Source organism: Pseudarthrobacter sp. GQ63 (assembly GCF_059758765.1).
This window is the reverse complement of sequence record NZ_JCAXEF010000009.1, coordinates 111,570-166,640: the sequence shown is the minus strand read 5'-3', so window position 1 is coordinate 166,640 and position 55,071 is coordinate 111,570. Positions and strand designations below refer to the sequence as shown.

Sequence of the window (55,071 nt, the reverse complement as noted above, 5' to 3'; positions counted from 1 at the left end):
CACCGTCCACGATCTCCCCTGCCCTCAACAGCAGGGCCGACGCCGTTCCTTCCGGCCCGCACACGATGTTCGTGCAGTGGTGCATCCCGTAGGTGAAGTAGACGTACAGGTGGCCAGCCGGGCCGAACATGGGTGCGTTGCGGGGTGTGGGACCGCGGTAGGTATGTGATCCGGGATCCGGGTGCAGGGAATCCTCTGGCCCCAGGTAGGCCTCCACTTCGGTAAGCCGCACCGACACTGCACCATCCTTGGAGTCATGGGTCAGGACGGCGCCCAGCAGCAGGGGCGCCAGCTGGCGGGCGTCTCCGGAAAGGAACTCCCGCAGCGGCTCACCGGCCGTCAGCGGATTTCTGCTCATGGCCAGACTCTATCCAACGCCGGCGCCGCCGCCCCGCCATTCACGTGGTGGAGGCGCCACGGCCGTGTCCGATTTCCGCTAGCCGGGGCGTGGGAGGGCTGGCACGATGGAGGAATGGACTTCTGGCAGCGCTACCGGGCGATCGACGCCCGGGACACCCGGTTCGACGGGCAGTTCTACACTGCCGTCCGGACCACGGGCATCTATTGCCGCCCGTCCTGCCCGGCCCGGACTCCGAAGGCCTCCAACGTCACCTTCTATGAAACCTCCGCAGCAGCGCACGACGCCGGCTACCGGGCCTGCAAGCGCTGCCTTCCGGAGGCGGTTCCCGGCACACCCGCCTGGAACCTTCGCCAGGATATTGCCGGGCGCGCCATGCGGCTGATCAGTGACGGCGTGGTCACCAGGGACGGCGTCGACGGCCTGGCCGCCCGCCTGGGCTATTCCTCCCGCCAGCTCAACCGCATCCTCAGCCAGGAGCTCGGGGCGGGCCCCCTCTCGCTTGCACGGGCCGGCCGCGCGCAGACTGCCCGTACCCTGCTGGTCTCCACCTCCATGAAGCTCGCCGACGTCGCCTTTGCGGCCGGGTTCAGCAGCGTCCGCCAGTTCAACGAAACCATGGCGGAAGTTTTTGGCATGACGCCCACCGCGCTCCGCACCGCAAGGCATCCCAAGGCCGCCGCCGGCTCCACCGCCCTCACCCTCAACCTCCCCTACCGGGAACCTTTCGACCCCGGTGTCTTCACCTTCCTGGCCGTCCGCGCCATCCCCGGGATCGAAGCGGGAACGCCCACGTCCTACGCCCGAACGCTGCGGCTGCCCCAGGGTGATGCGAGGTTCCGGGTGGAGTACGACGCCGGTGCTCCGGGCCGGCCGCTGACCCTCACCATCGGCGCGGTGGACCTTAGGGACCTGCCGGCCCTGTTGAGCCGGGTACGGCGGCTCTTTGACCTCGATGCGGATCCTGTGGCGATCGACAGTGCACTGGCAGGGGATGCCAGGCTCGCTGCCGCAGTGGCGGGCACTCCCGGGATCAGGATGCCCGGTGCCATGGATCCGGCGGAAATGCTGGTCCGGGCCATGGCCGGGCAGCAGATCACCGTTGCCGCGGCGCGGACCGCCCTCACCCAGCTGGCCGCCGTCGGACGTCCAAGCCGAAGCCCCGGCGAGGGCCTGGAGCGGATGTTTCCCACCCCGGCCGAAATCGCCGGCGGCGGCCCCGCGGTCCTGCGCGGACCGCAACGGCGGATCGGGGCCCTCCTCGCGGCAGCTGCCGCCATGGCGGACGGCGGACTCGACTTTGGCTATGGCGACACCCCGGAAAGCCTGGCCGCCAAACTGCTTCCGCTTCCCGGCGTGGGACCATGGACCACGGGATACCTGGCCATGCGCATCCTCGGCGCCCCGGACGTTTTCCTGGCCAACGACGCAGCGGTACGGAACGGGATCCGTGCCCTCGGGGAGGGTACCGCGGCGTCCAGCGCGGACTTCCGGGAAGCCAGCCCCTGGCGCTCATACGCCACCATGCACCTGTGGCGGGCGGCAGCCCGGCCGGCGTCCGGTACCCGCAGGCGCACAGCAGCACACACAAACCAAGGCACCAGACCAGCAGAGGAAGCGAACCGATGAAGGCCCAGCTGCTTCAGATGACCACCCCGGACGGTCCGTTCACCATCCTGGCCCAGGACGGCGTCGTGCTCTCCAGCGGATGGACAGACAATCCTGGTGAGCTGACCGGGCAGATCCATCCGTCCCTCCGGCCGGGTGCGCTGGAGCCGGTCACCGGGCTGGGGGACATCTCGTCCGCCGTCGAAGCCTTCTATGCCGGTGACCCGGCGCCGGTGATGAACGTTCCGGTGCGGCAGGTGTCCGGACCTTTCCGGGTCCACGCCTGGGACGTCCTGCGGCTGGTGCAGCCGGGACAGCCCGTCACGTACGCCCGGTACGCGGAGCTTGCCGGCAACCCCAGGGCCGTGCGGGCAGCGGCCAGCGCCTGCGCCTTCAACGCTGCCGCGCTGTTTGTCCCCTGCCACCGGGTGATCCGCACGGACGGTTCGCTGGGCGGTTTCCGCTGGGGGCTTCCAGTTAAGCGGAGCCTCCTGGCACGCGAAGCCGGTTAGCCCTTCCGGTCAGCCCTGTGTGGCGGCGGGGGTTCCGGACGGCCACGGCAGCAGCACCGGCAGGTCCACGCCGTCGGCCGCGGCGGAGGCCCTGAGGCTGCCAAGCGTCGGCTCGCGGCCGGCAAGCCAGGCTGCGATGTCGGTGATCATGCCGCTAATGACGGTGGACCGGGTGCCGCTGCCGATGGCCAGCGGCTGGAGCCCCAGTGGCTGCAGCACGAGCCTGTCGTCGGGCTGGACCCTGGCCGCCAGGAAATCAAAAAGGTGCTCGCAGAACGGCCGGCTCCAGGTTTCGGGTCCCCTCCCCGCCAGCAGGTCCGACGTGTGGATGACCAGTTCCCGCCACAGCGCCAGTCCGCCGTCCAGGACCACGCCGCCGCGATACGTGATGGGGGCGTACCAGCCGGTCCGGTTCGCGGCGGAATCCTTCACGCCGGGCAGGGCGTCGAAGGACCTGAGTGCCCGGTCCAGCGCGGCGGTGAGGTCCGCGCGGTGGGTGGCGGCGTCGTGACCCGCTGCCATGTCGATGGCTTTGTTCCGGCCTTCCATGCCGCCGTCGTAAAGCTCCACGGTCTCTCCGCGCGCAGCGTACTCAAGCTGCCGGGCCATGGCGTTGGAGATGCCCGTGAGATGGGCCAGAACGTGCCCCCTCGTCCAGCCGGGCAGGGCGGAGGGCGCCTGCACGTCGGAATCGCTGAACTTTGCAGCGTCGGCTGCCACGTCAGCTGCGGCCTTGTGGAGCGCCGGAAGCAGTTCGTCTGGTGCGGGAGCTGTCATGGCGACAGCCTAACCCAGGGGCGAACCGTCGGGGGCCACACGGTGCCGGACATGGTTGCCGTCGTTGCTGGCCTGCCAGAACTCGATCTCGGCGGGCCGGAGGGCGTAAAGCTGCCAGTGCGGGTTGGTGCTGCCGTCGGCACGGGGCCGCTCCGCCCAGTCCTGCGCGGAGGCCTCGGCGGACAGTTCGACGACGGCCCCTGCCACGCGGACCTGCCGGCCCTGGGACGGCCAGTAGAAGGTCATGGCGGCATGCGGGTTGGCGCTGAGTTCCCTGCCCTTGCGTGAGGTGCGGGACGTGGCGAAGTGCCAGCCGTCGTCGTCGATGTTCTTCAGGATCAGCATCCTGGACGACGGTTTGCCGTCGCCGCCCGCCGTGGCCAGGCTGCACGCATGCGGCTGCCGCTCCCCCGCTGCCAGCGCCTCCCCCAGCCAGTGCCTGAACAGCTCGGCAGGATCCGTGGGGGCGCCCTCCGGGTCAAAGCCCGGCAGCGTGTCCGGGAAATCGGGAAGCGCGCGGAGTTGCCTGCGGAACGGTTCGCTCATTGCACCATGCTAGCGGGGAGCGTCCGGCGCCTAACGCTCTCTCACTTGATGCAGGAAAACCGGCAACGCTCCTGCACCCGGTGCAGGAGCGTTGCCGGAAACGTTGCATCAAGTGAGAGAGCGTTCTACCCGGCGTAGTGCCGCGCTTCCTTCAGCTCCGCCTCCAGCGCAACCAGCTGGCGTTCGACGGCGGCGGGCGCAGTTCCGCCCTGGGAGTTGCGGCTGTTCAGCGAGCCTTCCGTGGACAGGACGGTGCGGACCTCCGGCGTCAGGTGCTCCGAGATGGCAGCGTATTCCCCGTCCGTCAGGTCCCACAGCTCCACGCCGCGGGATTCGGCCTGCTTCACCGCGGCACCGGACAGCTCGTGCGCTTCCCGGAACGGAACACCCTGCCGGACGAGCCACTCAGCAATGTCAGTGGCCAGCGCGAAGCCCTGCGGTGCCAGCGACTCCATCCGTTCAGTGTTGAACTTCAGGGTGGCGATCATGCCGGAGACCGCCGGAAGCAGGAGCTCCAGGGTGTCTGCGGCGTCGAACACCGGCTCCTTGTCTTCCTGCAGGTCGCGGTTGTACGCCAGCGGAAGGCCCTTGAGCGTGGCCAGCAGCCCGGTCAGGTTGCCGATGAGCCGGCCTGCCTTGCCGCGGGCCAGTTCCGCCACATCCGGGTTTTTCTTCTGCGGCATGATGGACGAACCCGTGGAGTAGGAGTCGTGCAGCGTGACGAAGGAGAACTCCTTGGTGGCCCAGAGGATGACTTCCTCCGACACCCGCGAGAGGTCCACGCCGATCATGGAACACACCCAGGCGAACTCGGCGAAGACGTCGCGGGAGGCGGTGCCGTCGATCGAGTTGTGGGAGGCGGAGAAGAAGCCCAGGTCCGCGGCCACCGCCTCCGGGTCCAGCCCCAGCGAGGAGCCGGCCAGGGCGCCCGAACCGTAGGGCGAGACGCCGGCGCGCTTGTCCCAGTCCTGGAGCCTTTGCACGTCGCGCAGCAGCGCCCAGGCGTGGGCCAGCAGGTGGTGGCTGAGGAGGACCGGCTGGGCGTGCTGCAGGTGGGTGCGGCCGGGCATGGCAACACCGTGGTGCGCCTTGGCCTGCTCCACGAGCGCATCCACCGTGGCCAGCACGCCGCGGGCGATGATCCGGGCGTGGTCCCGCAGGAACATGCGGCCCAGCGTGGCCACCTGGTCGTTGCGGGACCGGCCGGCGCGGAGCTTGCCGCCCAGCTGGGTTCCGGCGCGCTCGATCAGGCCCCGCTCCAGCGAGCCGTGCACGTCCTCGTCGGACTCCGCCGGCACATAGGCGCCGGAGGCCACGTCCTCATCCAGCTGCGTGAGGGCGGCCAGCATGCCTTCCAGTTCAGCGTCGTCCAGCAGGCCGGCCTTGTGCAGCACGCGGGCGTGGGCCTTGGATCCGGCAATGTCGTAGCGGGCAAGCCGCCAGTCAAAGTGGGTGGACTTGCTCAGCGCCGCCAGTGCATCCGCGGGGCCGCCGGCGAACCGGCCGCCCCACAGTGCACCTTCGTTTGTTGCCGAGGCCATTACTGTCCTGCGACGCGGATGTCGCGGCCGGACGCAACCTTGGCGGACATGCCCCACAGCTCGATGAAGCCGCGCGCCATGGACTGGTCGAAGGTGTCGCCGGTGTCGTAGGTGGCGAGGTTGAAGTCGTAGAGCGAGGTGTCGGACCGGCGGCCGTTGACGATGGCCTGGCCACCGTGCAGGGTCATGCGGATATCGCCCGAGACGTATTTCTGGGTGTCCTCGATGAACGCGTCCAGGGAGCGCTTCAGCGGGGAGAACCACTGGCCGTCGTACACCAGCTCGGACCAGCGCTGGCCAACCGTGGCCTTGAAGCGGGCCTGCTCGCGCTCCACGGTGATGTCCTCGAGGTGCTTGTGGGCCGTGATGAGGGCCATGGCGCCGGGGGCCTCGTAGATTTCGCGGGACTTGATGCCCACCAGGCGGTCCTCGACGACGTCGATGCGGCCTACGCCCTGGGCGCCGGCACGGCGGTTGAGCTCCTTGATGGCCTGCAGCGGGGTGACCTTGACGCCGTCGATCGCCACAGGAATGCCGGCTTCGAAGGAAATGACGACCTCGTCCGGTGCCGGGGGGAACTCCGGGGTGGCGGTGTAGTCGTAGATGTCCTTGGTGGGGGCGTTCCAGATGTCCTCGAGGTAGCCGGTTTCCACGGCGCGGCCCCAGACATTCTGGTCAATGGAGTACGGGTTCTTCTTGGTGGTCTCGATCGGCAGGCCCTTCTCCTCGGCGAAGGCAATGGCCTTATCGCGGGTGAGCGCCAGGTCACGGACCGGGGCGATGCACTTCAGGTCCGGGCCGAGGGTCTGGATGCCCACTTCGAAGCGGACCTGGTCGTTGCCCTTGCCGGTGCAGCCGTGGGCCACGGTGGTGGCGCCGAATTCGCGGGCAGCCTTGACCAGGTGCTTGACGATGACCGGACGGGAGATGGCGGACACCAGCGGGTAGTGGCCCTGGTAGAGGCCGTTGGCCTTCAGCGTGGGCATGCAGTATTCGTTGGCGAACTCGTCGGAGGCGTCGGCCACGTAGGCTTCGACGGCGCCGCAGCCGAGGGCGCGCTGGCGGATGGTTTCCAGGGACTCGCCGCCCTGTCCGACGTCAACCGCCACGGCGATGACCTCGGCGCCGGTGGCTTCACCGATCCAGCCGATGGCTACTGAGGTGTCCAGGCCGCCCGAGTAGGCGAGCACAATGCGTTCAGTCACTTCGAATGCTCCTTGTAATTGGGGTTGGTTGATGTTGTCTTCAAGCTTATTGCCCGGCTTCTTCAGCCAGCTGCAGGAACCTGGCGGCGAGGTCCTGGCCGCCCTGCGGGTCCCGGGCCACCAGCAGCACGGTGTCGTCCCCGGCAATGGTGCCCAGGATGGACGGCATCACCGAGTGGTCAATGGCCAGTGCCAGGAAGTTCGCGGCCCCCGGCGGGGTGCGGAGCACGGCGATATTGGCCGAAGCCTCCGCGGTGACCAGCAGTTCGCTGCACAGCCGGGCCAGCCGGGCGTCCAGGATCTCCTGGCTCACGCCGCTCCGGGCAGCCCGTTCGCCGCCTTCGCCGGGTACGGCGTACACCAGCACGCCCTCCTTGCCGCGGACCCGGACCGCGCCGAGTTCCACGAGGTCCCGCGACAGCGTTGCCTGGGTGACCTGCACGCCGTCGTCCGCCAGCAGTGCTGCCAGCTCCGCCTGGGATCGCACGGACTCCCCCGTCAGGATGGCGGTGATGCGCGCCTGGCGGGCTGTCTTGGTCGCCGGGCTGGAGCCCGGCGACGCCGGTTGGGCGGACACTAGAACGTGCTCTCCCCTGTGCCTTCAACAGGTGCGAGTCCGTCGACGAAGGCCAGGCCCGACCGGTGCATCAGCCAGGCCATCAGGGCCTTCTGTGCGTGCAGCCGGTTTTCGGCCTCGTCCCAGACGATGGACTGCGGTCCGTCGATGACGCCGGGAGAGATTTCGTAGCCGCGGTAGGCGGGCAGGCAGTGAAGCACGACGGCGTCTTCCGCAGCCTGTGCCAGGGCGGCCTCGTCCACGGCGTACTCCCGGAACAGCTGCATCCGGGCTTCCTTTTCCGTCTCCTGCCCCATGGACACCCACGTGTCCGTGGCAACGACGTCGGCGCCTTTCAAGGCCTCCGCCGCGTCAGTGGTGATGAGCACCGAGCCGCCCGTCTCCGCAGCGCGTTCCTCGGCTGCGGCCACGATGTCTGCTGCCGGCAGGTAGCCTTCCGGCCCGGCGATCCGCACGTGCATCCCGGCCGTGACTCCGGCCAGCAGGTAGGAGTTGGCCATGTTGTTGGCGGCGTCCCCCAGGTAGCTCATGGTGAGGCCTTTGAGTTCGCCCTTGTGCTCTTTCACGGCCAGCAGGTCCGCCAGCAGCTGGCAGGGGTGGTAATCGTCGCACAGGGCGTTGATCACAGGAACCCTGGAGTTCTCCGCCATGGCCACCAGGCCGGAGTGGGCGCCGGTCCGCCAGACGATGGTGGACACCATCCGCTCCAGGACCTTGGCGGTGTCCTCCACGGATTCCTTGTGCCCGATCTGTGCCTCTCCAGGGTTGATGATCAGGGCGTTGCCGCCCAGGTCCGCGATCCCTGTGGCGAACGAGACCCTGGTCCGGGTGGAGGTTTTGTCGAAGATCACGGCCACCGTCTTGCGGCCGCTGCCCTCGGCGGCGTACGGCTGGACGCTGTAGGGCGCCGCCTTCATCCGGGCTGCGAGGCCGAGGACCTCGGCCTGTTCGGCGGGGCTGAGGTCCGTGTCCTTGAGGAAGTGCCGGGTAGCGCTGGCTGCTGGTGTCACTGGGCGTCCTTAGCTGCTTGGAGGATTGCCGGGAAGGCGTCGAGGAAGGTGTCTGCCTGCGCCGTGGTCAGGACCAGCGGCGGCGCAAGGCGGATGGTGCGGGGGCCGGGACTGTTGACGATGAACCCGGCGTCAAGGCCGGCCTGCACCACGGCGGGGGCGACGTCCGCGTCTAGGTCGAAGCCGATGAGGAGGCCTTCGCCGCGGACTTCGGTGACGCCCGGCAGGCGTGCCAGTCCGGCGCGCAGGTGCCCACCCACGGCTGAGGCGTTGGCCAGCACGTGCTGGCTTTCGATGGCGTGCAGGGTGGCGAGGGCGGCCGCCGTCGCCACCGGGTTCCCGCCGAACGTGGTGCCGTGCTGGCCCGCAGCCAACAACGACGACGTTTCCGGACCGTAGGTGATCAGGGCACCGATCGGGAAGCCGCCGCCCAGGCCTTTGGCCAGGGTGACGGCGTCGGGCATGATCCCGGCATCCTCGCTGGCAAGCCATTTCCCGGTGCGGCCGATGCCGGTCTGGACTTCGTCGAGGATCAGCAGTGCTCCCACCCTGGCGGTCAGCTCGCGGGCGGCCCGAAGGTATCCGGGCGGCAGGGGGCGCACGCCCGCCTCGCCCTGGATGGGCTCAAGGAAGACGGCGGCCACGGTCTCGTCAACGGCGTCCTTGAGTGCCTCCACGTCGCCGAAGGGGATGTGCACGACGCCGGCGGGCAGCGGCTCGAACGGCTCGCGGTAGGCCTCCTTGGCGGTCAGCGCAAGGGCGCCCATGGTCCGGCCGTGGAAGGCCCCCTCGAGGGCGATGATCGTGGTCCGTTTGGCGCCGCTGCCGCCCGTATTGCGGCGGGCCAGCTTGAAGGCGGCCTCGTTGGCCTCGGTGCCGGAGTTGGTGAAGAACACCTTGGAACCGGCAGGGGCGTCGGTGAGGGCCAGGAGCTTTTCGGCCAGCGCGATCTGCGTGGGGCTGGTGAAGAAGTTGGAGACATGGCCGAGGGTGGCCAGCTGGCTGGAGATCACGGACGTAACGAACGGGTTGGCATGGCCCAGCGCGTTGACGGCGATGCCTCCGAGCAGGTCGAGGTACTCCTTGCCGTCGGCGTCCCAGACCAGGCAGCCGGCGCCGCGGACCAGGACGCGCTGCGGGGTGCCGAAGACGCCCATGAGGGAGCTGGAGTACCGGGCGAGCCACTCTGGGCCGCTGCCGCTGCCGGTCATCACGGAAGCTTTGGCGTCCCGGTCGCTGACTGGACTCACGTCAACAGTTTCGTTCATGCGTTCGTCTCCTCGTCGGGGACCACCTGCGTGCCGATGCCCGCGGTGGTGAAGGTTTCCAGCAGCATGGAGTGGGCCAGGCGTCCGTCCACGATGTGCGCACGCTCCACGCCGCCGTCGATCGCCTTGAGGCACGCCTCCATCTTGGGGATCATGCCGGATTCCAGCGAGGGCAGGAGCTCCCGCAGGTCCGATGCTTTCAGGGAGGAGATCAGCGAGGTCTTGTCCGGCCAGTTGGCATACAGGCCTTCGACGTCGGTGAGGATCACCAGTTTGGAGGCACCGAGGGCTTCGGCCAGGGCTGCCGCCGCGGTGTCCGCATTGACGTTGAGCACCTGTCCCGTGGTCTGGACGCTGCCGTCTGCTGCGAACCCCTCGACGTCGATCTCCGGGGCCACCGTGGAGATCACGGGAATGCGTCCGGCGGCGAGGATGTCCAGGATGCCTTCCGGGTTTACGCCCACCACTTCACCCACGAGCCCCAGGTCCACTTCCTCGCCGTCGATGACGGTGCCGGTGCGCACGGCGCGCAGCAGTCCGCCGTCTTCACCGGACATGCCCACGGCGTAGGGGCCGTGGGAGTTGATCAGGCCCACGAGTTCGCGGCCCACCTGGCCGGTGAGGACCATGCGGACCACGTCCATGGCTTCCGGAGTGGTGACCCGCAGGCCTCCCTTGAACTCGGACTCGATGCCCAGCCGGGCCAGCATGGAGTTGATCTGGGGCCCGCCCCCGTGCACCACCACAGGGTGGATGCCCACGTGGTGCAGGAACACAACGTCCTCGGCGAAGGCACGGCGCAGCTCGTCGTTGACCATGGCGTTGCCGCCATACTTGATCACCATGGTGGTGCCGGCAAAGCGCTGGATCCAGGGCAGCGCCTCGATCAGGGTGCCGGCCTTGCTTTGGGCATCAAGCGTGGACGTGGTTTCGCGGGTGCGGGTGTTCATCAGGCAGTTTCTCCAAGGTTGCCGGGCGCCGGAAGGGGCCGGCTCAGGTGGTGCGTCAGCTTGAGTAGGCGCTGTTCTCGTGCACGTAGTCGTGGGTCAGGTCGTTCGTCCAGATGGTGGCCTCGGCGTCGCCGGCCTGAAGGTCGATTTCCACCAGGACCTCGCGCGGTTCCAGGTCCACCAGGCCGCGGTCGTCGCCGATGCTGCCGTTGCGGCAGATCTGGACACCGTTCATGGCCACGTTGAGCTGGTCGGGTTCGAAGACGGCGTCAGTAGTGCCGACGGCCGACAGTACCCGTCCCCAGTTGGGATCCTTGCCGAAAATAGCGGCCTTGAAGAGGTTGGAGCGGGCCACGGAACGGCTGACGGTTTCGGCGTCCGCTTCGCTGGCAGCGTTGAAGGTGCGGATGGCGATGTCGTGGCTGGCACCCTCGGCGTCGGCGATGAGCTTCCGGGCAAGTTCGGCGCAGACCTGGGTCAGGCCGGCACCGAAGGCCTCTGCCGACGGCACGGCGCCGGAGGCACCGGAGGACAGCAGGACCACGGTGTCGTTGGTGGACATGCAGCCGTCCGAGTCTGCCCGGTCGAACGTGACCCGGGTGGCGTCGCGGAGGACGACGTCGAGCAGTTCCGCGTCCACGGCCGCATCAGTGGTGAGGACCACCAGCATGGTAGCCAGGCCCGGAGCCAGCATGCCCGCACCCTTGGCGATCCCGCCGATGGCGAATTCCTCGCCGTCCGCATCGGTGCCGATAAACAGCGCTGCCTTGGGAACGGAGTCGGTGGTCATGATGGCGGTCGCTGCCTCGGGGCCGCCGTCGGCGCTCAGCGCGGCAGCAGCAGCCTCCACGCCGGGAAGGATTTTGTCCATGGGCAACTGCTCGCCGATCAGGCCGGTGGAACACACGAACACGTCCGTGGCGGAAATGTCCAGGACCTTGGCCACCTTTTCGGCGGTGCTATGCGTGTTCTGGAAGCCGGCCGGCCCCGTGCAGGCGTTCGCTCCGCCGGAGTTGAGGACAACCGCGTCCACGCGGCCGTCCGAGACAACCTGGCGGGACCAGTGCACGGGCGCTGCGGCGACGCGGTTGCTGGTGAAGACGGCAGCGGCGGCTTTGGACGGGCCGTCATTCACCACCAGGGCAAGGTCCGGTTTGCCGGAGGCCTTGAGTCCGGCGGTGACGCCGGCGGCCCGGAATCCACGGGGGGCGGTAACGGTCACGGGGCAACTCCCTGCAGGTCAAGGCCGGCGGTTTCCGCGAGGCCGAGGGCAATGTTCATGGACTGGACGGCGCCGCCGGCGGTCCCTTTGGTGAGGTTGTCGATGGCGCAGGTGACGATCACCCGGCCGGTGTGGGAATCGAACGCCAGCTGCATGGCAGCATGGTTCGACCCCTGCACGGATTTCGTGGCGGGCCACTGGCCTTCCGGGAGGACGTGCACGAACGGTTCGTCGTCATAGGCATCGGTCCAGGCCTGGCGGAGCTGCTCCCCCGTGGTGCCGGCCTTGACCTTCGCCGTCGCCGTCGTGAGGATACCCCGGCTCATGGGCGCCAGGGTGGGCGTGAAGGACACGGTGACCTGTTCGCCCGCGGCGTTGGACAGGCCCTGTTCGATCTCGGGTGTGTGGCGGTGTCCGCCGCCAACGCCATACGGGCTCATGGAACCCATGACCTCTGAACCGATGAGGTTCACTTTGGCGGCCTTGCCTGCACCGGAGGTGCCGGAGGCAGCAACGATGACGACGTCGTCGGGCTGGAGGAGCCCGGCGGCGAAGCCGGGCGCAAGGGCCAGCAGGGCCGACGTCGGGTAGCAGCCGGGCACGGCGATGCGGTTGGCACCTTTGAGGGCCTCGCGCTGGCCCGGGAGCTCCGGCAGGCCGTAGGGCCAGGTGCCGGCGTGGGCGGAACCGTAGAACTTTTCCCACGCCGCCGGGTCCTCCAGCCGGTGGTCTGCGCCGGCGTCGATGACGACGGTCCCCGCCGGCAGCTGGGCTGCTATCTCCGCGGAGGCGCCGTGCGGCAGGGCCAGGAAGACGACGTCGTGGCCGGACAGGTTCTCCACCGAGGTGTCCTCGAGGATGCGGCTTGCGAGCCCGTGCAGGTGGGGCTGCAGTTCGCCGAGCCGGGATCCGGCATTGCTGTGGGCTGTGATGGCTCCAATGGTGACGCCAGGATGCCCGGCCAGGAGGCGCAGGACCTCTCCCCCGGCGTATCCGCTGGCACCGGACACTGCAACAGAAATAGTCATGACCACCACCATACAGCAAAAGTATTCACTGATGCCGATATTTATGCATGCAGGGGAGGGTGCCCGTTATGGGGCTTCCGCGGACTGTCCCTAGGATGGTGGCAGCAGCCGGAGCCGGAAACGCCGGGACCGGGAAAGGTGAGCAATGACCCACGCAATCGTCGCACGTCAGGCAGGCGGACCGGAAGTCCTTACCTACGAGGACATCGAACGCCCTGTCCCGGGGCCCGGCCAGCTCCTGGTGAAGGTGGGGGCAGCGGGCGTCAACTTCATTGACACGTACAAGCGCAGCGGCACCTACAAGGTCCCTTTCCCGTTCACCCCCGGGTCCGAAGCCGCCGGCACCGTTGAAGCGGTGGGCGATGGCGTCACGGGGTTCGTCGCCGGCGACCGGGTGGCCACGGCGGAGGGCATCAACTGCTACGCGGACTACGCGCTCGTTGATGAGGCCGCCGCCCTGCCGGTCCCGCGCGGCCTGGACGACCTGACGGCGGCTGCGCTTCCCCTGCAGGGCATCACCGCCCATTACCTGATGAACTCCACCTTCAAGGTGGAACCGGGCCACACCGTCCTGCTGCACGCGGGTGCGGGGGGCGTGGGCCTGCTGCTGATCCAGCTGCTCAAGGCCCGGGGGGCGGAAGTCATCACCACGGTCTCCACGGACGGGAAGGAGCAGCTCGCGCGCGGGGCCGGCGCCGACCACGTGCTGCGGTATGAAGGCTTCGCGGAGCGGGTCAGGGAGATCACCAGCGGCACCGGCGCCGACGTGGTGTACGACGGCGTTGGGAAGGACACGTTCGACGGCTCACTGGCCGCTTTGCGCGTCAGGGGGATGCTGGTGCTTTTCGGCGCTGCCTCCGGCCCGGTCCCTCCCGTGGATCCCCAGCGCCTGAATGCCGGCGGTTCGTTGTTCCTGACCAGGCCCACCATGGGGCACTACCTGAGGGACGCTGCGGAGCGGCGCTGGCGCTCCGGCGAAGTGTTCGCGGCCGCGGCGGACGGCAGCCTGAAGGTCCGGATCGGCGCGCGGTACCCCTTGGTGCAGGCCGCCCAGGCACACCGCGACCTTGAGGGGCGGAAAACCACCGGAAAGGTCATCCTGGTTCCGTAGGACGGACAGCAACGGGAGACAGGAAAGGTCCCCTAGCCGTGCGGCTGCGGGGACCTTCCCTGTTGATGCGTGCTTGCGGTCAGCGCTGGACGGCGCCGAAGCGCTCGGCCGCCAGGGCCACCGCGCCTTCCCGTGCCGCTGATGCCTCGTCCGCCGTGAGGGTGCGGTCGTTGGCACGGAACCGAAGCCCGAACGCGAGGGACTTCTTGCCTTCCTCGATGCCCTTGCCTGCGTAGACGTCGAAGAGCGCAACGTCCTCCAGCAGTTCGCCGGCACCTTCGCGCAGGGCCGCCAGGACGTCGTCGGCGGGGACTGCAGCAGGAACCACCAGCGCCACATCCTGGGTGGCCACGGGGAACGTGGAGATGTGGCGCGCCACGATCACGTCCGGCGCGGCGTCGAACAGCGCGTCAGCATTGAGCTCCAGGGCCACCGAGCGTGCAGGCATGTCCGATGCCGCCAGCAGCTTGGGATGCAGCTCACCGGCGTAGCCCACCACGTCCCCGTTGCGGAGCGACAGCCGGGCCGCACGGCCGGGATGGAAAGCCTGGTGGCTGCCCTGGCTGACCAGGACCTCCACGCCCAGGACGTCGCCGGCAATGCGGGCAAGATCCAGCGCGTCAGCCCAGTCCCAGGGCCGCGGCGTATGGCCGGCGGCTGCCGGGGAATCGTGTCCCGTGAGCACTGCGGCGAGGTGGAATGGCTGGTCCGGGACGCCGTCGTACAGTCCGTCCAGCACCTCATCGGAAGGCTTGGCCCCAAGCGGCGGGATGGAGGCAGTGCCCACCGTGCCGCCGGGCAGGAACACCAGGCCTGACTCGAAGAGTGCCAGGTCGCGGAAACCGCGCGAATGGTTCCGCTTGGCCACCTCGATGAGCCCCGGCAGGATGGACGTGCGCAGGAAGCCCTGCTCTTCGCTGATCGGGTTCGCCAGCTTGACCGCGGTCCGGTCGGCGCCCTGTTCGGCCACCCCAAACGTGTCATTGGCTGCCTTGGACACGAAGGGGTAGGACAGGACTTCGGTGAGGCCTGCATCCGCCAGGGCCTGGATCAGGCGGCGGCGCTGCTGCTGCACCCGCGTCAGGCCGCGCCCGGGAGGCGCCACGGGAAGCGTGGCGGGAATCTTGTCGTAGCCCACCAGCCGGGCAATCTCCTCGGAGAGATCCTCCTTGGTTTCCAGATCGTTCCGCCAGCTGGGGGCCGTAACGGTCCAGCCGCCGTCGTTCTTCTCCACCGCGGCGCCGAGGTCCTGCAGGGACGTGACAATCTGCTCTTCGGTGAAGTCGATGCCAATGCGGGCGGCAGCGAAGGCCTCCGGAAGTTCGATGCTGACGGAGTCCGGAGCGGTCCCCACATCGGTTCCGGCCTGGTCCGCCGTTCCGCCGGCCAGCTCGACGAGCAGGTCGACCACCCGCTGGGCGGCGATGCCGGCCACGTGCCAGTCCACGCCGCGCTCAAACCGCTTGGACGCTTCAGACGGCAGCTTGTGGCGGCGCCGGGAACGGGCAATGGACACCTCGTCGAAGTGCGCGGCTTCCACCAGAACGGTCGACGTCGAGTCGCCCACCTCAGTGGCGGCGCCACCCATCACTCCGGCGATGCCGATCGGTCCGGAGGCGTCCGTGATCAGGAGGTCCTCGGCGTCGAGCGTGCGTTCCTTGCCATCGAGGGTGGTGATCTTCTCGCCGGCCAGGGCCCGGCGCACTACGATGTCCCCGGACAGCGTGTCCTGGTCGTAGCAGTGCGTGGGCTGGCCGAGTTCCAGCATCACGTAGTTGGAAATATCCACCGGCAGGGAGATGGAACGGATGCCGGAGAGGCGCAGCCGCGAAACCATCCACGGCGGGGTGGGCTTTGTGGCGTCCACGCCGCGGACGGTTCGGGCCACGAACCTGTCGCATCCGGGCTTGCCGTAGATGGGGGCATCGTCATTGATCTTGACGCCGTACCCGCCGGACAGCTCCGCAGGAGCGGTGACGCGGGAAGCGGGGTCCGTGAAGGTGGTGCCGGTGGCGTGGGCGTACTCGCGGGCAACCCCTCGGATGGAGAACGCGTAGCCGCGGTCCGGCGTCACGTTGATCTCGGCAGCCTGGTCGTAGAGGCCCAGGAGCTCCATGGCGTCAGTACCAATTTCGGGGTCCAGCCCGATGCGGGACAGCACCAGGATGCCGTCGTGGTCCTCGCCGATGCCGAGTTCGCGGACGGAGGCGATCATGCCTGCGGACAGGTGCCCGTAGGTCTTCCGGGCAGAGATGTGGAAGTTGCCCGGCAGCACGGCGCCCGGCAGGGTGACCACCACCTTGTCCCCCTCAACGAAGTTGTGGGCGCCGCAGATGATGCCCTGCACACCGGAGGGGTCAATGCCGTCGCCGGTGAGGGTCTGCTCCTGGCCTTCGGGAACCACCCGGACCTGGCACCAGTTGATGGTTTTGCCGTTGGTCTGGGGTTCCTTGACCAGGCTCAGGACCTGGCCCACCACGATGGGCCCCTGCAGGGTGTCTGTGGGGCGGTGGACGTTCTCTTCTTCAAAGCCGACCTTGACCAGCTCGGTCATGACGTCTTCTGCCGTTGCTCCGGCTGGTACCTCTGCGAATTCACGCAGCCAGGAAAGTGGGATACGCACTGTTAGATCTCCATCCCGAAGTGCTCGCTGAAACGTACATCGCCTTCGATCATGTCGCGCATGTCCCCCACTTCGTTGCGGAACATAAGGGTGCGCTCGATGCCCATGCCGAAGGCAAAACCTGAATAGACGTCCGGATCGATGCCGGCGGCGCGGAGCACGTTGGGGTTGACCATGCCGCAGCCGCCCCACTCGATCCAGCGCGGGCCGCCTTTGGCGCCGGGGTGCCAGATGTCCAGCTCCGCCGACGGTTCCGTGAACGGGAAGTAGTTGGGACGCAGCCGGATCTGGGCCTCGTCGCCGAACATCTGCCGTGCGAAGTGCTCAAGCGTGCCGCGGAGGTCTGCCATGCTCAGGTGCTTGTCGATGGCAAGGCCTTCGAACTGGTGGAACACCGGAGTGTGGGTGGCGTCCAGTTCATCGGTGCGGAACACCTTGCCCGGGCACAGCACATAGATGGGCAGCTCGCGTTCGAGCATGGAGCGTACCTGCACCGGCGAGGTGTGCGTGCGCATCAGCAGGTGCGCCTCGGGCGGTTCCACGAAGAAGGTGTCCTGCATTTCGCGGGCAGGGTGGTCCGGCTTGAAGTTCAGGGCGTCGAAGTTGAACCATTCCGATTCGACTTCCGGCCCCTCGGCGATCTCCCAGCCCATGCCCACAAAAATGTCCGCCACGCGGTCCTGGAGCGTGGAGAGCGGGTGCCGTGCACCGGCACGACGGCGGCGCGGCGCGGCGGTGACGTCCACGGTCTCTTCCAGGAGGATGCGGGCGTCGTTTTCCGCTTCCAGCTCTGCTGTGCGGTCGGCGAGCGCCTTGTTGACCCGTCCGCGAGATGCGCCCATCAGCTTTCCGGCGAGGGCCTTCTGGTCCTTGGGCAGCTTGCCTATCTCACGGTTGGCGAGGCTGAGCGGGGACTTCTCGCCGGTATGGGCGAGCCGCACCGCCTTCAGCTCATCAAGGGTGCCCGCGCCGGCAATGGCGGCGACGGCCTGGTCTACAGCGGCAGTGATGGCGGCTTCATCCGTGGGGTTCGGGATGGCGGCGCCCGGCAAAGTTTCAGTCATCTACTGTTCTTAGCTACGAGTCGTGGCTGCCGGTGAACGGGGCAGCCCTGCACGGTTTCCCGGCGGCGCGTCCGTCACTGGCAGGTCATGGATGAATGTCCCCAATGCCAACTGTGCATTCCGGTTCATTCAATGACCAGGTCAGGGCACACCGGTTGAGCCGGCGGCCACTGCCCTCCAGTCTAATTGAAGGCTCCGGCTACCATAGCCTCATGACAGTGCGCCGGCGCCCGGGAGCCCAGAAGCGCCTCACGGCTGCGCAGAGACTGCGGCAGGCGGCGAACCTGGCTAACGGCAGCACTGCCCTTGGCCTGGCCGTGGCCCTTGCCGCGCGCACACGGATCAGCAGCGGCCCCCGCGGCCTGATCCTTGCGTCCGGGTACAGGCCGCGGCTGCCTTTCGCCGGAGCTTTTACCCTGGGCAACGTGGTGTTGTGCCGAGGCACCGCCGCCGAGTTATTGTCCCGCCCGGCCCTGCTGGGCCACGAGGAGAAGCACTGCACGCAGTACGCCTGGTGCCTGGGCGCGCCGTTCCTTCCCCTGTATTTGCTGGCCGCAGGCTGGTCGCTGGTGCGCTCCGGCAACCCGGGGACGCGCAACATCTTCGAGCGCCACGCCGGCCTTGAAGCCGGCGGTTACCCTACGGGCAAAACCCGGCGCCGGCCTCCGCGCCGCCGCCCGTCTGAAGTGGAGGTTTGACCCATGGCCACTGCGTACGACGCCGATGAAGCCGGTGGCGGTGCCACCCGTGGCAATGCCTCGCCCGGCACAGTCCGCGTGTCGGGCGCGGGCTCGGCGGAAGCCGCGCCTGACCTTGCGGTGGTTTCGATCGGGGTGGAGTGCCGGGCCGATTCGGTGGGGCACGCCTACGCGCGGGCGGGAGCCGGCTCGGACGCCGTGACGGCCTCTTTCCGCAGGCATGGGGTGGCCGACTCCGACATCCGCACGTCGGGCCTTAACGTCCGCGCGGAACTCGCCTGGCGGGACGGCGAAGGACAGCGGGTCACCGGATACGTGGCAGCCAGCACCCTCACCGTGAAGCTGCGGGACCTGGGTTCCGCCTCAGCCGCCACTTCGGAGGCAGTTGACGCGGGCGGAAACGATGTCCGGCTGAACGGCGTGGAACTCACCTTCAGCGATGACGCGGCTGTGCGGGCACGCGCCCGGGAGGCCGCCTGGCTGGACGCCCTCAGCACCGCCACGCAGTACGCGCAGCTTGCCTCTGCCCGGCTGGGACGGGTGCTTTCCATAGCCGAGGACGGACCGGGCCGGGGCCCGGTGCCGCTGCCCCGGATGCAGCGGGCGGCTGCCGTGGAATCCCTCAGCGTGGAGGCTGGCGATTCCGTGGTGGACGCGGCAGTCAGCGTGGAGTGGGAGCTCCTGGCCGGCACCTAGGCGCACGCCGCACTGGCACCAGCCGGCCGCTCCACGCCGCGCATGCTTGACATTGGTTCGAACATAGATTCGAATGGACGGCATGAGATGGGACGCCCAAGCACTGATGCCCCGGCCAGCGGAAACGGCTGCGCAAACCCCATCCCCCGCATTGCTTCCCCTGGCCGGCCTGGTCCGTTCCATCACGACCCCCGAGTTCGCTGGCATCACCTTCCATGAGGTCACCGCCAAATCGGTGCTCAACAAGGTGCCTGCCGGTTCACGGATGCCCTTCGAGTGGACCATCAACCCCTACCGGGGCTGCAGCCACGCCTGCGTGTACTGCTTTGCCCGCAAGAGCCACACCTACCTTGATTTTGACGCCGGGCTGGACTTTGACAGCCAGGTGGTGGTGAAAGTCAACGCGGCTGAGGTTCTCCGGAAGGAACTGGCCAAGCCATCGTGGACGCGTCCGCAGGTTGCCCTGGGTACCAACACGGATCCTTACCAGCGGGCTGAGGGCCGCTACCAGCTCATGCCCGGCATCATCACCGCACTTGCCGAGTCCGGCACTCCCCTGTCCATCCTCACCAAGGGAACCCTGCTTGCCCGCGACATTCCCCTACTCAAGAGCGCGGCCGCCCAGGTGCCCGTGGGCATTGGCATCTCCCTGGCCATGACAGACGAAGCCCTGTCCGAGGCCATTGAGCCTGGAACGCCCGGACCCCGGGCGCGACTCAAGCTCGTTTCCCGCCTCCGTGAAGCCGGCCTGCCCTGCGGTGTCATGGCCATGCCCATCCTGCCGTGGCTTTCGGACAGCGATGAGGCCCTCGACGCGCTGTTTGCGTCCCTGGCGGCTGCGGGCGCAACCGGCGTCACGGCCGGAGCCCTGTACCTCAAGCCAGGGACCAGGGAGTGGTTCATGAAGTGGATTGCCGCCAACCATCCCGGGCTGGCGGGCCGCTACCGGCGGCTCTACGGGACAGGTTCGTACGCGTCCAAGGAATACCGCTCGTGGCTTGCGGGCAAAGTCCGGTACTTCAAAGCCCGCCACGGGTTTACCAACACGTCCGGCTTCAGCCACAGGGATCTGGAGGACGATCCCCGGGGTGAGGAAGCCGAATATCCCGCAGGCATCATCCCCCAGGCGGCCGCACCCGGCCAGGAACTGTCCGGAAAAAAGCAAGCTTCCGAGGGACAGGCAACGCTCTTCTAGGACCGTGCGCCTTCTGCCCTGACGGCGCCAAGCAGGGCCCGGACTATCGGAAAATCCGCGGGAATCCACGGCAGGTCAAGGACACCCCTGTGATTCTCCAGCGCCATCCACCGAAGTTCATCGTGGTCCTCGAGCGCCTTCGGCTCCCCGTGGGCAATCTCCGCAAACCACACCCGCATGCTGGCCCGGTGGTTCAGTGGCCAGCCGCCCGGAACCTGCGACGGGAGCTCAGCGCCGAGCCGAACCCCTATCCCCAGCTCCTCGAGCAGTTCGCGGGCCAGCGCCGCCTCCGGCTCCTCGCCGGGCTCCACTTTTCCACCGGGGAACTCCCAGAGTCCTGCCAACTGCTCCGGAGCGCTGCGCCGCGCCACCAGCAGCATGGAGGGTTCCGCCAGGCTGTCCACGACGGCTCCGCCTACCACCTGTATCTGTCCGTTCACCGCCCCATTCTATGGGGGACAATGAATGGACCAGCTGCAAATATCCTTCTGCCAGGGGAATACTGGTTCCCCTTTCCGGGTTGTTTGCAGGGTCCGGACCTCATCAGCCCCACTGCCGTGGCATTGGTCCACCATCACTTTCCTCCTTCGAAAAGCAGGCTTATGAGCAGCGTCCTCCAAACGTCCACGGCAGCCCCCGCCCGATCCAGCAACCTGGCCATGGCCATCCTCGCCCTCGCCATGGGCGGGGTGGGCATCGGGGTTACGGAATTCACCATGATGGGCCTGCTGCGGGAAGTCGAGCAGGGCCTTGGGGTTTCCACGCCGGAAGCCGGCCACCTCATCTCCGCCTATGCCCTGGGAGTCGTGGTGGGAGCCCCGCTGCTGGCCGCGGTGGGTGCCAAGCTCCCCCGCAAGCACCTGGCGCTCGGACTGATGGTGTTCTTCACAGTGGCCAACCTGGCGTCCTTCCTCGCCCCGGATTACGGAACAATGCTGGTGTCGCGCTTCGCCGCCGGGCTGCCGCATGGCGCATTCTTCGGGGTGGCAGCCGTCATCGCCGCTTCCTTGGTTCCACCCACCCGGCGGGGCTGGGCCATCTCAATGGTGATGGCCGGCCTGAGCATTTCCAACGTGGTGGGAGTTCCGTTTGCCACCTGGATGGGCCAGACGTACGGCTGGCGGCTCCTGTTTGTCCTGGTGGGACTGATCGGCCTGCTGACCATTGCCCTGGTATGGAAATTCGTCCCCTTCCACGAAGCCCACCCGGATGCGAGCATCCGGCGCGAACTGGGCGCCCTCAAACGCCTGCAGGTGTGGCTGGCCATCCTGATCGGTATTGTCGGCTTTGGCGGCTTCTTTGCCACCTACACCTACATCGCCCACACCATGACCCTGGTGGCAGGCATCCCGTCCTCACTGATTCCCCTGGTGGTGGCCCTGTATGGGCTGGGGATGGTGGCCGGCAACATTGTGGGCGGCCGGATTGCGGACAGGTCCGTGATGGGCACCCTCTACAAGGTGCTGCCCGGCATCGCCGTTGGCCTGGTGGTGTACGCCGTGGCCGTCCAGTGGCCGTGGTCCGCCTTTGTCATGGTGTTCGTGGTGGGTGCTTCCGGGTCCATGCTGATCCCCGCACTGCAGACCCGGCTCCTGGACGCGTCCCCGGATGCCCCCTCCCTCGCATCATCACTGAACCACGCGGCGCTGAACGTCGCCAACGCCCTCGGGGCATTCCTGGGCGGGCTGGTGATCGCCTTGGGCTGGGGCTACACAGCCCCCGCATTGGTAGGTGCCGTCCTCGCCCTGCTGGGTCTCGGCGTCGCCATCACCAGCGGACTGCTGGAGCGAAAGAGGCCGCTGGCCGCCTGATCCCTGGAGTGATGATTCACTCGTGGCCCGGCACCCGGCGGCCCTGCCCGCCGGCCTACCGGGTCAACTGCCTGTAAGCCTGCTGACATCAGGGGACCCGTATGTTAGCTTGAGCCACATCGGGACCATGAGATCCCGGTCAGTATAAGGAGGAGACATGGGTTTTCTTGCTTGGATTATTCTGGGCCTCATCGTAGGGGCCATTGTTAAGGCTGTCATGCCCGGACGGGTTGGCGGCGGCTGGGTGACCAGCCTGGTACTGGGTGTCGTAGGCGCCATCGTCGGCGGCTGGATCGGAAGCCTCCTGTTCAACAGGGGCGATCTTGCCTTCTTCGACCTCGGCACCTGGATTCTCGCTATCGTCGGCGGCCTGGTTGTGGCCGGCATCTACGGAGCTATCACCGGTCGCGGCAAGGCCACCCGCGCACCCTGATCCGCTCGCAGGACAACATCAACAGCAAGGGCTCCGGCGAACCGGAGCCCTTATATGTTTAATCCCGCCTGTCTGTTGAGGCGCGCACTGCCTGAGGCATAGGCAGTGCGGGGCGTCCAATGCTAGGCGGTTACCGGGACCGGCAGGTGCTGGGAGCGCGCGCTGGCATAGAGGCAGACCGTAGCCGCTGTCCCCAAATTGAGGCTTTCCGCGGAACCATACACCGGCACGGCGACCCGGTGGTCCGCCAGCGCGAGCTCCTCCGGGGACAGGCCCTGGGCCTCGTTGCCGAACAGCCAGGCCGTGGGCTGCTCCAGTGCGTACTCGGACTGCGGCCCTTCGCCGGTCAGTCGGCGCCGGGCGTTCTCGTCCTGCAGGGTGTCGAGGTTGAGGGGCCCGTAGCCGTCGGCCGCCAGGACGCCGATACCCCTGGCTCGGCAGGCAGCCGACAGTTCGTCAATGTCCGCCCCCAGCACCACCGGTAGGTGGAAAAGCGAACCGGCCGTGGACCTGACGGCCTTGGGGTTGTAGATGTCAACGCTGGACGCTGTGAGGATAACGGCGTCGGCTCCCGCTGAATCCGCCGCGCGGAGGACCGTTCCGGCGTTGCCGGGGTCGCGGACCTGGCAGAGCACGGCAACCAGGCGGGGGCCGGCGTCGAGCACTTCCTGCAGCGTCACGTCAAGGAAACGGCAGACGGCGACGATCCCCTGCGGGTTGACGGTGTCCGCCATGGCTGCCAGGACCTCGTCCGTGGCCAGGCGGGCATTGACTCCCTGGGACAGTTCCTCGAATTCCGGATGCCGGTCCAGGCAGCTTTCACTGGCGAACACCTCGGTGACCACGCCAGGCTGGCCCGCGGCAAGACGCTGCTGATGGAGCCTGAGCGCTTCCCGCACTGCCTGCGGCCCCTCGGCAAGGAACTGTCCGCGCTTTAAACGGGCCGGGCGCCCGGCAAGTTTTGCCACGTCCCTCACCCGATCAGCTCGGGGATTGGACAGTGGAAAATCTTGCGGGCGCCCGGTTTCGTTCATATAAGAACTTTAGTGGCTGCTGCCACCGGTTCTTGAACTGTCCCTGACGGGAACAACCGTTTGCTAGGCGACAGCCTTCTTGGCGGAGGTGTCGGCAGGCAGGGAATCCTTGGCAACCTTGACCAGCGCTGCGAAAGCGTTGGCGTCGGAAACGGCCAGCTCGGCCAGCATACGGCGGTCAACCTCAACCTCAGCGGCCTTCAGGCCCTGGATCAGGCGGTTGTAGGTGAGTCCGTTGGCGCGGGATGCAGCGTTGATGCGCTGGATCCACAGGCGGCGGAAGTCGCCCTTCTTCTTCTTGCGGTCACCGTAGCTGTACACAAACGAGTGCAGCAGCTGCTCTTTGGCCTTGCGGTACAGACGTGAACGCTGTCCACGGTAGCCCTTTGCGCGTTCAAGGATAACCCGGCGCTTCTTGTGGGCGTTGACCGCCCTCTTCACACGTGCCACGTGCGTACTCCTTCGAAAATTCTGCTCCCAAGCATCTACTGCCGGTAGTCCCGGCGGCCTGAGAAGGCTTTTTGGTAGGTGACTTACACCAGGTGGTGGTCAGTCTAAGAACTTGGAAACTAGATGCCGAGCATCTTCCGGATGACCTTGGCGTCGCCCTTGAAGACAATCTTGTCGCCGGCGAGGCGGCGGGTCAGCCTGGAGGACTTGTGCTCGAGGTAGTGGCGGCGGTTGGCCTGCTGGCGGCGCAGCTTGCCGCTGCCGGTCAGCTTGAAGCGCTTCTTGGCACCACTGTGGGTCTTCATCTTCGGCATGGGAACCGATCTCCTTACGTTCCGCAGGCTGGGCCTGCAGCTCTATCGCGCAGCTGCCCCTCAGGGCGGCGTGCTGGTTGCTGACTGCCGGAGGGCGACCTCCGGCAGCTGTGGACTAAGTGGTCTTCTTGCCGGCCGGCTTGGGCGCTGCCTTGGGGGCGGGCCGTGCGGCAGGCTTCGGTGCAGCGGGCCTGGCCACCGGCTTCGGCGGAGCAGGCACTGCTGCGGGCTTCGGCGCGGCGGCTGGAGCAGCAGCAGGCTTCTCCGCTGCGGCCTTCGGTGCCGGTGCAGCCTTGGGCTCTGCTGCCTTGGGAGCAGCAGCCGCCTTGGGTGCAGCAGGAGCCTTCGGCGCTTCGGCCTTGGGGGCCTCCTGCTTCGGGGCTTCGGCCTTGGGTGCTTCCTGCATCGGTGCCTCAGTGGCCTTGGCAGGGGCTTCGGCGGATTCGACGACGGCGGCCGGCTCCTGCACAGGTGCTTCGGTTTCCGGCTCGGTGGTGATGGCGAACCCCTCCGGGAGCAGATCCGCGAGCGACTGGGTCAGGGGCGCCTGATCATCACCGGAGGTGTCAACGCGGCCCGAAGCCTTGGCTTCGTTCTCCGCCTTTGCCTCGGCTCGCTGCGTGGCGCGGCGGGCTTCGGCCTTGGCCTCTGCCTTGTTCTTCAGCGGACCAACCACCATGACCATGTTGCGGCCGTCGATGCGGGGGCTGGACTCAACAACGCCAACTTCCGCAACGTCGTCGGCGAAGCGCTGGAGCAGGCGGATGCCCATTTCCGGACGCTGCTGCTCGCGACCACGGAACTGGATCATGGCCTTGACTTTGTCCCCGGCGCCGAGGAAGCGCAGTGCGTGCCCGCGCTTGGTCTCGTAGTCGTGGGTGTCGATCTTCAGGCGGAAGCGGATTTCCTTCAGAACGGTGTTCGTCTGGTTCTTCCGTGCTTCACGTGCCTTAACCGCGGCCTCGTACTTGTACTTGCCGAAGTCCATCAGCTTGCACACCGGAGGCTTCGCCTGAGGTGCAACTTCAACGAGATCAAGGTCGGACTCGGCAGCCAGACGCAGGGCATCCTCAATACGGACGATTCCTACCTGTTCACCTGCAGGGCCGACCAGCCGCACCTCGGGGACGCGGATACGCTCATTGATTCTTGGCTCGCTAATGTTAAAGCTCCTGTTTTTGTTGTGGAATCCGGCAAATAGAGAAGGCCCCCAATTGCCGGAGCAATCGAAGGCCTCTGAAAGATCGGATGCAGGTCCCGCGAAGGGACTGCGCACATGGCTCCGGCTCATGCCGGCTCCATGCCCAACCAGGTACCCGGCAACCTTGAGTTCCAAAGTGTTGGAACAGCGGCTGGCGCGGGTGGGAGAGAACTCCGCTTGCAAACTGCATGCCATCTTACAGAAAAAATTCCCGTCAACGCTGTGCAGCGCCGGTGGGAACCTTGATCGTTTGGAACAATCTCTGAAATAACGACATCCAGTCGGTCTGTGTCAAGCTTACCAGTATGAGCACCCCAGACAGTAATTCATACGTTTTCGAGCCTGCGGCGGATGAGGCAGGTGCCGCTGGCGACGTCTCGCAGCACGTCCGCGACATTTCCGAGGTGCCGGCGATCGAGGTCATTACCACGGCCGCCGTCCACCTGATGAGTGCAGCCGCAGTGAAGCTGGGACTCGCAGCCGAGGACAACGCGGAAGAACTGAAGGACCTGGACGAGGCCCGGAAACTGATCACCGCTCTGGCCGGCCTGGTGACCGCCGCCGCCCCGGAGATCGGTTCCCAGCATGCCGGACCCTTGCGTGACGGGCTGCGGTCCCTGCAGCTGGCGTTCCGCGAAGAGTCTTTGATCCCCGATGCCCCGGGCAAGGGCCCGGGCGAGAAGTACACCGGGGCAGTTAACTGACCGGACCGCAACACCCTTTTCTGAACCCCCGACGACGGCGGGACGGCTTCACAGGTCGTCCCGCCGTCGCGCATTTAATGGATTTTTTGTCCAGATATGCAGACTTTAGCGCCTCGGAAGCCGGCATATCTGGACAAAAACCCGGCCTGCCGGGCTGGAAATTACTGGGCCCCGATTTTGCCCCGGCGGCGCTGCTGGAGGACAAGGCCTGCGAAGCAGAGCACGACGCCCGCAACACCCACCGAAACGAAGCCTCCGGATGGCCCCGTCACGTCGATGAACACCCCCGCGAGCGGTGCACCCAGCGCCACACCGCCTGTCAGTGCCGAGCCGTACCAGCCCATGGCCTCCCCGCGGCGTTCCTCAGCCACCAGGTCCGCAACTTTTTCCGATGCGGAGGACAGCACGGGTGCGCAGAGCAGTCCCGGCAGGATTGAGACGAGCGCGAGCGACCACGTATCGTGCGCGAACCCCATGGGGATTGTCAGCGCGGCCATTCCGAGCAGCAGGAGGATCGGTGAGACCGGGCGGTGCATGGCCCCGTAGATCAGGCCTCCCACCACGGACGCGGCGCACCAGAAGAGGAAGACGATGCCGATTTCGGCCTGCCGCCCCCCGGTTTCCAGGGCGGCGACGATGCCGACGTCGGTTCCGCTCAGCACCATGCCCGCGCCCGCCGCCACGGCGAAGACTGCCGCCACGGTGGCGGTGAACCAGGCGAAGTTGTGGGCTACCTTGCCGCGCAGACCCGGTCCGCGGTGTGTTGCGCCCGCAGGCACCAGTTCGGCCGCAGCCTCCTGCAGGTGGGCAGGGGCGGCTGACACCACGGCGGCCTCGGCGGCGTGGCGCTCATCTACGCTGCGTTCCTCATCCTGCGCCGGGCTTCGGGTGGGCGGGTTGAACCACATCAGGAACAGCCCGGCCAGCGACGTGGAGACCCCCACAATGGTGAGGCCCAGCACCGTGAAGCCGCTGGTGGCAACGATGGCGCCCGCAGCGGGACCGATCATGAACACCACCTCAGTGGTGATCGCATCGAGGGCGAAGGCGGTACGGCGCTGGTCGCCGTCGGCCAGCACGCCCAGGGACTGGCGCACCACGCTGAAGATGGGAAGCGTGAGCAGGCCGCCCACGAACACCAGCGGAAGGAGCCACTGGTAGGACACGTGCGGAACAACGGACCAGATAACCGCTTCCGAGATCACGGAGGGGATGAGTGCTGTCCGGAGGCCCACAGTGTCTACCCGCCTCCCGCGCCACGGTGCACCCACGGCAATGCCGATGGTCATGACGGCGGCGGCAGCGCCCGCGGCGGCGTACCCCTGGTCCAGGGTCAGGACGATGTGGAGGGTCAGCAGTACCCCGGCAGCGGAGTGGGGAATGCGGGCGACCATGCCCACCAGCAACAGCCGGCGGATAGGCCGGACGGCGAGCAACTCCCTGTAGAGAGCGAAATTCACTGAGTGATCCTTAAGTCCTGCCGCAGTGGCTGGGGATCACCCCGCTGGCTGCCGGCTAGTGGTCTGCACGCCTCAACTTGATGTCGATCGAGTCGACGCGCTCCCCAAACAATACATTCCGGGACCATTGGGCCTGGAGTCCGCCCACCAGTTCCTGGACCCCCGCGGCATCCAGCCCGTCCTCCAGGTAAAGCACCACCTGCAGTTCCGGCCCGGCGCCTCCGCCTGCTGCCACGGTCCCGTCGGCGGCACGGGCGGCCACTCCCCTGCCCTGTACCAGTTCGAGGTTCCGGACGGCGGGAAAAGCGGCGGCCGCACTGCCCATCTCGGCGGCAAGTTCCTGGTCCTTGTAGGACGGCGTCCACTGCTGCTGCTGGGCCAGCGCCCACACGGCAGGGCGCCGCACCACAAACGTGAAGGCAGAGCCCGGGTCAAGGACCAGCAACTCTGCGCCTTCGGCGACGGCAGAGAGCGCGGCGCGTGCGGCGTACACAGCAACGGGTCTGGCTCCGGGATGCCAGGCGGACAGCGCCGCTGTGGAGGTGAAGGCTGGCATTGCTGTCCTGCCGTCGGCGGCTTTGAGCGTGACCAGCGCCATGTCGGCCTGCTTGTCGGCCTGCAGGCCGTCCTGGCCTTCCGCTTCCTCCGCGAGCTGGGCCACGATCGGGATGAACACCCGTGCGGTGGCGAGCGAGGCGACGACGGCCGCCTCGTCCCCGGTTCCGTCCCGGAGTGCCGCTATGGCGGCAAGATAGGCGCCGCTTGCCGTCCCGTCGTCGTTCTCGAAGTTGTGGATCCTGGCGTCGTCGCCCGCCAGACTCCGGCCTGTCCAGGGCTGCCCTGCGGAGTCCGTGGCGCCGCCGGCCCCTGCCAGCGCCGCAGCGATATGCCCCGGCAGCTGGCGGGGTGACGGGGTGCCTGATTCGTTGCTGGCCATGCCGGCGTGCGCCCTTAGCGGCGGCCGGCCACGTCGAGGGCTTCGGGCAACGTGAAGGCGCCGGCGTAAAGGGCCTTGCCCACGATGGCACCTTCAACACCCAGGGGCACCAGGGAGCGCAGGACCTTCAGGTCGTCGAGGCTGGAGATACCGCCGGAGGCCACCACGGGCTTGCCGGTTTTCTCCACCATCTGGCGGAGGAGTTCCACGTTGGGCCCTTGCAGGGTGCCGTCCTTTGTCACGTCAGTGACCACATAGCGGCTGCAGCCGGCTTCCTCGAGGCGGCCCAGGACCTCCCAGAGGTCTCCGCCTTCCTTCGTCCAGCCGCGGCCGGCCAGCGTGGTTCCGCGGACATCGAGCCCGACGGCGATTTTGTCACCAAAGCGCTCGATGGCCCGGCGGGTCCATTCGGGGTTTTCCAGCGCGGCAGTTCCCAGGTTCACGCGGGCAACTCCGAGGTCCAGCGCCGCTTCGAGGGTTGCATCGTCACGCAGCCCGCCGGACAGCTCCACGTTGATGTCCAGCCGGCCCACCACTTCGCGGAGCAGCTCGGCGTTTGAGCCGCGGCCGAAGGCTGCATCCAGGTCCACCAGGTGAACCCATTCAGCTCCCTGCTGCTGCCAGTTCAGCGCTGCTTCGAGCGGGGTCCCGTAGCTGGTCTCACTGCCCGCTTCCCCTTGCACCAGCCGGACGGCCTGGCCGTTGACGACGTCGACGGCGGGCAGCAGTTCGAGAACGGGAAGGTCAGTTGCAGTGGTCATGGTGAATCCTCAGGGTGGGGGCAGGATGGCCTGCCGCGGTCAGTTGCCCGGCAGCGTCAGCAGGTAGGCGGCGAGCAGCGACATGCCCGCAAGAACATAAAACGAAATCTGGGTCCAGAGCGGCTTGTGCTGCTGCCTGAAGGACAGGGCGCCGCCGACGAGGACGCCGGCAAGCCCCATCAGGAGAACGGACCACATCTAGGCGGTGCCGTCTTCCGAATCCGGCACCCCGCCGTTGGCCGGGGCACCGCCGGCCTGGGTGCTGTTGGCCTGGGTGCTGTCGGGCTGGCCGGCGGCAGCGGGCCTGCGCAGGGCTTCCACCCAGTTGTGGAGCAGGCGCGCGCCCGCATCACCGGATTTCTCGGGGTGGAACTGGGTGGCGCAGAGCGGACCGTTCTCGACGGCGGCAATGAACGGAGCGCCGTGCTCGGACCACGTGACCAGGGGCGCTGCCATCCGTGGCTGAATGACATCGAAGTTCCATTCCTGGACCCCATAGGAGTGCACAAAGTAGAACCGCTCGTTTTCGATGCCGGCAAACAGCTTTGAGCCCTCGGGTACCTTGACGGTGTTCCAGCCCATGTGCGGCACGACGTCCGCCGGCAGGAGTTCCACCTTGCCGGGCCATTCACCCATGCCTTCAGCTTCGGTGCCATGCTCCACTCCAGCCTCAAAGAGGACCTGGAGGCCCACGCAGATGCCCAGGACCGGCCGTCCGCCGGCCACCCGCCTGCCAATGAGGCGGATACCGTCCACGGCTTTGAGCTCACGCATCACGGTTTCGAAGGCCCCGACTCCGGGGACCACCAGGCCGTCGGCGTTCAGGACGTCCTCCGGCTTTGAGCTCAGGATGACTTCCGCACCGGCCCGTTCCAGCGCCCGCACGGCGGACCGGACGTTTCCGGAGCCGTAATCCAGGACAGTGACGGTGGGCTTGCCCTCGGGTGAGGGCAGCTTCCGGGAGGCCGAGGGATCCACGATGGCACCGTCCCGCAGGACCTGGCCGCTCACAGCGCACCCTTGGTGGAGGGGATCCCCTCAACACGGGGATCCGGTTCCACAGCAGCACGGAGCGCCCGCGCGAACGCCTTGAACTGGGCCTCGACGATGTGGTGCGGATCGCGGCCTGCGATGACGTTCATGTGGAGGCAGATGCCCGCGTGCAGCGTGATGGCCTCGAACACGTGGCGGGTAAGTGACCCGGTGAAGTGGCCGCCGATCAGGTGGTATTCCTGGCCTGCGGGCTCGCCGCCGTGCACCAGGTAGGGACGCCCGGAAACATCGACGACGGCGTGGGCCAAGGCCTCGTCAAGGGGGACGGTGGCCTCGCCAAACCGGCGGATGCCGGCTTTGTTCCCTAGCGCGGTGCGCAGCACCTCTCCGAAGGTGATGGCGACGTCCTCCACCGTGTGGTGGACGTCGATGTGGATGTCGCCTGTGGCTTTGACGGTCATGTCGATCAGCGAGTGCTTGCACAGCGCCGTGAGCATGTGGTCGTAGAACGGTACCGACGTGTCGATGTCCGAGGTGCCGGTGCCGTCCAGGTTGATTTCCACGAGCACGGACGACTCACTGGTGGCACGTTCCATGCGCGCAGTGCGGGCCGCAGCCACGTTCGATCCGGTGGTACTCATGCGTTGGGTCCTTTTGGGCAGAAGGGGCGGTTCAGGGCGTCCAGCGCCGCTGCTTCCAGTCTAGGCGGGAAGCGAGGCCTGGCTTGCAAGGATGCTTTCCAGGGATGTGAGGAAGGCTGTGGTTTCGGTCTCAGTTCCGGCCGTGACGCGAAGATGGCCCGGAATCCCCACGTCCCGGATCAGTACGCCCGCATCCAGCAGTTCCTGCCAGACCCGGTGCGGGTTCTCCAGTCCGCCGAAAAAGACGTAGTTGGAGTCGGACGCGGCGGGCTTGAGGCCCATGCGCGTCAGCTCCGACACGATGCGGTCCCGCTGCTTCTTGATGTCTTCCACATCCGCCATCAGCGCCTCACGGTGCTGGAGGGCGGCCAATGCGGTGGCCTGCGTGATGGCGGAGAGGTGGTACGGCAGCCTTACCAGGCGCAGCGCATCGGCAACTTCGGGTGCTGCAGCCATGTAGCCCAGGCGGGCTCCCGCCAGCGCGAAGGCCTTGCTCATGGTCCTGGACACGATCAGCCGCTCCCGGCCTGGCAGCAAGGTCAGTGCACTGGGCGTCCCGTCGTGTGCGAACTCGTGGTAGGCCTCGTCCACAATGACGATGGTCTGGCTCGCTTCACCGGCCTCGTAGACGGCCTCCACGACGTCCAGCCCCAGTCCCGTCCCCGTGGGGTTGTTGGGTGAACAGAGGAACACGATGTTGGGCTGCAGTTCCTTGACCTGCCGCGCCGCGGATTCGGCGCTGAGGCCGTAGCCCTCGGCGCGCTCACCGACGATGTACTCGGTGTCCGTTCCACTGGCCAGCAGCGGGTACATGGAGTACGTGGGCGGAAAGCCGAGCGCTGTGCGTCCAGGGCCGCCGAAGGCCTGCAGGATCTGCTGGAGCACCTCGTTGGAGCCGTTGGCGGCCCAGAGGTTGGTCTCGTCCAATCCATGGCCCAGGTATTCCGCCAGCGCTTTCCGCAGTTCCGTAAACTCCCGGTCCGGGTAGCGGTTCAGCCCTGCGGCAGCCTCGGACACCGCCGCGCTGATGGCAGCCCGCACGTCAGCCGGAACACCATGGGTGTTCTCGTTGACGTTGAGGAGGATGGGGACGTCCAGCTGCGGCGCACCATAAGGGGTAAGCCCGCGGAGGTTGCTGCGGAGGGGAAGCCGGTTCAGGCGTTCTAGCTGGTCATTCACCTGAACAGTTTAGTGCCCGTGCCGGGTGCCGGAAAATGTGACGGCATCCTGTTCGCCCTCGGCATGTGCCGCATTAGCCGGCGGGTACGAACAGCTGCTGCCCCGGGAAGACCGTGCCTGCGGACAGGTTGTTCAGCTGCACGATGTCCGCCACAACATCACGTGCGTCGCGCTCCGGCGCCACGGTGGCCGCGATGCCCCACAGCGACTGGCCGGGCTGGACCGTCACGCTGACCGCGGACGTCGTCTCAAGGTCCGCAGCAGAGTCGGAGGCTTTCGCCGGGGAGTTGAAGAAGCCTGCCAGGGAGAGCAGCAGGGCGGCCAGCAGCACCAGGGGAATCCCGATCAGCACGATGCGGCCGCGGCGGGTCAGCCGCAGGGGCGGAAGGGGTGCCGGCCGTTCCGGCTTCCGCTCTTCAGGCCCGGACAAGAGTTGCTGCACTGAGAGCAGCTGTGGACGTGAACCCCGCGAAACAGATGAAGCTGACATGAACTGAGCCCTCCTGGACCATACTGTGCTGCCCGGATGTTCTGCTCCGCGCCCCGGCAGGGGCATTCCGGCGCCGTCTTCGAATGGCCCGAGTTCGCAGTAGAACATATGTTCGAACTTTGCTTCTTCAGTTTTAGCACCTATCAACGAACATTGTCGAGACTCGCTAGAACAAATGTTTGAAAAAGCAGTGTGGCTGGCCTAGCTTTGAACGAAAGAACAACCACCCGGACAGTCGATCAGCAGGGTCTGACATTATGGGGCGGGATCCTCCAGGGCTTGGCCGTGGAGGGGCCCCGCGGACACCGAAAGGCATTGGCGAATATGGCAGCAGCAGCCGCCGGGGGCAGGGCAACCGCGCAACCGAAGAGGACCGCCAAGGGCCTGACGCCACGGCAGAAAAAGATCCTCGAAACCATCCAGCGCTCCGTCAATGAGAACGGCTACCCCCCGTCCATGCGGGAGATCGGTGACACGGTGGGACTGGCCAGCCTTTCAAGCGTCACGCACCAGCTGGCCCAGCTGGAGAAACTCGGCTACCTCCGCCGTGACCCGAAGCGTCCGCGCGCCATGGAAGTCCTCATGCCCCTGACCCTGGACGGCGGCGCGGCCAAGCCGGCCAGCCAGCCATCAGCGGGAATCTCCGCAGGCGGGGCCACCGTCACGGAGCTGCCCACGGCCTTGGACACCGCGATGGTCCCACTCGTTGGCCGCATCGCTGCTGGTGGCCCCATCCTTGCCGACCAGCAGGTGGAGGATGTTATGCCGCTCCCCCGGCAGCTGGTGGGCCAGGGCGAACTGTTCATGCTTAGGGTGGCCGGGGATTCCATGGTGGATGCAGCCATCTGTGATGGCGACTGGGTGGTGGTCCGCCGCCAGGCGGACGCCGCCAACGGCGACATCGTCGCTGCCCTCCTCGACGACGAGGCCACCGTGAAAACGTTCAGGCAGCGTGACGGCCACACCTGGCTGCTCCCCCAGAACACCCAGTACGAGCCCATCCTCGGGGACCACGCCACCATCATGGGCAAGGTCGTGTCAGTCCTCCGCTCGCTGTAGCCGCCCGCTCCTGGCCCAGGCAGAACCAACCCACAGCACAATTAGCCCGGGGCAGATCCGGCCCTGCGCAGTGCGTGGCCGGATCCACCTTGGGCAGATCCGGCCGTGCCCAGGGCCGGCTTCGCGGAGCCCCAGCATGTCCAGGGCGTCAGGCGTTCTCCCCGGCCAGCCTCTCCAAGGCCGCGATTGCCGTCTTCCGGTCCGTTGTGGACCAGAACGGCGGCAGCGCTCCCCGAAGGAACCCGGCGTAGCGCTCGGTGGCCAGCCTGGAGTCCAGGACTGCCACTACTCCCTTGTCCCCGGTGGAGCGGATCAGCCGGCCTGCGCCCTGGGCGAGCCGGATGGCAGCATGGGTGGCCGACACCGACATGAAGCCGTTTCCGCCGGCCTGTGCCACGGCACGGGAGCGCGCCGTCATGAGCGGATCGTCCGGCCGCGGAAAGGGAATCCGGTCTATCACCACAAGCCGGCACGAACCGCCCGGAACATCCACGCCCTGCCACAGGGACATGGTTCCGAACAGGCAGGTGTCGGGCTCGTCGGCGAACTGCTTCACCAGTGCGGTCATGGTGGAGTCGCCCTGGCACAGGACCGTCATGTCCAGCTTTGGGCGCAGGGCCTCGGCGGCTTCCTCTGCGGCGCGCCGGGAAGAAAACAGGCACAGTGCGCCGCCGCCGGAAGCACGGATCAGGGCCTCGAGTTCGTCCAGCGCTTCAGGGGATGCGCCCCTGCCGGGCTTCGGCAGGTGCCCTGCCACATAGAGGATGCCTTGTTTGGGGTAGTCGAACGGCGAGCCCACGTCCACGCCCTTCCAGCGGGGAGCACCCTCACCCACGAGGCCCAGCCCGCCGGCGGCAGGTTCAAATGCTGAACCGATGGCCAGTGTGGCGGAGGTCAGCACAACGGTGTGTCCGGCGAACAGGCCTTCCCGCAGCCGCCCGGCCACGGAGAGGGGCGCAATATTGATCAACGCCGGCGCTGTGTCATCCGGCGGGGAGAATCCCTGCGCGGGATCAAAGGAGCTGGCGCGGGAAAACCACACTACTTCGCGGTTTTCCCGGGCAGCGAGGAGCCGTTCGCAAAGTTCCAGGATGAGCATCAGGCGGGACCGCGCAAGCTGCCGGCCGCCGTCGGGCGTTGCAGTGCTGTCCCCCTTCGAATCCGAGAGGGCGGCCCGGCAGGCGTCGCGCAACTGGTCCACGCAGTCCAGCTGTTCGTCATTCAGTCCGTTGGGCAGCAGCCCGTTCGGCACGCCGGCGAGGGCGAGCTCCAGGTTGGCGGCCGCGGCGTTGAGCGCGTCAACGGTGATGGCGGTGTGCTTGCGGGCGCCGGCGGCAGCGGCGTGCACCATGGCCACCGACAGCTGGCCGGACACCGCACCGGTAACCCTGTCCTGGAGTTCGTGCGCCTCGTCCACCACCACCACGTCATACTCGGGCAGGACCGCCAGCCCCTCAAAGGCGCTGACTGCAAGCATGGCGTGGTTCGTGACCACGACATCGGCCTCAGCAGCGTCCTGGCGGGCGAGTTCACTGAAGCACTCTGCTGCCATGGGGCACTTTTGGGCGCCCAGGCATTCCATGGACGTCACGGACACCTGGCGCCAGGCGCGGTCCGTGACGCCCGGCAGGAGCTCATCCCTGTCGCCCGTGGCGGTCTTCTCCGCCCACTCCCTCAGCCGCACCACTTCCTTGCCGAGCTGGGACGAGGGCCCGCCCACGGCTGCGGCAAAGTGCGGGACGCTGGTGTCCTCACCCAGGCTGAACAGCTGGCCTTCCGCCGGTTCCTCGCTCGGGAAGCCGCCTTCCAGCTTGTGCCGGCAGACGTAGTTGGACCGCCCCTTGACCAGGGCCACCTTGACGGGCCTGTCCAGGGCGGGAGTGATGGCCTTGAGCAGCCGGGGCAGGTCCCTGCCCACGATCTGCGTCTGGAGCGCAAGCGTGGCCGTGGAGACCAAGGCAGGCTTGTTGCTTTCCAGGGCGTGCGCGATGAGGGGTATCAGGTAGGCCAGCGACTTTCCGGTGCCCGTGCCTGCCTGGACCAGGAGGTGGTCCCCCGTTTCCAGGGCACGGGCCACCTGCCTGGCCATCTCATGCTGGCCGTCACGGCTTTGCCCGCCCATGCCGGCAACGGCCCGGTCGAGCAGTTCGATCACGAACTGCTCGCCGGCCGTCTCCGTGGCTTCCGTGGCCACGAGGTCAGTCATTGCTGACGAAGGGTTCCAGTTCGGCCGCAAAGCCTTCACGGACCATTACCACGGCCCGCGTGCCTTGCTCCACGTGGTCCACGCTGATGATCTCGGCGTCGGACTCGTGGAGTTTGCTGACCAGGTCTCCGCGGTCGTACGGGATGAGCAGCTCCAGCTTGACGCTTGGCCTGGGAATGGCGTCACTGATTGCCTTCAGCAGTTCCGCGATGCCCTGCCCCGTGCGGGCGGACACCACCACATGCCGCGGTTCGCGCTGCCGGAGCCGTTCCACCACAAAGGGATCAGCGGCGTCGGCTTTGTTGAGCACGATGATTTCGGGCACCTTGCGGGCATCCACCTCGCTGAAGACCTTCCGAACCGCAGCGATCTGGCCCTCAGGGTCCGGGTGCGAAACGTCCACCACGTGGAGGATCAGGTCGGCGTCGGCAACTTCCTCCAGCGTGGAGCGGAACGCCTCCACCAGCTGCGTCGGCAGGGAGCGGACGAAGCCCACAGTGTCCGCGAGCGTGTAGCCCAGCCCGTCCGCGGTTTCCGCCTTGCGGACAGTCGGGTCCAGGGTGGCGAACAGGGCGTTCTCCACCAGGACGCCGGCGTCGGTCAGGCGGTTGAGCAGCGAGGACTTGCCCGCGTTGGTGTACCCGGCGATCGCTACGGACGGCACGGAATTACGACGGCGGTTGGCCCGCTTGGTCTCGCGGGCCGGCTTCATCGCGGCGATCTCCCGCCGCAGCTTGGCCATGCGGGTGCGGATGCGACGGCGGTCCAGCTCGATCTTCGTTTCACCGGGACCGCGCGAACCCATGCCGGCCGCGGCGCCGCCCACCTGGCCGCCGGCCTGGCGGGACATCGACTCGCCCCAGCCACGGAGGCGCGGCAGGAGGTACTCAAGCTGCGCCAGCTCCACCTGGGCCTTGCCTTCGCGGCTCTTGGCATGCTGGGCGAAGATATCAAGGATCAGGGCTGTCCGGTCGATGACCTTGACCTTGACGATGTCCTCCAGGCCTCGGCGCTGGGAAGGTGCAAGCTCGGCATCCACCACCACGGTGTCCGCCCCGGTGGACATCACGATGTCCCGAAGCTCAAGCGCCTTGCCCGAGCCAAGGAATGTTCCGGGGTCCGGCTTGTCCCGGCGCTGGACCAGTCCGTCAAGGACCTCGGAGCCGGCTGTTTCCGCAAGGGCAGCGAGCTCCCGGAGCGAGTTCTCTGCGTCGGCCAGCGTGCCTTCGGACCAGAGCCCAGCCAGGACCACCCGTTCAAGGCGCAGCTGGCGGTACTCGACCTCGGTGACGTCTTCCAGTTCGGTGGACAGTCCTGCGGTACGGCGCAGGGCGCGCCGTTCCTCAAGGTCCTGCTGGTCGCCGTCGTACGTTGAATGTTCTTCGTCCAGGCGGGAAATTGCCTGGGCCTTGCCGAACACTGCCTTTCCGTCGCTGCCCTTCCCATCGCCGCTTTGCGTGCTGGGGTTCCTGGCAGGTACGTCCTTGGAGAGAATCCGGTCGATCACAGCCTGGATTTCCTCGGGACTCATGTCCTGGGCGGCTGGATCTGATCCGGTGTTGGGCTGGCTGGTCATGGTCTCCTTTGAAGATTCGGCAGTTCCAGAATAGTGCCGATTGCTGGTGGTGGGGGAAGTATTCGCGCTGGGCTGACGGCCTGCGGTCATCCAAGCCTCCTGGCTTGCTGGGCCGGCACCGGTGATGGCGGCGCCGGCAGACGTGCCACGTACACTTACGCGGCGAAAAAAGGCAGCCGGAGAACGGCGATAAGTTCAGCAGGAGGCTGACTTTCGAGTGTGGTCCGGCGACCGGAACAAAGGGATATCCGCTTGGCCCGGTGCACGCAGCGGAAGGGTCGGAGGACCTGCGTCGCTGGGTGGGACATGCTGCCGCTGGAGGGCAGGCTTCGGCACGGGCGTGGCCCGTGCCGGTTACTCGAAGATCAGGAACATGCCCTCCAGCGTAGCAGAGGGCCCTGCCTGCGGTTTCCCTTTACGCTGCAAGGGGAACTACTCTGGCCAGTTATGGAGTCCGCACATTATTTCAGCGCAACACCCGCCGGCCCTTTCACCCGCAAGCCCCTGACTGTTGAACTGGCGGGGCAAACGCGCAGGCTGCAGACTTCCTCCGGCATCTTCAGCCCTGACGGGATCGACAAAGGCACGGCCATCCTGCTCACCGAGGTGCCCGCGCCGGCGCCGCAGGGAAACCTTCTGGACATCGGCTGCGGCTGGGGTCCGATTGCCCTGACCATGGCCCTCAAGGCGCCGTCCGCCCGGGTCTACGCGGTGGACGTCAACGAGCGCTGCATCGCGCTGACAAACGAGAACGCCGCAGCATTGGGGCTGGCCAACGTTACGGCCAGCACCCCTGACGCAGTGGACCCCGACCTGCGCTTTGACACGATCTGGTCCAATCCGCCCATCCGGATCGGCAAGGACGAACTGCACTCCCTGCTGAAACTGTGGCTGCCCCGCCTGGCTCCGGGCGGGACGGCCTGGCTGGTGGTGCAGAAAAACCTGGGGGCGGACTCGCTTCAGCGGTGGCTCGCAGCTGAGCTGGACGAATCGTTCAGCGTCAGCCGGGAAGCGACGTCGAAGTCGTTCCGGATCCTCAAGGTCAGGAAAGCGTCCCGGTTGCCACAATAACTGCCGGACCGCTGAGCTCCACGTGTTCGTGGCCTGCGGGACCAGCGAAGAACTTCACTCCCACGACGCCTCCGGGGACGTGGACCCGCCAGGAGTCCGGGGCTTCCGCTCCTGCCCAGTGGCGGATGGCCACTGCGGCGGCGCAGGCACCTGTTCCGCAGGACTGGGTCTCCCCCACGCCGCGTTCATGCACCCGCATTGTCACCGAGCCGACGCCGTCATGCACCAGGGGCTCGGACGGCACGACGAATTCCACGTTGGTCCCGTTGGCAGGTACGGGGTCCACCACGGGCGGGGTGAACAGGCGGGTTCCGGCGAGTTCGGAAAGCTCGGCGAGGGCAACAACGGTGTGCGGGTTGCCCATGCTGACGGACAGGGCGGGGCGGGGAACCTCCAGGCCCTCGGCGGTCACCAGTGAATCCATGGCCTTTGCCGTAGCTTCCCCGGGGAAGATGAACTCCCACGGCCCCATGTCCACGGCATAGTCGTCGCCCGTGCGCACCACGGTCTTGACCCCGGCGCGGGTGCCGATGGCCAGGGCGCCGCCGTCGGGCAGTTCGATCAGGCCCTCGGTCCGGAGGAAATGGACGAACACGCGGACGCCGTTGCCGCACATTTCGGACAGCGAGCCATCGCCGTTGCGGTAGTCCATGAACCACTCGGCGTCAGGGGCGGCGGCCAGCAACTCGCGGCCCTCCGGAAGGAAGCGCGACGGGACCGCCCGGATGAGCCCGTCCCCGCCGATCCCCCGGTGCCGGTCGCACAGGGCGGCCACGGCTTCGGCAGTGATGGTGTGGACGCCCTCGGGATCAGCCACCAGGACGAAGTCATTGCCGGTGCCGTGCCCCTTGGAAAAGCGGAGCCCGCTCAGGGTGCGGAAGGCCGGCTCGGTGGTTTCTGCGAGGGTTGTGTCCATGGTTCCAAGGGTACCGGCCGGGCGGTGCAGCCCTAAAAACGGGACAGCCCCGCCGCTTTGGCCACCAGGGCCGGATCCTGCCAGTCCAGCCAGTGGATGCGCGGATCGGCGCGGAACCAGGTGAGCTGGCGCCGGGCGAATTGCCGGGTGGCCACGATGGTGGCCTCCGCGGCCTCGGGAACGGTCCATTCGCCGTCGATAACCCGCAGGAACTGTGAGTACCCCAGCGCGCGGGGGGCGGTCTTTCCCTGCCGCAGCCCGCAGGCGTCCAGCCGTTGGACCTCGGCGGGCAGGCCGGCGTCCACCATGCGGTGGACGCGTTGGGCGAGCCGGTCCCGAAGCGCCTCGCGGTCCACTGCCAGGCCGATCTGGACGGCAGGCTGGAAGTACTCGCGCTGCGGCATGAAGGAGCTGAACGGCCGTCCGGTGAGCTGGTGGACCTCCAGGGCCCGGATGATCCGCCGGTCATCCGAGAGCCTGCCGGCGGACACAGGGTCCACCTCCCGCAGCCGTTCCAGCAGCACCGCGGTCCCCTGCGCAGCGAGTTCGGCTTCCAGCCGTTCCCGCACCAGCGGATCAGTGCCCGGGAACTCAAGGACGTCCAGCGCGGCCCGCACGTAGAGGCCGGACCCGCCGGCCAGGATGGCCCGCTTGCCGCGGCCGTGGATGTCCGAGATGAGCTCCCGGGCCTGCTGCTGGAACTGCGACACGCTGGCCTCCTGGGTTACCTCCAGGATGTCCAGCAGGTGGTGGGGAACTCCCCTGCGTTCAGCGTCCGTGATTTTTGCCGTGCCGATGTCCATGCCGCGGTAGAACTGCATGGCGTCGGCGTTAATGACTTCCCCGCCGAGTTCAAGGGCAAGGCTGACGGCGAGGTCTGACTTGCCGGACCCTGTGGGGCCAACGACGGCGATGACAGGCGGTGCGCCCACCGGTCAGCGCGTGCGGACGGGCAAGGAGGGCATGCCCAGCGAAACGCCCTTGCCGCCGGCCCCGGCCCCGGGTGCGGGTGCTCCGCAGGAGTCCGCCTGCGACCTGTCCCAGGCGTCGCCGGCCCGGGAACGCCGGAGGCTGTAATCCTCCGGGGTGGGATCGGCGACGAGGTGGAAAGCGGCGGCCTCGGTGATGGTCACCGTGACCAGGTCTCCCGGCCGCGGAGCGGGCGCACCCTCAGGGACCGAGAAGTGCACCAGCCGCTGGTCCTGCGAACGGCCGGACAGCCTGTGCGTCTCCCCTGCCTTCCGTCCGGACTGCGCCGTGACCATGACCTCAACGCGGCGGCCGAGCTGGCGCCGGTTCTCCTCTGCCGCTATCCGGTCCTGAAGGGCGGTCAGGCGTTCGAACCGTTCCTGGACCACTGCCTTGGGCAGCTGATCCGGCAGGTCAGCGGCAGGGGTTCCTGGGCGCTTGGAGTACTGGAACGTGAAGGCGGTGGCAAAGCGTGACTTCTCCACGACATCCAATGTTGCCTGGAAGTCCTCCTCGGTTTCGCCGGGGAACCCCACAATGATGTCGGTAGAGATTGCCGCGTGCGGGATCTTTTCGCGCACTTTGTCCAGGATCCCCAGGAACTTGCTGGACCGGTAGGAACGCCGCATGTCCCGAAGCACCTTGTCCGACCCCGACTGCAGCGGCATGTGCAGCTGCGGCATCACGTTGGGGGTCTCGGCCATGGCGTCAATGACGTCGTCGGTGAAGGCGGCTGGGTGCGGGCTCGTAAAGCGGACACGCTCGAGGCCTTCGATGTCCCCGCAGGCCCGGAGGAGCTTGGAGAATGCCTGCCGGTCGCCGAACTCCACACCATAGGAGTTGACGTTCTGGCCCAGGAGCGTGACCTCGATGGCGCCGTCGTCCACCAAAGCCTGGATCTCCGCCAGGATGTCTCCCGGCCGGCGGTCTTTCTCTTTTCCGCGGAGGGCGGGCACGATGCAGAAAGTGCAGGTGTTGTTGCAGCCGACGGAGATGGATACCCAGCCTGAGTAGACGGAGTCCCTCTTGGTGGGAAGCGTGGACGGGAAGACATCCAGCGACTCGAGGATTTCCAGCTGCGCCTCGTTGTTGTGCCGGGCACGGTCCAGCAGGGCAGGCAGGGCGCCAACGTTATGGGTGCCGAAAACGGCGTCCACCCACGGTGCCTTCTTAAGGATGGTTTCCCTGTCCTTCTGGGCGAGGCAGCCGCCCACAGCAATCTGCATGCCGGGGTTTGCTGCCTTCACCGGAGCCAGGATGCCAAGGTTGCCGTAGAGCTTGTTGTCAGCGTTTTCCCGGACCGCGCAGGTGTTGAACACCACGACGTCGGCCTGCTCACCGTTTGCCGGCACGTACCCTGCGTCCTCCAGCATCCCGGCCATCCGCTCCGAGTCGTGGACGTTCATCTGGCAGCCAAACGTCCGCACCTGGTAGGTGCGGGGCTTGGGGGCACCGGATTGCGGAGCACCTCCAGCTTCTGCAGAGGGGGCCGTACCGGAAAAAGGGGAAGGGATGGTCAAACTCACCTGTTAAGGGTAACGGTTTTACGGGTTGGCGCCGTCGGCTCCAGCCGAGGAGTCCAGGACCTCGTTGACAATCCGGAACGCCTGCGAGGGCTGATACCCCTTGCGCGCCAGCATGGAGGCCAACCGCCGGGTTGCCTTGTCCCTTGCGGCCCGGTCCTGCAGATCCGTTCCCGGGCGGAGCTTCCGCTCCACGAGCTGCCGGGCGGCGGCTTCCTCATCCGCGTCTGTCAGCTGGTCCAATGCTGCGGCGGCGGTTTCCTGGTCGATGCCCTTCTCCGCGAGTTCGCGGCGGAGCGCGCCTTTTGCCAGTTTGCGCGACTGGGAGCGGCTCCTCACCCACATGTCCGCGAATTCGGCGTCGTTGATCAGGCGTGCTTCCTGGAACCGGTCCAGGACTGCCTCAGCGACGTCCTCCGGGATGTTCCGTTCGGCGAGTTTCCGGGCGAGCTGCAGCCTGCTTTTGGCCGACGCGGTCAATTGCCGGTACACGATATTCTGCGCAACGGACACCGGATCCGGCTCTGCGTCCCCGGCAACGGAAGAGCCGGGATCCGGGCCGTCCTGGAATGCGCCGTCATGTGAAGCTCCGCGCCGCCCGCCGGCTTTCGTCCGGCGGGGACGCGGATTGTCAAAACCGGTCAACGGCTAGAACCCGTCAACGGCCTTCAGCTTTGGGGAGTCTTTGGACTCCGGCTCGGCAGGCTTGACGCCGACGCCGAGCTTTTCCTTGATCAGGCGCTCGAGTTCGGCAGCAAGCTCAGGGTTGTCACGGAGGAACCTGCGGGAGTTCTCCATGCCCTGGCCGAGCTGGTCGCCGTCGTAGGTGAACCAGGAGCCGGACTTCTTGATGATGCCATGTTCGACACCCATGTCGATGATGCCGCCCTCACGGGAAATGCCCTGGCCGTAGATGATGTCGAATTCGGCCACCTTGAAGGGCGGGGCCATCTTGTTCTTCACGATCTTCGCCTTGGTCCGGTTGCCAACGGAATCGGCACCTTCCTTCAGGGTCTGGATGCGCCGGACGTCGATACGGATGGAGGCGTAGAACTTCAGGGCCTTACCGCCGGTGGTAGTTTCCGGGGAGCCGAAGAAGACGCCGATCTTCTCGCGAAGCTGGTTGATGAAGATCGCCGTGGTCTTGGTCTGGCTCAGCCGGCCGGTGATCTTACGCAGGGCCTGGCTCATGAGGCGGGCCTGGAGGCCAACGTGGCTGTCACCCATGTCGCCCTCGATTTCGGCGCGCGGCACCAGCGCTGCGACGGAGTCGATCACGATGACGTCCAGGGAGCCGGAGCCCACCAGCATGTCCATGATTTCCAGGGCCTGCTCGCCGGTGTCCGGCTGGGAGACGAGGAGCGCGTCCGTGTCCACACCGAGCTTTGCGGCGTACTCGGGGTCAAGGGCGTGCTCGGCGTCGATGAACGCGGCGATGCCGCCGAGGCGCTGGGCGTTGGCCACGGCGTGGAGCGCCACGGTGGTCTTACCGGACGATTCCGGCCCATAGATTTCAACAACGCGGCCACGGGGAAGGCCGCCAATTCCCAAAGCAACATCCAGGGCAATGGATCCGGTGGGGATGACCTCGATCGGGGCCCGGACTTCATCGCCGAGCCGCATGACCGAGCCTTTACCGAACTGCTTGTCGATCTGGGCCAGCGCTGCTTCGAGCGCTTTTGCACGATCCGGGGCTGCCGCCATGGTTCACACCTCTAATGCTTTCTCGCTTTGGAGTGGCCTCAGCGGCCGTTTATTGGTCATCTCTGACGCTACTGGGACCCACTGACATTCCGGCCGGGTGAGGGCGGCTATGTGGATAACCCGCTATGAAAAGCATAGCTTTACCCGAACAGGTATTCGAACAATCGCACGGCGTGTCAGGAGAAACCGGGCTAGTCCGTGCGGGGCTTGATGTCCCGGCCCAGACGGCGCTCGGCGGGAACATCCTGCACGTCGCAGACGGCCAGCCACACCCTGCGGGGCTCTATGCCGGCGGCAAGCGCCTGGTCCGCGGTGCGCCCGCCCACCCCTGCCAGGACAAGGCTGCTGCTGAGGACCCGCGAGTACCCGGCGCCGAATTCGTCGTCCATGAGTCGCCAATAGTCGCTGATTCGCACCAGAAAAGTCTCTCACGATCCCGCGCACTAGAATTGTTGCCATGAGCAACTCCCCTGACGTCCCCTCCCCGCAGGGCCGCCACGACGAGGCGACCGTGGACGCCGCGGTGCAGAACGTGGAACACCAGATCAGTCTCTTCTGGCGGCGCGCACGGTCGATCTCCAACCAGCTTTCCCGCGAGGTCCATCCGGACATGGAACCGGCGGCGTACGGCCTCCTGACGGTGATCCGCAGGGAGGGGCCGATCCGCCTGACCGACCTGGCGATGAACATCGGCGTGGGCAAGCCGTCCGTCAGCCGGCAAATCGCTTTCCTGGAGAGCCTGGGGCTTGTGTCCAAGGAGGCTGACCCCCTGGACGGACGGGCGCAGGCGATCCGGCTGACACCCAAGGGCGAGGAAAAGATGCACCAGGTCCAGGACGCCCGGCGGCAGGTGTTCCGGGAACGCCTCGGCGAATGGCCGGTTGAGGAACTGGAGGAACTGGCCCGCTGCATGGCCAAGCTGAACTCCACCTACGAACGTGACGGCTTCCCGAAGGATGGCCCGGCGACCGCCGTGGAAAACCAGTAGCCGAAACGCACAGAAGCCCCCGGCCGCGGCCGGGGGCTTCTGTGCTTGTTACATTCCGGGAGCCGCCTTCCGGCGGGACCCTACCGGGCGCCTGAAAGAAGGCCCGTGGAAAGTTCGTCGTTAAGTTCAGTGTTGAGGTCGCGCTCAAGGTCGCGGCCATAACGCTGGGAGAATTCCTGGGGAACGGTGTCCGGAACGGCAACGCCTTCTGCAACCGCCACCCTGTCGCTCACCTCGCGAAGCATGCTGGACAAAGGAACGTCCAAGGCCGAGCAGATCGAGGACAGAAGCTCGGATGATGCTTCCTTCTGGCCGCGCTCCACTTCACTGAGGTAACCCAGGGAGACACGGGCGCTGTGCGAAACTTCACGGAGCGTACGCCCCTGACGCTGGCGGACATCGCGCAGGACATCACCAATTTCGTGACGAAGTACAACCATCTTGCGCTCCTTCTGTTCGCTCTTGCCCTGATCGGCGAGGCCCACATCCTTCCAGCGGACAACGCCGTTTACGGATACGGGCTGCTTTACCATCTGTATCGCCTTGCTCCCTCATTGGTCAGGTCCGCCCTAAGGCGAACCGTCGTGGTCATTTCATCCTAGGCGCCTCCGCTCTCCGGAAGCGACACAATGTAATAACTAATCGGTACCGGCTTTTGTTCCCGGCAACTTTACGCCCAGTAACTTCGGGGGCACGGACCCTACGCGGACAGGGCTTCGAGGAGCCTCTCGAGGGCCGCCCCGCACGCCTGTCCGCGGATCTCTGCACGGCTTCCCGAAAACGCGTATTCGAACGCCGCCGTTCCGTCTGCGGTGGCTACGCCGACGTAAACGGTGCCCACGGGCTTTCCGTCGTGCGCCTCCGGCCCGGCAACGCCTGTGGTGGAGATGCCGATGTCAGCGCTGAGGACGGTCCGGGCTCCTGCCGCCATGGCCGCGGCAACGTCCGGGTCCACGGATCCGACGCGCGCCAGGAGTACGGACGGGACATCCAGGACCTTTTCCTTAACAGAGTTCTGGTAAGCAACCACCCCGCCCTGCAGGATGCCGGAGGCGCCGGGAGTGTCCGCGAGGACTGCGGACACCATGCCGGCGGTCAGCGATTCGGCGGTGGCCACCGTCCGCCCTGCGTCGAGTGCTTTGCGGACCGCTTCAGCGGACAAATGGTGGAGATTGGTCATGCCGGCTCCTGGCCTTTATCGTTGCGTGCCTGCAGCTTTCCCTTGGCCCGGATTCGCAGGGCTTCCACCACGTACTCCACGCCGGTCCACACCGTGATCACCATAGCGGCCATCATCACCGCGAACGCCACCCACACTAGCCACGGGGCAAACGAGCCCAGCGGCAGGAGGTACAGGAAGATCGCCGCGGTCTGGACAACGGTCTTGAGCTTGCCGCCGCGGGAGGCCGGGATAACGCCGTAGCGGATCACAAAGAAGCGCAGGGCCGTGACGCCCCATTCACGGACCAGGATCAGCACGGTAACCCACCATGGCAGTTCGCTGAGCACCGAGAGCATCACCAGCGCCGAACCGATGAGGAGCTTGTCCGCAATGGGATCGGCGATCTTGCCGAAGTCAGTGACGAGGTTCCGGCTCCTGGCGATATCGCCGTCGAGCTTGTCCGTGTAGATGGCGACGGCGAACACAAGGACCGCCGCCCAGCGCCACACGCCTGCCTCACTGCGCAGCCCGGGGGCGTCCGCGATGAGGAACCAGACAAAAAACGGCACCAGTGCGATGCGGATCATGGTCAGGATGTTGGGAAGGTTCCAGACCCCGGCACGGCCTGGGCCGGCGGCGGTTGCATCGGTGCTAGTCACGTTTCTAGGCTACAGTCCCCGGGCTAACGCCCGGTCAGGGACCAGGCGTCTTCGGAGCCGTCCTCGTCGTCATAGCCGCCAGGCGGGGAATCCGAGCCGTCGTAATATTCGACGTTCTGCTTCCGCTGGTCCAGGTCTGCCGCCACCAGGTCTTCGGCGTAGCCGCCCTGGGCGATGTTGGCGTTGGCGTTCTCGCTCAGCGCGGCGGTCTGCGAATCGGGTGCTGCCGGGGCTTCCTGGCCCTTCATGGCGGCAAGGACGGGTGCGAGGTCGTCCGGTTTCACCAGGACGTCCCTGGCCTTGGAGCCTTCCGAGGGTCCCACGACTCCGCGTGATTCGAGCAGGTCCATCAGCCGTCCGGCCTTGGCAAAGCCGACACGCAGCTTGCGCTGCAGCATCGACGTGGAGCCGAACTGCGTGGTGACCACAAGCTCAGTTGCCTGCAGCAGGACTTCGAGGTCGTCCCCGATGTCGTCGTCGATCTGCTTCTTGGGCGCTTCGGCGGCGACGTCGTCGCGGTAGGTGGCCTGGAGCTGTCCCTTGACGTGCTCAACCACCTTGTGGATTTCCGATTCGGTGACCCATGCGCCCTGGACGCGCATGGCCTTGGAGGCACCCATGGGCAGGAACAGGGCGTCACCCTGGCCGATAAGCTTTTCGGCCCCCGGCTGGTCCAGGACCACGCGCGAGTCGGTCACCGAGGAGGTCGCGAACGCCATGCGTGAGGGCACGTTGGCCTTGATGAGGCCGGTCACCACGTCCACGGACGGCCGCTGCGTGGCCAGGACCAGGTGGATGCCGGCGGCGCGGGCGAGCTGGGTGATGCGGACAATCGAGTCTTCAACATCGCGGGGAGCCACCATCATCAGGTCGGCGAGCTCGTCCACGATCACCAGCAGGTACGGGTAGGGCCGGATGACGCGCTTGGAGTCCACCGGCGGCTGCACCTTGCCGGCGCGGACAGCCTTGTTGAAGTCGTCGATGTGCTTGAAGCCGTAGTTGGCGAGGTCGTCATACCGGGCGTCCATCTCGCGGACCACCCACTGGAGCGCCTCGGCTGCCTTCTTCGGGTTGGTGATGATGGGCGTGATGAGGTGTGGGACGCCCTCGTAGGCGGTGAGCTCCACGCGCTTGGGGTCGACCATGACCATGCGCACCTCGTCGGGGGTGGCGCGCATCAGGATGGAGGTGATCATCGAGTTCACGAAGGAGGATTTACCGGCACCGGTGGCACCGGCCACCAGCAGGTGGGGCATCTTGGCGAGGTTGGCCACCACATAGCCGCCCTCCACGTCCTTGCCAACGCCCATCACCATCGGGTGGTCCGTGCGGCGGGCGTTCTGGCTGCGGAGGACGTCGCCCAGGGAGACGGTTTCGCGGTCAGTGTTGGGGATCTCGATGCCGATGGCGGACTTGCCCGGGATGGGGCTGAGGATGCGCACGTCGCTGGATGCCACGGCGTAGGAGATGTTCTTGGACAGTGCGGTGACGCGTTCCACCTTGGTGCCCGGGGCCAGCTCGATCTCGTACCGGGTCACGGTGGGGCCGCGGCTGAAGCCGGTGACCGTGGCATCGACGTTGAACTGCTGGAGGGTGTCGGTCAGGGCAGCGACGACGGCGTCGTTCGCTTCCGTGCGCTCCTTCGGGATGGAACCGGGGGTCAGGTAGTCCGAGGCCGGGAGCGTGTAGGTGACGTCGCCGGCGAGGGACAGCTGCTCGGTGCGCTGCGGGATGGGAACCGGCGGCGGCGCGGGTGCCACCGGGTTGGAGGGCACGGTGGGCGCGGCAGTTGGCTTTGCGGCGGGCGGGGCCATGCCGGGGGTGATCATAGGGATGGCTTCGGTGGCGTTCTCCCCGGGGGAAGAGGGGGCGCCTGCCCCGAGTCCCTGGGCTGCCTTGATCTTTTCGACGGCGATCTCCGCCTGGGTGGGGCGGCGGACACCGGGGGCCGGGCGCGGCGGCTTCGGGTCGTCGTCGTCGATCACGGCGTGCTCGAACGCTTCGTCGCCCACGTAGCCTTCCAGGCCGGCGTCGCCGTCCTCCTCATCCTTGCCGAAGAAGCGGCGCTTCTTCTTCCTGGCATTCTTGGGGGGTGCGGCGGCGGGGGTGCGTTCCAGGTAGCTGCGGTCGTGCTTGTCCCGGTCCTGTTCATCCAGCAGGTCGATGCCCATGAGGTGCTCGTAGGCGGCGTGCAGCCTGCGCGGGATTGCAGTGAACGGCGTGGCGGTGATGATCAGCAGTGAGACGAACGCCAGCAGGGAGTAGAGCACCAACGGAACAGCGGAATGGATGGCGGCCAGGGGCGACGCTGCAAGGAACCCCAGCATGCCGCCGGCCTGGCGGAGGCCGTCAAAGCCCTGGGCAACGGTGGGCTGCCCGCCCAGGATGTGTGCAAGCCCGCAGCCGGCAAAGGTCATGATCAGGAAGCCGATGCCCACCCTGTTGTTGCCCCGGCCGTCGGACGGCTGGCGGAAGAGCCGGAACGCGCAGACAAACAGCATGAGCGGAAGCAGGAGTGATATCCAGCCGAAGGTCCCGTTGACCACGGCATACACGGCGTCCGGGAACCAGCCGGTGAGGCCCCACCAGGCGAAGGTGGCGATGAAGATCCCGAGGGCCAGGTTGAACAGGGCCGCGCCGTCCCGGCGGTCCTCTGCCGGCAGGTCGCTGACGTCATGGCCGATGCGCCGCACCCCTCCGCCCACCAGGTGGCCAAGGCCCAGCCAGGCCCCGCCCACCACGCGCAGCAGCCACGGCTGGTGGTGCTCGACGGCGGGAAGCTGGCGGGTGCGTGCGGTGCTCGTGGAGCCACCGGCACGTCCGGTTTTGGCGGCCGTGGAGCCAGCGCCGCGGCCGGAGGAGCTGCCGGTTTTGCTGCCGGCGCGGCCCCTGCTGGATCCATTGGGCGCGGAAGTAGTACGAGTGGCCATACTAGCCACGGTACCCGAGTTGGGCCGGATTTCCGGGGATTTGGGTGCCGCCGGTCCCCGGTTCGCGGCCCTTAAAGGCCTCCGGCCCGCGGTCCCGTTGGACACGGGAACGCGGGCCGGTAGCGGCGGCCGGTGTTAGGCCTCGAGCACCACCGGAATGATCATGGGCTTGCGGCGCAGCTTGCGGTTTACCCACGTGCCCACCACCCGGCGGACTACCTGCTGGAGCTGGTGGCTGGTGTGGTCCGCGTGGTTGAGGACGGCTTCCTCCAGCGCAGCGTTGATCTTGGGGATGATCTCGTCAAACACGGAATCATCTTCTGCCACGCCGCGGGCGTGGATCTCCGGGCCGGACACAACCTTGCCGGTAGCGCGGTGGATGACCGTGATGATGGAGATGAAGCCTTCATCGCCCAGGGTCTGGCGGTCCTTCAGGTCGGCCTCGGTGACCTCGCCAACGCTGGATCCATCCACGTAGACAAAGCCGACTTCAACCTGGCCCACCACGTCTGCCCGATGGTCCTTAAGGTCGATTACGGTGCCGTTGTCGGCGAGGATGACGCTCGCTTCCGGGACGCCGGATTCGATGGCGATCTTGCCGTTGGCGATCAGGTGGCGGGTTTCACCGTGCACCGGCATGGCGTTCAGCGGCTCAAGGATGTTGTAGCAGTACAGGAGCTCGCCGGCCGCGGCGTGGCCCGAGACGTGCACTTTGGCGTTGCCCTTGTGGATCACGTCGGCACCCAGCTTGAGCAATCCGTTGATGATCCGGAAGACAGCGTTCTCGTTGCCGGGGATAAGGCTGGAGGCCAGGATGACGGTGTCGCCGTCGCCCACCACCACGCGGTGGTCTCCGTTGGCCATGCGGGACAGGGCTGCCATGGGCTCGCCCTGGGACCCGGTGGACATCAGCACCACGCGGTTGTCCGGCAGGTTGTCGATGTTCTTGATGTCGACGATGAGGCCCGGCGGGACGTCCAGGTAGCCGAGTTTTTCGGCAATCGCCATGTTGCGGACCATGGAGCGGCCAACAAAGGCCACTTTGCGGTTGTGCTTGGCGGCGGCGTCCAGGACCTGCTGGACCCGGTGGACGTGGGACGAGAAGGAAGCGACAATGATCCGCTTTGTAGCTTGGCCGAAGAGGCGCTCCAGCGTGGGGCCGATTTCCTTTTCCGCGGTGGTGAAGCCCGGGACATCAGCGTTGGTGGAGTCCGACATAAAGAGGTCCACGCCCTCTTCGCCGAGCTTGGCGAAGTGCCGGAGGTCCGTGATGCGTCCGTCCAGCGGCAGCTGGTCCATCTTGAAGTCGCCGGTATGCAGCACAGTGCCGCCGGCGGTCCGGATGAACACCGCCAGGGCGTCAGGGATGGAGTGGTTGACCGCCACGAACTCACATTCGAAGGGGCCGAACTTCTCCACCTGCCCTTCCTCAACAGTGAGCGTGTAAGGCCGGATGCGGTGCTCCTGCAGTTTCGCCTCAATCAGGGCGAGGGTGAGCTGCGAACCCACCAGCGGGATGTCGTTCCGGAGCCGCAGCAGGTACGGAACAGCACCGATGTGGTCCTCGTGCCCGTGGGTCAGGACCACGGCCACGATGTCATCCATGCGATTCTCGATGTACGAGAAATCGGGCAGGATCAGGTCAACGCCGGGCTGGGTTTCCTCGGGGAAGAGGACGCCGCAGTCCACGATCAGCAGCTTGCCGTCGATCTCGAACACGGCCATGTTCCGGCCGATTTCCCCCAGTCCGCCCAGCGGAACAATCCGGAGCGTTCCCTGCGGCAGGCGGGGAGGGGTGACAAGGCCGGTAAGGGCAGTTTGGGTCATATTGCACTACTTTCCAGGCGGAAGGGTGCTGGTCTTACTCCTCAGGAAAAGACCAGCCCCGCTTCCGCCAAATCCCCGCGGATGGTTTCGATCTCGGCTTCGTCCGGCTCCACGAGGGGCAAACGGACAATCGAGTTGGGCAGGACTCCCTGCCATTTAAGAATCTGCTTGGCCGCAACGGCACCCTGGACCCGCGTCATGGTGGCACGCACCACGGGCAGGAGTTCAAAGTTGATCTTCCGGGCGGTGCTGAGGTCGTTCGCGTTGACGGCGTCGATGAGCTCACGGAAGCGGCGCGTGGCCACGTGCGTCGTAACGCCGACAAGGCCGACGGCGCCCAGGGCCATCCACGGAAGGGTCAGGCCGTCGTCGCCTGAATAGAACAGGAGATCCGTCTCGGCCATGACGCGGGTGGCAGCGACGAAGTCGGCCTTGGCATCCTTGACCGCCACGATGTTCGGGTGCTGTGCCAGCCGGATCATGGTGTCGGGCTCGATGGGGATGGAGGAGCGTCCGGGAATGTCGTACAGCATGACGGGAACATCCACGGCGTTGGCAACGGTCTCGAAGTGCGCGCGGACACCGGCCTGGCTGGGCTTGTTGTAGTACGGCGTCACCAGGAGGAGGCCGTCGACGCCGAGGGCTGCTGCCTGCCGGGACAGGTGGACTGAGTGGGCGGTGTCGTTGGTGCCTGTGCCGGCGATGATGGCGGCCCGGCCGCCCACCGCGTCTTTGACGGCGCGGAACATGCCGAGGTTTTCCTCGTCGGTGAGGGTGGAGGTTTCGCCAGTGGTTCCAGTGACTACCAGCCCGTCGCAGCCATCGTCCACCAGTTTGCTGGCCAGTGCTGCAGCCTGCTCATAATCCACTGCGCCGTCCTTGGTGAACGGTGTGACCATGGCGGTCAGGAGAGTACCAAGGGCAGGGAGATGCGCGGATGTGTCAGCCATGGAAAAAACGTTACCCTGTCCGCGGCTGGTTAGGACAATGCCGGGGGCGTGATGCACGTCAAATAACAGACTGGCCCAACCACCGTAACGTCCGCCGCGCCCTCTTCCGCCACCCATCTTCCGGGCACCGGCCCGGCACCTACCCAGCAGCCGGAGCTGCTGCCGGTCATGAGGTGGGGTGCCCTGCCAGCCAGGAGGTGCGGTGCACCGCCGGTCAGGAGGCGGGATGCCGGGGGCGGGATGGCTCCGCCGGCGGGTGGTAGGCCGGCGGGTGGCAATACCGTCCGACGGCGGCCTGGCGGAGGTCCTCGGCCCAGGACGACAGCCGCTGGGCGGCCCTGACGTAGTGGAAGAGCTCAACAGGGGTCAGGGCATCGATGTCCGTCTCGGCGAGGCGCCGGGCCAGTTCCGCCCCCTCGGGCTGGGCGGCGAGGCTGATGCCCTCCTGCTCCCACTGGACATCCTCGGCCGGCCGGCCGGCCACCAGTTGGCGGAACAGGTAGTCGACAACCCCCGGGCTCATGGCCTTGGCGAGCCCGTCACCGCCGGGCTGATCGGCCGGGCTTCCGGATGATGGAGTGTACATGGCGGCAATCCTATTCGAACATATATTCGAATACAAGGAGGTTGGGCCAGCCACTCCGGCGCAGGGAGGTGTGAGACGATCTGGTCATGACGTCCCGTAATACGGCCAGAACGTCCCGGAAATCCGGCGGGCAGCCCGCCACGGGGCGCCTCCACGGCATCGACGCGGCCCGTGGCCTCGCGCTGCTGGGGATGATGGCCACCCATTTGCTTCCCACCTTCGAATCCAACGCCGACCTCACCCCCACGTGGATCGGTCTCACGTTTTCGGGCAGGGCGGCGGCGCTGTTCGCCGTACTGGCCGGGGTGGGCCTGGCGTTGTCCACGGGAAAGCACAAGCCGGTGCAGGGCCCGGAGCTCTCCGCCGCCCGCCGCGGCATCGCGCTCCGCGCCCTGGTGATTGCCGCCGTCGGACTTACCCTGGGCGGGCTGGAAGTCAACCTTGCCATCATCCTGGTCCATTACGCGGTGCTGTTCCTGTGCGTCCTGCCCTTCCTCGGGATGGGCCTGAAGCGGCTCTGCGCCTGGGCCGGCGGCTGGATCCTGGGCTCCCCCGTCCTGGCGTATCTCCTGCGCCCGTGGCTCCTGGCGGCCGAGCCTCCACTCAAACTGGGTCACAACCCGTCCTGGGAGGACCTCGCCACCCCGTCACGGCTACTGGCTGACCTGTTCTTCACCGGCTATTACCCCGTGTTCCAGTGGCTCTCGTACCTGCTGGTGGGGCTCATCGTGGGCCGGCTGGTGCTGGGCAGGGCGATGGTTCCGGTAGTCCTGCTGGTGGCCGGTTCGGTGGTTGCCGTCCTGGCCAAGACCCTGGGGGTCACCGCCATGGAAAGCTGGGGCGGCCGCGCTGCCCTGGAGGATGTGCTGAATTCCCCCGGGTATCCGCTGGACAGCGTGCTGCAGGTGAACCTGACGGGTATTCCACAGGAGGGTTCCTGGTGGTGGCTGGCGTCTGCCGCGCCGCACTCGGCAACCACCCTGGACCTGCTGCACACATCGGCCGTGGCCGTGGCCGTGATCGGGGCCTGCCTCCTGCTGGGCCGGCTGGCCGAGTGGGTGGACCTGGACCTGCTGCTGCCGCTGCGCGGCGCGGGTGCGATGACCCTGAGCCTTTACACCGTCCACGTTTGGGTGGTTTCCGGGTTCTACCTCCAGCCCCTGCCCGCCGGCTGGACCGAGGACGGGATGTACTTTGCCCAGGCCGCCACGGCCGTCATTGTGGGCATGGTGTTCGTGCTGCTCAAGTGGCGCGGCCCCCTCGAATGGCTGGGGCACGCGGCAAACCAGGTGGGCCGGGGCCAGGTCAGGGCTGTCCGGTAGTTGCTGTCCGGTGAGTAGCAGGGCAGAGCCGCGGCTCCTGGCTAAAGTGCTGCCCTCCTAGGCAGGGGCGTTGCCCTGGAAAAGCCTGATGGCGTCGCGCATGGAGGCCCGGGCACGCTTGCGGTCCCCCGCGGCGTCATAGGCACAGCTCAGCCGGAACCAGGAACGCCAGTCGTCCGGAGCGGCCTCGGCCTCGGCCTTGTACTTCTCGAATTCCGCATCCGCTGCCGAGCGGACGATCCGTCCCGCGGGAGTGCGGGGCAGCTCGTCGACCGGAAGACCGCCCTCGGCCTCCAGGACCTTTGCCATCTGCTCGGTCCGGGCCCCGAACATCAGTTCCCGGATCAGGGCCCATGCACCAATGACCGGCAGGACCAGGTACGCAGCCCCGATTGCCTGGGCCGCCAGGTTGCTGTCCGTCAGGAGCAGGATGGAACGCTGGAAGGACACCACCAGATAGAAGACCAGCAGCAGCGTTACCGCCCCCACCCAGATCTTGGTGCGGTTCTTCCGGAACCCTGCCAGCAGTCCGCCCATGGCCTAGAAACCCAGGTCCAGGTAGCCGTCCAGGCCCACCGTCAGCCCGGGGTGGGCAGCCACGTTGCGCACGCCAAGAAGCACGCCCGGCATGAAGGATGCACGGTCAAAGGAGTCGTGGCGCAGTGTCAGCTGCTCGCCCGAACCGCCCAGCAGGACTTCCTGGTGTGCCACCAGTCCGCGGAGGCGGACACTGTGGACCCGGATGCCGTCAACCTCGCAGCCACGCGCTCCTGCCAGCTCACTGGTGGTGGCGTCCGGGCTCGGCGGCACCCCTGCGGCCTTGCGTTCGGCCGCGATCAGCTGCGCGGTGCGGACTGCCGTGCCGGAGGGGGCATCCACCTTGTCCGGGTGGTGGAGCTCGATGATCTCCACGGATTCAAAATACTTGGATGCCTTGGCGGCAAAGGCCGAGGCGAGCACCGAACCAAGCGCAAAGTTCGGGGCGATCAGGACGCCAGTATCCAGGTGGCCTGCCAGCAGGCTTTCCAGCCCGGCCAGGCGGTCGGCATCCCAGCCGGTAGTGCCCACCACGGCGTGGATGCCATGCTCGACGGCGAAGCGGACGTTCGCTTCGGTGCTTTCGGGAACTGTCAGGTCCACGACGTACTGGGCGCCGGCAGCGGTGATCTGGTCCAGCGAATCACCCCGACCCAGGGCCGCAACAAGTTTCATGTCGGGCGCGGCTT

The 55,071-nt window shown here is 67.0% G+C and carries 56 protein-coding genes (2 of these 56 running past the window's edge); 13 read left to right on the top strand and 43 right to left on the bottom strand.

Annotated elements, in window-relative coordinates; translation table 11 throughout:
- Positions 1-358: the 5' portion of a DNA-3-methyladenine glycosylase gene (locus tag AC6CHP_RS15350; protein WP_377195489.1), read on the bottom strand. It extends 320 nt beyond the left edge of the window; only the first 358 of its 678 coding nucleotides appear in the window; its start codon is at positions 356-358; its stop codon lies off the left edge, out of view.
- 114 nt (positions 359-472) lie between these two features.
- On the opposite strand from AC6CHP_RS15350, the gene AC6CHP_RS15345 reads away from it, so the two are divergent.
- Both AC6CHP_RS15345 and AC6CHP_RS15340 read left to right on the top strand, forming a co-directional pair.
- Positions 473-1,987: a DNA-3-methyladenine glycosylase 2 family protein gene (locus AC6CHP_RS15345; RefSeq protein WP_498230776.1), complete on the top strand. Its 1,515-nt coding sequence runs from the start codon at positions 473-475 to the stop codon at positions 1,985-1,987.
- Complete coding sequence (locus AC6CHP_RS15340; protein ID WP_377195491.1) at positions 1,984-2,478, top strand: methylated-DNA--[protein]-cysteine S-methyltransferase; 495 nt, start codon at positions 1,984-1,986, stop codon at positions 2,476-2,478. The genes AC6CHP_RS15345 and AC6CHP_RS15340 overlap by 4 nt, the downstream gene beginning before the upstream one ends.
- A 9-nt stretch (positions 2,479-2,487) precedes the next feature.
- On the opposite strand, the gene AC6CHP_RS15335 is transcribed toward AC6CHP_RS15340, so the two are convergent.
- From AC6CHP_RS15335 to argC, 10 genes are all read right to left on the bottom strand, one after another.
- The gene (locus AC6CHP_RS15335; protein WP_498230774.1) at positions 2,488-3,255 is read right to left on the bottom strand and encodes a maleylpyruvate isomerase family mycothiol-dependent enzyme; all 768 of its coding nucleotides are present in this window, start codon (positions 3,253-3,255) and stop codon (positions 2,488-2,490) included.
- Between the two features lie 9 nt (positions 3,256-3,264).
- Positions 3,265-3,801 carry a pyridoxine/pyridoxamine 5'-phosphate oxidase gene (locus AC6CHP_RS15330; protein WP_427115224.1) on the bottom strand — a complete coding sequence of 179 codons (537 nt, stop codon included), beginning with the start codon at positions 3,799-3,801 and terminating at the stop codon, positions 3,265-3,267.
- A 125-nt stretch (positions 3,802-3,926) separates the two neighbouring features.
- On the bottom strand, positions 3,927-5,342 hold the full coding sequence (gene argH, locus AC6CHP_RS15325; protein WP_498230771.1) for an argininosuccinate lyase: 1,416 nt from the start codon (positions 5,340-5,342) through the stop codon (positions 3,927-3,929).
- Positions 5,342-6,547, bottom strand: coding sequence for an argininosuccinate synthase (locus tag AC6CHP_RS15320; RefSeq protein ID WP_174180325.1), 1,206 nt, complete (start codon positions 6,545-6,547; stop codon positions 5,342-5,344). Before AC6CHP_RS15320 ends, argH begins: the two co-directional genes overlap by 1 nt.
- A 46-nt stretch (positions 6,548-6,593) precedes the next feature.
- Complete coding sequence (locus tag AC6CHP_RS15315; protein WP_174180327.1) at positions 6,594-7,124, bottom strand: arginine repressor; 531 nt, start codon at positions 7,122-7,124, stop codon at positions 6,594-6,596.
- Positions 7,124-8,134, bottom strand: a complete 1,011-nt coding sequence (gene argF / locus AC6CHP_RS15310; protein ID WP_498230769.1) for an ornithine carbamoyltransferase — start codon at positions 8,132-8,134, stop codon at positions 7,124-7,126. The genes AC6CHP_RS15315 and argF overlap by 1 nt, the downstream gene beginning before the upstream one ends.
- Positions 8,131-9,345, bottom strand: coding sequence for an acetylornithine transaminase (locus AC6CHP_RS15305; protein ID WP_498230786.1), 1,215 nt, complete (start codon positions 9,343-9,345; stop codon positions 8,131-8,133). Before AC6CHP_RS15305 ends, argF begins: the two co-directional genes overlap by 4 nt.
- Before the next feature lie 53 nt (positions 9,346-9,398).
- Entirely contained in the window at positions 9,399-10,352 is a 954-nt protein-coding gene (argB, locus tag AC6CHP_RS15300) for an acetylglutamate kinase (protein WP_188732041.1), read from the bottom strand.
- Positions 10,353-10,407: 55 nt separating this feature from the next.
- Entirely contained in the window at positions 10,408-11,574 is a 1,167-nt protein-coding gene (gene argJ / locus AC6CHP_RS15295; protein ID WP_188732043.1) for a bifunctional glutamate N-acetyltransferase/amino-acid acetyltransferase ArgJ, read from the bottom strand.
- Positions 11,571-12,602 carry an N-acetyl-gamma-glutamyl-phosphate reductase gene (gene argC / locus AC6CHP_RS15290; protein WP_427115227.1) on the bottom strand — a complete coding sequence of 344 codons (1,032 nt, stop codon included), beginning with the start codon at positions 12,600-12,602 and terminating at the stop codon, positions 11,571-11,573. Before argC ends, argJ begins: the two co-directional genes overlap by 4 nt.
- 145 nt (positions 12,603-12,747) lie before the next feature.
- Here argC and AC6CHP_RS15285 point away from each other — a divergent pair, with 145 nt between their 5' ends.
- Positions 12,748-13,713 carry a quinone oxidoreductase family protein gene (locus tag AC6CHP_RS15285; protein WP_498230766.1) on the top strand — a complete coding sequence of 322 codons (966 nt, stop codon included), beginning with the start codon at positions 12,748-12,750 and terminating at the stop codon, positions 13,711-13,713.
- A 79-nt stretch (positions 13,714-13,792) separates the two neighbouring features.
- Here the strand turns inward: AC6CHP_RS15285 and pheT are convergent, their stop codons facing one another.
- The gene (gene pheT, locus AC6CHP_RS15280; protein WP_498230765.1) at positions 13,793-16,336 is read right to left on the bottom strand and encodes a phenylalanine--tRNA ligase subunit beta; all 2,544 of its coding nucleotides are present in this window, start codon (positions 16,334-16,336) and stop codon (positions 13,793-13,795) included.
- 2 nt (positions 16,337-16,338) lie between these two features.
- Positions 16,339-17,400, bottom strand: coding sequence for a phenylalanine--tRNA ligase subunit alpha (pheS, locus tag AC6CHP_RS15275; RefSeq protein ID WP_188732050.1), 1,062 nt, complete (start codon positions 17,398-17,400; stop codon positions 16,339-16,341).
- 212 nt (positions 17,401-17,612) lie between these two features.
- On the opposite strand from pheS, the gene AC6CHP_RS15270 reads away from it, so the two are divergent.
- From AC6CHP_RS15270 to AC6CHP_RS15260, 3 genes are all read left to right on the top strand, one after another.
- Complete coding sequence (locus AC6CHP_RS15270; RefSeq protein ID WP_498230763.1) at positions 17,613-18,098, top strand: hypothetical protein; 486 nt, start codon at positions 17,613-17,615, stop codon at positions 18,096-18,098.
- 3 nt (positions 18,099-18,101) lie between these two features.
- Positions 18,102-18,794, top strand: a complete 693-nt coding sequence (locus AC6CHP_RS15265) for an SIMPL domain-containing protein (protein WP_188732054.1) — start codon at positions 18,102-18,104, stop codon at positions 18,792-18,794.
- Between the two features lie 82 nt (positions 18,795-18,876).
- A complete protein-coding gene (locus tag AC6CHP_RS15260) occupies positions 18,877-19,989 on the top strand; it encodes an Rv2578c family radical SAM protein (RefSeq protein WP_188732195.1) in 1,113 nt (370 codons plus the stop codon).
- On the opposite strand, the gene AC6CHP_RS15255 is transcribed toward AC6CHP_RS15260, so the two are convergent.
- The gene (locus AC6CHP_RS15255; RefSeq protein ID WP_308421995.1) at positions 19,986-20,429 is read right to left on the bottom strand and encodes a (deoxy)nucleoside triphosphate pyrophosphohydrolase; all 444 of its coding nucleotides are present in this window, start codon (positions 20,427-20,429) and stop codon (positions 19,986-19,988) included. The genes AC6CHP_RS15260 and AC6CHP_RS15255 overlap by 4 nt on opposite strands.
- A gap of 162 nt (positions 20,430-20,591) precedes the next feature.
- Here AC6CHP_RS15255 and AC6CHP_RS15250 point away from each other — a divergent pair, with 162 nt between their 5' ends.
- Complete coding sequence (locus AC6CHP_RS15250) at positions 20,592-21,800, top strand: MFS transporter (RefSeq protein ID WP_498230760.1); 1,209 nt, start codon at positions 20,592-20,594, stop codon at positions 21,798-21,800.
- Between the two features lie 157 nt (positions 21,801-21,957).
- Positions 21,958-22,233, top strand: coding sequence for a GlsB/YeaQ/YmgE family stress response membrane protein (locus AC6CHP_RS15245; RefSeq protein WP_009358633.1), 276 nt, complete (start codon positions 21,958-21,960; stop codon positions 22,231-22,233).
- A 122-nt stretch (positions 22,234-22,355) separates the two neighbouring features.
- Here the strand turns inward: AC6CHP_RS15245 and AC6CHP_RS15240 are convergent, their stop codons facing one another.
- The 4 genes from AC6CHP_RS15240 to infC all read right to left on the bottom strand — a co-directional run bounded on the left by AC6CHP_RS15240 (position 22,356) and on the right by infC (position 25,151).
- On the bottom strand, positions 22,356-23,267 hold the full coding sequence (locus AC6CHP_RS15240) for a TrmH family RNA methyltransferase (RefSeq protein WP_498230758.1): 912 nt from the start codon (positions 23,265-23,267) through the stop codon (positions 22,356-22,358).
- Between the two features lie 63 nt (positions 23,268-23,330).
- On the bottom strand, positions 23,331-23,717 hold the full coding sequence (gene rplT / locus AC6CHP_RS15235) for a 50S ribosomal protein L20 (RefSeq protein ID WP_013600575.1): 387 nt from the start codon (positions 23,715-23,717) through the stop codon (positions 23,331-23,333).
- 119 nt (positions 23,718-23,836) lie between these two features.
- A complete protein-coding gene (gene rpmI / locus AC6CHP_RS15230; protein ID WP_009358635.1) occupies positions 23,837-24,031 on the bottom strand; it encodes a 50S ribosomal protein L35 in 195 nt (64 codons plus the stop codon).
- 115 nt (positions 24,032-24,146) lie between these two features.
- On the bottom strand, positions 24,147-25,151 hold the full coding sequence (gene infC, locus AC6CHP_RS15225) for a translation initiation factor IF-3 (RefSeq protein ID WP_229675437.1): 1,005 nt from the start codon (positions 25,149-25,151) through the stop codon (positions 24,147-24,149).
- Positions 25,152-25,537: 386 nt separating this feature from the next.
- Here infC and AC6CHP_RS15220 point away from each other — a divergent pair, with 386 nt between their 5' ends.
- Complete coding sequence (locus AC6CHP_RS15220) at positions 25,538-25,936, top strand: DUF1844 domain-containing protein (RefSeq protein ID WP_188732061.1); 399 nt, start codon at positions 25,538-25,540, stop codon at positions 25,934-25,936.
- A gap of 161 nt (positions 25,937-26,097) precedes the next feature.
- On the opposite strand, the gene AC6CHP_RS15215 is transcribed toward AC6CHP_RS15220, so the two are convergent.
- From AC6CHP_RS15215 to AC6CHP_RS15180, 8 genes are all read right to left on the bottom strand, one after another.
- A complete protein-coding gene (locus AC6CHP_RS15215) occupies positions 26,098-27,396 on the bottom strand; it encodes an MFS transporter (RefSeq protein WP_498230755.1) in 1,299 nt (432 codons plus the stop codon).
- A 55-nt stretch (positions 27,397-27,451) separates the two neighbouring features.
- Positions 27,452-28,333 (bottom strand): SseB family protein, encoded by an 882-nt coding sequence (locus AC6CHP_RS15210; protein WP_188732064.1) that lies wholly within the window; start codon positions 28,331-28,333, stop codon positions 27,452-27,454.
- A 14-nt stretch (positions 28,334-28,347) separates the two neighbouring features.
- Positions 28,348-29,094, bottom strand: a complete 747-nt coding sequence (gene priA / locus AC6CHP_RS15205) for a bifunctional 1-(5-phosphoribosyl)-5-((5-phosphoribosylamino)methylideneamino)imidazole-4-carboxamide isomerase/phosphoribosylanthranilate isomerase PriA (RefSeq protein ID WP_427115235.1) — start codon at positions 29,092-29,094, stop codon at positions 28,348-28,350.
- Between the two features lie 39 nt (positions 29,095-29,133).
- Positions 29,134-29,292 (bottom strand): CG2302 family histidine operon protein, encoded by a 159-nt coding sequence (locus tag AC6CHP_RS15200; RefSeq protein WP_181038237.1) that lies wholly within the window; start codon positions 29,290-29,292, stop codon positions 29,134-29,136.
- On the bottom strand, positions 29,293-30,105 hold the full coding sequence (gene hisH / locus AC6CHP_RS15195) for an imidazole glycerol phosphate synthase subunit HisH (RefSeq protein WP_498230752.1): 813 nt from the start codon (positions 30,103-30,105) through the stop codon (positions 29,293-29,295).
- Positions 30,102-30,728, bottom strand: a complete 627-nt coding sequence (hisB, locus tag AC6CHP_RS15190; protein WP_066274905.1) for an imidazoleglycerol-phosphate dehydratase HisB — start codon at positions 30,726-30,728, stop codon at positions 30,102-30,104. Before hisB ends, hisH begins: the two co-directional genes overlap by 4 nt.
- A 60-nt stretch (positions 30,729-30,788) precedes the next feature.
- Positions 30,789-31,907, bottom strand: a complete 1,119-nt coding sequence (locus AC6CHP_RS15185; RefSeq protein WP_498230750.1) for a histidinol-phosphate transaminase — start codon at positions 31,905-31,907, stop codon at positions 30,789-30,791.
- Between the two features lie 73 nt (positions 31,908-31,980).
- Complete coding sequence (locus AC6CHP_RS15180; protein WP_427115237.1) at positions 31,981-32,397, bottom strand: LysM peptidoglycan-binding domain-containing protein; 417 nt, start codon at positions 32,395-32,397, stop codon at positions 31,981-31,983.
- A 324-nt stretch (positions 32,398-32,721) separates the two neighbouring features.
- On the opposite strand from AC6CHP_RS15180, the gene lexA reads away from it, so the two are divergent.
- Positions 32,722-33,456, top strand: a complete 735-nt coding sequence (gene lexA / locus AC6CHP_RS15175; protein ID WP_188809386.1) for a transcriptional repressor LexA — start codon at positions 32,722-32,724, stop codon at positions 33,454-33,456.
- Positions 33,457-33,604: 148 nt separating this feature from the next.
- Here lexA and AC6CHP_RS15170 read toward each other — a convergent pair whose 3' ends face one another.
- Both AC6CHP_RS15170 and hflX read right to left on the bottom strand, forming a co-directional pair.
- The gene (locus tag AC6CHP_RS15170) at positions 33,605-35,662 is read right to left on the bottom strand and encodes an ATP-dependent DNA helicase (RefSeq protein WP_188732076.1); all 2,058 of its coding nucleotides are present in this window, start codon (positions 35,660-35,662) and stop codon (positions 33,605-33,607) included.
- Positions 35,655-37,238, bottom strand: coding sequence for a GTPase HflX (gene hflX / locus AC6CHP_RS15165; protein WP_104189908.1), 1,584 nt, complete (start codon positions 37,236-37,238; stop codon positions 35,655-35,657). The genes AC6CHP_RS15170 and hflX overlap by 8 nt, the downstream gene beginning before the upstream one ends.
- A 447-nt stretch (positions 37,239-37,685) precedes the next feature.
- On the opposite strand from hflX, the gene AC6CHP_RS15160 reads away from it, so the two are divergent.
- Positions 37,686-38,309 carry a class I SAM-dependent methyltransferase gene (locus AC6CHP_RS15160; RefSeq protein ID WP_188732079.1) on the top strand — a complete coding sequence of 208 codons (624 nt, stop codon included), beginning with the start codon at positions 37,686-37,688 and terminating at the stop codon, positions 38,307-38,309.
- Here AC6CHP_RS15160 and dapF read toward each other — a convergent pair.
- The 6 genes from dapF to AC6CHP_RS15130 form a co-directional block, all read right to left on the bottom strand.
- Positions 38,281-39,225, bottom strand: a complete 945-nt coding sequence (dapF, locus tag AC6CHP_RS15155; protein WP_498230746.1) for a diaminopimelate epimerase — start codon at positions 39,223-39,225, stop codon at positions 38,281-38,283. The two genes, AC6CHP_RS15160 and dapF, sit on opposite strands and share 29 nt — an antisense overlap.
- A 32-nt stretch (positions 39,226-39,257) precedes the next feature.
- Positions 39,258-40,157, bottom strand: coding sequence for a tRNA (adenosine(37)-N6)-dimethylallyltransferase MiaA (miaA, locus tag AC6CHP_RS15150; RefSeq protein WP_498230744.1), 900 nt, complete (start codon positions 40,155-40,157; stop codon positions 39,258-39,260).
- Between the two features lie 3 nt (positions 40,158-40,160).
- Positions 40,161-41,720, bottom strand: coding sequence for a tRNA (N6-isopentenyl adenosine(37)-C2)-methylthiotransferase MiaB (gene miaB / locus AC6CHP_RS15145; protein WP_427115241.1), 1,560 nt, complete (start codon positions 41,718-41,720; stop codon positions 40,161-40,163).
- An 18-nt stretch (positions 41,721-41,738) separates the two neighbouring features.
- Positions 41,739-42,362 carry a regulatory protein RecX gene (locus AC6CHP_RS15140; RefSeq protein ID WP_377090188.1) on the bottom strand — a complete coding sequence of 208 codons (624 nt, stop codon included), beginning with the start codon at positions 42,360-42,362 and terminating at the stop codon, positions 41,739-41,741.
- 3 nt (positions 42,363-42,365) lie between these two features.
- A complete protein-coding gene (gene recA / locus AC6CHP_RS15135; RefSeq protein ID WP_066274884.1) occupies positions 42,366-43,421 on the bottom strand; it encodes a recombinase RecA in 1,056 nt (351 codons plus the stop codon).
- 191 nt (positions 43,422-43,612) lie between these two features.
- Positions 43,613-43,837: a DUF3046 domain-containing protein gene (locus AC6CHP_RS15130; RefSeq protein WP_066274882.1), complete on the bottom strand. Its 225-nt coding sequence runs from the start codon at positions 43,835-43,837 to the stop codon at positions 43,613-43,615.
- Positions 43,838-43,878: 41 nt separating this feature from the next.
- Here AC6CHP_RS15130 and AC6CHP_RS15125 point away from each other — a divergent pair, with 41 nt between their 5' ends.
- Positions 43,879-44,409 (top strand): MarR family winged helix-turn-helix transcriptional regulator, encoded by a 531-nt coding sequence (locus tag AC6CHP_RS15125; RefSeq protein ID WP_427115242.1) that lies wholly within the window; start codon positions 43,879-43,881, stop codon positions 44,407-44,409.
- An 80-nt stretch (positions 44,410-44,489) separates the two neighbouring features.
- Here AC6CHP_RS15125 and AC6CHP_RS15120 read toward each other — a convergent pair whose 3' ends face one another.
- The 7 genes from AC6CHP_RS15120 to AC6CHP_RS15090 form a co-directional block, all read right to left on the bottom strand.
- Complete coding sequence (locus AC6CHP_RS15120) at positions 44,490-44,942, bottom strand: helix-turn-helix domain-containing protein (protein WP_041652016.1); 453 nt, start codon at positions 44,940-44,942, stop codon at positions 44,490-44,492.
- A gap of 167 nt (positions 44,943-45,109) precedes the next feature.
- Positions 45,110-45,589 carry a CinA family protein gene (locus AC6CHP_RS15115; protein ID WP_377195518.1) on the bottom strand — a complete coding sequence of 160 codons (480 nt, stop codon included), beginning with the start codon at positions 45,587-45,589 and terminating at the stop codon, positions 45,110-45,112.
- On the bottom strand, positions 45,586-46,230 hold the full coding sequence (gene pgsA, locus AC6CHP_RS15110) for a CDP-diacylglycerol--glycerol-3-phosphate 3-phosphatidyltransferase (protein WP_498230740.1): 645 nt from the start codon (positions 46,228-46,230) through the stop codon (positions 45,586-45,588). The genes AC6CHP_RS15115 and pgsA overlap by 4 nt, the downstream gene beginning before the upstream one ends.
- 23 nt (positions 46,231-46,253) lie before the next feature.
- Positions 46,254-49,160: an FtsK/SpoIIIE family DNA translocase gene (locus tag AC6CHP_RS15105; RefSeq protein WP_498230738.1), complete on the bottom strand. Its 2,907-nt coding sequence runs from the start codon at positions 49,158-49,160 to the stop codon at positions 46,254-46,256.
- A 135-nt stretch (positions 49,161-49,295) separates the two neighbouring features.
- Positions 49,296-50,987: a ribonuclease J gene (locus AC6CHP_RS15100; RefSeq protein ID WP_188732088.1), complete on the bottom strand. Its 1,692-nt coding sequence runs from the start codon at positions 50,985-50,987 to the stop codon at positions 49,296-49,298.
- A 41-nt stretch (positions 50,988-51,028) separates the two neighbouring features.
- The gene (dapA, locus tag AC6CHP_RS15095) at positions 51,029-51,937 is read right to left on the bottom strand and encodes a 4-hydroxy-tetrahydrodipicolinate synthase (protein WP_188809375.1); all 909 of its coding nucleotides are present in this window, start codon (positions 51,935-51,937) and stop codon (positions 51,029-51,031) included.
- Positions 51,938-52,151: 214 nt separating this feature from the next.
- Positions 52,152-52,460, bottom strand: a complete 309-nt coding sequence (locus tag AC6CHP_RS15090) for a hypothetical protein (RefSeq protein ID WP_188732198.1) — start codon at positions 52,458-52,460, stop codon at positions 52,152-52,154.
- Between the two features lie 149 nt (positions 52,461-52,609).
- On the opposite strand from AC6CHP_RS15090, the gene AC6CHP_RS15085 reads away from it, so the two are divergent.
- A complete protein-coding gene (locus AC6CHP_RS15085; protein ID WP_498230735.1) occupies positions 52,610-53,845 on the top strand; it encodes a heparan-alpha-glucosaminide N-acetyltransferase domain-containing protein in 1,236 nt (411 codons plus the stop codon).
- A 57-nt stretch (positions 53,846-53,902) separates the two neighbouring features.
- On the opposite strand, the gene AC6CHP_RS15080 is transcribed toward AC6CHP_RS15085, so the two are convergent.
- Together AC6CHP_RS15080 and dapB are read right to left on the bottom strand one after the other, a co-directional pair.
- Complete coding sequence (locus AC6CHP_RS15080; RefSeq protein ID WP_498230733.1) at positions 53,903-54,382, bottom strand: hypothetical protein; 480 nt, start codon at positions 54,380-54,382, stop codon at positions 53,903-53,905.
- Between the two features lie 3 nt (positions 54,383-54,385).
- On the bottom strand, positions 54,386-55,071 hold the 3' portion of the coding sequence (gene dapB / locus AC6CHP_RS15075; RefSeq protein ID WP_377195522.1) for a 4-hydroxy-tetrahydrodipicolinate reductase. Its footprint extends 85 nt past the window's final position; only the last 686 of its 771 coding nucleotides appear in the window; its start codon lies beyond the right edge, outside the window — the gene reads right to left on this strand; its stop codon occupies positions 54,386-54,388.

Excerpts from the sequence above, each read along its gene's own strand:
- AC6CHP_RS15160 (WP_188732079.1), top strand. The coding sequence starts at position 37,686 with ATGGAGTCCGCACATTATTTCAGCGCAACACCCGCCGGCCCTTTCACC.
- hisB (WP_066274905.1), bottom strand. The coding sequence starts at position 30,728 with ATGAGTACCACCGGATCGAACGTGGCTGCGGCCCGCACTGCGCGCATG.
- AC6CHP_RS15285 (WP_498230766.1), top strand. The coding sequence starts at position 12,748 with ATGACCCACGCAATCGTCGCACGTCAGGCAGGCGGACCGGAAGTCCTT.
- AC6CHP_RS15200 (WP_181038237.1), bottom strand. The coding sequence starts at position 29,292 with ATGTGGTCCGTTCTCCTGATGGGGCTTGCCGGCGTCCTCGTCGGCGGC.
- lexA (WP_188809386.1), top strand. The coding sequence starts at position 32,722 with ATGGCAGCAGCAGCCGCCGGGGGCAGGGCAACCGCGCAACCGAAGAGG.
- AC6CHP_RS15085 (WP_498230735.1), top strand. The coding sequence starts at position 52,610 with ATGACGTCCCGTAATACGGCCAGAACGTCCCGGAAATCCGGCGGGCAG.
- AC6CHP_RS15210 (WP_188732064.1), bottom strand. The coding sequence starts at position 28,333 with ATGGCCAGCAACGAATCAGGCACCCCGTCACCCCGCCAGCTGCCGGGG.
- AC6CHP_RS15305 (WP_498230786.1), bottom strand. The coding sequence starts at position 9,345 with ATGACCGGCAGCGGCAGCGGCCCAGAGTGGCTCGCCCGGTACTCCAGC.
- recA (WP_066274884.1), bottom strand. The coding sequence starts at position 43,421 with ATGGCGGCAGCCCCGGATCGTGCAAAAGCGCTCGAAGCAGCGCTGGCC.
- AC6CHP_RS15100 (WP_188732088.1), bottom strand. The coding sequence starts at position 50,987 with ATGACCCAAACTGCCCTTACCGGCCTTGTCACCCCTCCCCGCCTGCCG.
- AC6CHP_RS15265 (WP_188732054.1), top strand. The coding sequence starts at position 18,102 with ATGGCCACTGCGTACGACGCCGATGAAGCCGGTGGCGGTGCCACCCGT.
- AC6CHP_RS15240 (WP_498230758.1), bottom strand. The coding sequence starts at position 23,267 with ATGAACGAAACCGGGCGCCCGCAAGATTTTCCACTGTCCAATCCCCGA.
- AC6CHP_RS15125 (WP_427115242.1), top strand. The coding sequence starts at position 43,879 with ATGAGCAACTCCCCTGACGTCCCCTCCCCGCAGGGCCGCCACGACGAG.
- AC6CHP_RS15120 (WP_041652016.1), bottom strand. The coding sequence starts at position 44,942 with ATGGTAAAGCAGCCCGTATCCGTAAACGGCGTTGTCCGCTGGAAGGAT.
- AC6CHP_RS15090 (WP_188732198.1), bottom strand. The coding sequence starts at position 52,460 with ATGAGCCCGGGGGTTGTCGACTACCTGTTCCGCCAACTGGTGGCCGGC.
- AC6CHP_RS15270 (WP_498230763.1), top strand. The coding sequence starts at position 17,613 with ATGACAGTGCGCCGGCGCCCGGGAGCCCAGAAGCGCCTCACGGCTGCG.
- AC6CHP_RS15180 (WP_427115237.1), bottom strand. The coding sequence starts at position 32,397 with ATGTCAGCTTCATCTGTTTCGCGGGGTTCACGTCCACAGCTGCTCTCA.
- AC6CHP_RS15080 (WP_498230733.1), bottom strand. The coding sequence starts at position 54,382 with ATGGGCGGACTGCTGGCAGGGTTCCGGAAGAACCGCACCAAGATCTGG.
- argB (WP_188732041.1), bottom strand. The coding sequence starts at position 10,352 with ATGAACACCCGCACCCGCGAAACCACGTCCACGCTTGATGCCCAAAGC.
- hflX (WP_104189908.1), bottom strand. The coding sequence starts at position 37,238 with ATGACCAGCCAGCCCAACACCGGATCAGATCCAGCCGCCCAGGACATG.
- argH (WP_498230771.1), bottom strand. The coding sequence starts at position 5,342 with ATGGCCTCGGCAACAAACGAAGGTGCACTGTGGGGCGGCCGGTTCGCC.
- priA (WP_427115235.1), bottom strand. The coding sequence starts at position 29,094 with ATGACCACTGCAACTGACCTTCCCGTTCTCGAACTGCTGCCCGCCGTC.
- AC6CHP_RS15340 (WP_377195491.1), top strand. The coding sequence starts at position 1,984 with ATGAAGGCCCAGCTGCTTCAGATGACCACCCCGGACGGTCCGTTCACC.
- dapA (WP_188809375.1), bottom strand. The coding sequence starts at position 51,937 with ATGGCTGACACATCCGCGCATCTCCCTGCCCTTGGTACTCTCCTGACC.
- AC6CHP_RS15260 (WP_188732195.1), top strand. The coding sequence starts at position 18,877 with ATGAGATGGGACGCCCAAGCACTGATGCCCCGGCCAGCGGAAACGGCT.
- argC (WP_427115227.1), bottom strand. The coding sequence starts at position 12,602 with ATGACTATTTCTGTTGCAGTGTCCGGTGCCAGCGGATACGCCGGGGGA.
- AC6CHP_RS15245 (WP_009358633.1), top strand. The coding sequence starts at position 21,958 with ATGGGTTTTCTTGCTTGGATTATTCTGGGCCTCATCGTAGGGGCCATT.
- AC6CHP_RS15250 (WP_498230760.1), top strand. The coding sequence starts at position 20,592 with ATGAGCAGCGTCCTCCAAACGTCCACGGCAGCCCCCGCCCGATCCAGC.
- AC6CHP_RS15330 (WP_427115224.1), bottom strand. The coding sequence starts at position 3,801 with ATGAGCGAACCGTTCCGCAGGCAACTCCGCGCGCTTCCCGATTTCCCG.
- dapF (WP_498230746.1), bottom strand. The coding sequence starts at position 39,225 with ATGGACACAACCCTCGCAGAAACCACCGAGCCGGCCTTCCGCACCCTG.
- pheS (WP_188732050.1), bottom strand. The coding sequence starts at position 17,400 with ATGACTGAAACTTTGCCGGGCGCCGCCATCCCGAACCCCACGGATGAA.
- AC6CHP_RS15170 (WP_188732076.1), bottom strand. The coding sequence starts at position 35,662 with ATGACTGACCTCGTGGCCACGGAAGCCACGGAGACGGCCGGCGAGCAG.
- AC6CHP_RS15220 (WP_188732061.1), top strand. The coding sequence starts at position 25,538 with ATGAGCACCCCAGACAGTAATTCATACGTTTTCGAGCCTGCGGCGGAT.
- rpmI (WP_009358635.1), bottom strand. The coding sequence starts at position 24,031 with ATGCCGAAGATGAAGACCCACAGTGGTGCCAAGAAGCGCTTCAAGCTG.
- AC6CHP_RS15105 (WP_498230738.1), bottom strand. The coding sequence starts at position 49,160 with ATGGCCACTCGTACTACTTCCGCGCCCAATGGATCCAGCAGGGGCCGC.
- AC6CHP_RS15115 (WP_377195518.1), bottom strand. The coding sequence starts at position 45,589 with ATGACCAATCTCCACCATTTGTCCGCTGAAGCGGTCCGCAAAGCACTC.
- AC6CHP_RS15345 (WP_498230776.1), top strand. The coding sequence starts at position 473 with ATGGACTTCTGGCAGCGCTACCGGGCGATCGACGCCCGGGACACCCGG.
- AC6CHP_RS15335 (WP_498230774.1), bottom strand. The coding sequence starts at position 3,255 with ATGACAGCTCCCGCACCAGACGAACTGCTTCCGGCGCTCCACAAGGCC.